General features: G+C 59.4%; 51 protein-coding genes, 1 other RNA gene and 2 pseudogenes (1 of these 54 only partly in view). 18 read left to right on the top strand and 36 right to left on the bottom strand.

Annotation, left to right across the window (positions count from 1 at the left end; genetic code table 11):
- From F8N43_RS14330 to F8N43_RS14315, 4 genes and pseudogenes are all read right to left on the bottom strand, one after another.
- Positions 1 to 366: the 5' end (the start) of a polyamine ABC transporter substrate-binding protein gene (locus F8N43_RS14330; protein ID WP_150632126.1), read on the bottom strand. 747 nt of this gene lie to the left of the window's left edge; the window shows 366 of its 1,113 coding nt (coding positions 1-366); the start codon lies at positions 364 to 366; its stop codon lies off the left edge, out of view.
- A gap of 169 nt (positions 367 to 535) precedes the next feature.
- Positions 536 to 1,900, bottom strand: coding sequence for an aspartate aminotransferase family protein (locus tag F8N43_RS14325; protein ID WP_150632125.1), 1,365 nt, complete (start codon positions 1,898 to 1,900; stop codon positions 536 to 538).
- Positions 1,901 to 1,956: 56 nt separating this feature from the next.
- Positions 1,957 to 3,315: a glutamine synthetase family protein gene (locus tag F8N43_RS14320; protein WP_017341357.1), complete on the bottom strand. Its 1,359-nt coding sequence runs from the start codon at positions 3,313 to 3,315 to the stop codon at positions 1,957 to 1,959.
- Positions 3,316 to 3,415: 100 nt separating this feature from the next.
- A pseudogene (locus tag F8N43_RS14315) lies at positions 3,416 to 3,733 on the bottom strand (gamma-glutamyl-gamma-aminobutyrate hydrolase family protein); the annotation flags it as partial.
- A gap of 278 nt (positions 3,734 to 4,011) precedes the next feature.
- Here F8N43_RS14315 and F8N43_RS14310 point away from each other — a divergent pair.
- The 3 genes from F8N43_RS14310 to F8N43_RS14300 all read left to right on the top strand — a co-directional run bounded on the left by F8N43_RS14310 (position 4,012) and on the right by F8N43_RS14300 (position 7,080).
- Positions 4,012 to 5,388, top strand: a complete 1,377-nt coding sequence (locus F8N43_RS14310; RefSeq protein WP_090178366.1) for a glutamine synthetase family protein — start codon at positions 4,012 to 4,014, stop codon at positions 5,386 to 5,388.
- A gap of 208 nt (positions 5,389 to 5,596) precedes the next feature.
- Positions 5,597 to 6,349, top strand: coding sequence for a carbonic anhydrase (locus tag F8N43_RS14305; protein WP_150638057.1), 753 nt, complete (start codon positions 5,597 to 5,599; stop codon positions 6,347 to 6,349).
- Positions 6,350 to 6,441: 92 nt separating this feature from the next.
- Positions 6,442 to 7,080, top strand: coding sequence for a TetR/AcrR family transcriptional regulator (locus F8N43_RS14300; protein ID WP_150632122.1), 639 nt, complete (start codon positions 6,442 to 6,444; stop codon positions 7,078 to 7,080).
- A 202-nt stretch (positions 7,081 to 7,282) separates the two neighbouring features.
- Here the strand turns inward: F8N43_RS14300 and F8N43_RS14295 are convergent, their stop codons facing one another.
- From F8N43_RS14295 to F8N43_RS14255, 9 genes and pseudogenes are all read right to left on the bottom strand, one after another.
- Complete coding sequence (locus F8N43_RS14295; protein WP_003229256.1) at positions 7,283 to 7,498, bottom strand: TOBE domain-containing protein; 216 nt, start codon at positions 7,496 to 7,498, stop codon at positions 7,283 to 7,285.
- A 33-nt stretch (positions 7,499 to 7,531) separates the two neighbouring features.
- Positions 7,532 to 8,338, bottom strand: a complete 807-nt coding sequence (ssuB, locus tag F8N43_RS14290; protein WP_150638059.1) for an aliphatic sulfonates ABC transporter ATP-binding protein — start codon at positions 8,336 to 8,338, stop codon at positions 7,532 to 7,534.
- Complete coding sequence (gene ssuC / locus F8N43_RS14285) at positions 8,335 to 9,117, bottom strand: aliphatic sulfonate ABC transporter permease SsuC (protein ID WP_150632120.1); 783 nt, start codon at positions 9,115 to 9,117, stop codon at positions 8,335 to 8,337. The genes ssuB and ssuC overlap by 4 nt, the downstream gene beginning before the upstream one ends.
- Positions 9,118 to 9,239: 122 nt before the next feature.
- Positions 9,240 to 9,365 (bottom strand): annotated as a pseudogene (locus tag F8N43_RS14280) (alkanesulfonate monooxygenase); the annotation flags it as partial.
- 25 nt (positions 9,366 to 9,390) lie between these two features.
- The gene (locus tag F8N43_RS14275) at positions 9,391 to 10,356 is read right to left on the bottom strand and encodes a sulfonate ABC transporter substrate-binding protein (RefSeq protein ID WP_150632119.1); all 966 of its coding nucleotides are present in this window, start codon (positions 10,354 to 10,356) and stop codon (positions 9,391 to 9,393) included.
- Between the two features lie 101 nt (positions 10,357 to 10,457).
- Positions 10,458 to 11,051 carry an NADPH-dependent FMN reductase gene (ssuE, locus tag F8N43_RS14270; protein ID WP_150632118.1) on the bottom strand — a complete coding sequence of 198 codons (594 nt, stop codon included), beginning with the start codon at positions 11,049 to 11,051 and terminating at the stop codon, positions 10,458 to 10,460.
- A gap of 359 nt (positions 11,052 to 11,410) precedes the next feature.
- Positions 11,411 to 12,049, bottom strand: coding sequence for a peroxiredoxin (locus F8N43_RS14265; RefSeq protein ID WP_150638061.1), 639 nt, complete (start codon positions 12,047 to 12,049; stop codon positions 11,411 to 11,413).
- Positions 12,050 to 12,341: 292 nt separating this feature from the next.
- Positions 12,342 to 13,700 (bottom strand): OprD family porin, encoded by a 1,359-nt coding sequence (locus tag F8N43_RS14260; RefSeq protein ID WP_150653943.1) that lies wholly within the window; start codon positions 13,698 to 13,700, stop codon positions 12,342 to 12,344.
- 373 nt (positions 13,701 to 14,073) lie between these two features.
- A complete protein-coding gene (locus F8N43_RS14255; protein ID WP_150653942.1) occupies positions 14,074 to 15,435 on the bottom strand; it encodes an OprD family porin in 1,362 nt (453 codons plus the stop codon).
- Positions 15,436 to 15,771: 336 nt separating this feature from the next.
- Here F8N43_RS14255 and tauA point away from each other — a divergent pair, with 336 nt between their 5' ends.
- Entirely contained in the window at positions 15,772 to 16,761 is a 990-nt protein-coding gene (gene tauA / locus F8N43_RS14250; protein WP_150638067.1) for a taurine ABC transporter substrate-binding protein, read from the top strand.
- 102 nt (positions 16,762 to 16,863) lie between these two features.
- Here tauA and argA read toward each other — a convergent pair whose 3' ends face one another.
- Together argA and argE are read right to left on the bottom strand one after the other, a co-directional pair.
- The gene (gene argA / locus F8N43_RS14245; protein WP_150632113.1) at positions 16,864 to 18,162 is read right to left on the bottom strand and encodes an amino-acid N-acetyltransferase; all 1,299 of its coding nucleotides are present in this window, start codon (positions 18,160 to 18,162) and stop codon (positions 16,864 to 16,866) included.
- Between the two features lie 266 nt (positions 18,163 to 18,428).
- Complete coding sequence (gene argE, locus F8N43_RS14240; protein ID WP_150632112.1) at positions 18,429 to 19,598, bottom strand: acetylornithine deacetylase; 1,170 nt, start codon at positions 19,596 to 19,598, stop codon at positions 18,429 to 18,431.
- Between the two features lie 156 nt (positions 19,599 to 19,754).
- Here argE and F8N43_RS14235 point away from each other — a divergent pair, with 156 nt between their 5' ends.
- The gene (locus tag F8N43_RS14235; protein ID WP_150632111.1) at positions 19,755 to 21,122 is read left to right on the top strand and encodes an inorganic triphosphatase; all 1,368 of its coding nucleotides are present in this window, start codon (positions 19,755 to 19,757) and stop codon (positions 21,120 to 21,122) included.
- A gap of 109 nt (positions 21,123 to 21,231) precedes the next feature.
- Here F8N43_RS14235 and F8N43_RS14230 read toward each other — a convergent pair whose 3' ends face one another.
- Complete coding sequence (locus F8N43_RS14230) at positions 21,232 to 21,696, bottom strand: Lrp/AsnC family transcriptional regulator (RefSeq protein WP_008024235.1); 465 nt, start codon at positions 21,694 to 21,696, stop codon at positions 21,232 to 21,234.
- 126 nt (positions 21,697 to 21,822) lie between these two features.
- On the opposite strand from F8N43_RS14230, the gene F8N43_RS14225 reads away from it, so the two are divergent.
- The 3 genes from F8N43_RS14225 (at position 21,823) to F8N43_RS14215 (ending at position 24,427) form a co-directional block, all read left to right on the top strand.
- Entirely contained in the window at positions 21,823 to 22,161 is a 339-nt protein-coding gene (locus F8N43_RS14225; protein ID WP_150632110.1) for a hypothetical protein, read from the top strand.
- A gap of 90 nt (positions 22,162 to 22,251) precedes the next feature.
- Entirely contained in the window at positions 22,252 to 24,036 is a 1,785-nt protein-coding gene (locus F8N43_RS14220; RefSeq protein ID WP_150632109.1) for a GspE/PulE family protein, read from the top strand.
- A gap of 73 nt (positions 24,037 to 24,109) precedes the next feature.
- On the top strand, positions 24,110 to 24,427 hold the full coding sequence (locus F8N43_RS14215) for a DUF2388 domain-containing protein (RefSeq protein WP_134420813.1): 318 nt from the start codon (positions 24,110 to 24,112) through the stop codon (positions 24,425 to 24,427).
- Between the two features lie 171 nt (positions 24,428 to 24,598).
- Here F8N43_RS14215 and gcvP read toward each other — a convergent pair whose 3' ends face one another.
- From gcvP to F8N43_RS14165, 10 genes are all read right to left on the bottom strand, one after another.
- Positions 24,599 to 27,472: an aminomethyl-transferring glycine dehydrogenase gene (gene gcvP, locus F8N43_RS14210; RefSeq protein WP_150653941.1), complete on the bottom strand. Its 2,874-nt coding sequence runs from the start codon at positions 27,470 to 27,472 to the stop codon at positions 24,599 to 24,601.
- A gap of 255 nt (positions 27,473 to 27,727) precedes the next feature.
- A complete protein-coding gene (gcvH, locus tag F8N43_RS14205; protein WP_150632107.1) occupies positions 27,728 to 28,111 on the bottom strand; it encodes a glycine cleavage system protein GcvH in 384 nt (127 codons plus the stop codon).
- Between the two features lie 50 nt (positions 28,112 to 28,161).
- Positions 28,162 to 29,244, bottom strand: coding sequence for a glycine cleavage system aminomethyltransferase GcvT (gcvT, locus tag F8N43_RS14200; protein WP_150653940.1), 1,083 nt, complete (start codon positions 29,242 to 29,244; stop codon positions 28,162 to 28,164).
- Positions 29,245 to 29,400: 156 nt separating this feature from the next.
- Positions 29,401 to 31,017, bottom strand: a complete 1,617-nt coding sequence (locus F8N43_RS14195) for an ABC transporter permease (protein ID WP_150653939.1) — start codon at positions 31,015 to 31,017, stop codon at positions 29,401 to 29,403.
- Positions 31,018 to 31,182: 165 nt separating this feature from the next.
- The gene (locus tag F8N43_RS14190) at positions 31,183 to 32,187 is read right to left on the bottom strand and encodes an extracellular solute-binding protein (RefSeq protein ID WP_150632104.1); all 1,005 of its coding nucleotides are present in this window, start codon (positions 32,185 to 32,187) and stop codon (positions 31,183 to 31,185) included.
- Positions 32,188 to 32,409: 222 nt separating this feature from the next.
- On the bottom strand, positions 32,410 to 33,627 hold the full coding sequence (locus F8N43_RS14185) for a 2-octaprenyl-3-methyl-6-methoxy-1,4-benzoquinol hydroxylase (protein WP_191630138.1): 1,218 nt from the start codon (positions 33,625 to 33,627) through the stop codon (positions 32,410 to 32,412).
- A 9-nt stretch (positions 33,628 to 33,636) separates the two neighbouring features.
- Positions 33,637 to 34,122, bottom strand: coding sequence for a DUF4442 domain-containing protein (locus F8N43_RS14180; protein ID WP_150632102.1), 486 nt, complete (start codon positions 34,120 to 34,122; stop codon positions 33,637 to 33,639).
- Positions 34,115 to 35,302 carry a 2-octaprenyl-6-methoxyphenyl hydroxylase gene (ubiH, locus tag F8N43_RS14175; RefSeq protein WP_150632101.1) on the bottom strand — a complete coding sequence of 396 codons (1,188 nt, stop codon included), beginning with the start codon at positions 35,300 to 35,302 and terminating at the stop codon, positions 34,115 to 34,117. The genes F8N43_RS14180 and ubiH overlap by 8 nt, the downstream gene beginning before the upstream one ends.
- On the bottom strand, positions 35,299 to 36,633 hold the full coding sequence (gene pepP / locus F8N43_RS14170; protein ID WP_150653937.1) for a Xaa-Pro aminopeptidase: 1,335 nt from the start codon (positions 36,631 to 36,633) through the stop codon (positions 35,299 to 35,301). The genes ubiH and pepP overlap by 4 nt, the downstream gene beginning before the upstream one ends.
- A gap of 27 nt (positions 36,634 to 36,660) precedes the next feature.
- Complete coding sequence (locus F8N43_RS14165) at positions 36,661 to 37,221, bottom strand: YecA family protein (RefSeq protein WP_150632099.1); 561 nt, start codon at positions 37,219 to 37,221, stop codon at positions 36,661 to 36,663.
- Between the two features lie 193 nt (positions 37,222 to 37,414).
- On the opposite strand from F8N43_RS14165, the gene F8N43_RS14160 reads away from it, so the two are divergent.
- From F8N43_RS14160 to F8N43_RS14145, 4 genes are all read left to right on the top strand, one after another.
- Positions 37,415 to 37,624, top strand: a complete 210-nt coding sequence (locus F8N43_RS14160) for a TIGR02449 family protein (protein WP_007942437.1) — start codon at positions 37,415 to 37,417, stop codon at positions 37,622 to 37,624.
- Positions 37,621 to 37,938 carry a cell division protein ZapA gene (locus tag F8N43_RS14155; RefSeq protein WP_017341388.1) on the top strand — a complete coding sequence of 106 codons (318 nt, stop codon included), beginning with the start codon at positions 37,621 to 37,623 and terminating at the stop codon, positions 37,936 to 37,938. Before F8N43_RS14160 ends, F8N43_RS14155 begins: the two co-directional genes overlap by 4 nt.
- A 30-nt stretch (positions 37,939 to 37,968) precedes the next feature.
- Positions 37,969 to 38,147, top strand: a non-coding RNA gene (gene ssrS, locus F8N43_RS14150) — 6S RNA.
- An 85-nt stretch (positions 38,148 to 38,232) separates the two neighbouring features.
- Entirely contained in the window at positions 38,233 to 38,838 is a 606-nt protein-coding gene (locus tag F8N43_RS14145; protein WP_150632098.1) for a 5-formyltetrahydrofolate cyclo-ligase, read from the top strand.
- Between the two features lie 34 nt (positions 38,839 to 38,872).
- Here the strand turns inward: F8N43_RS14145 and F8N43_RS14140 are convergent, their stop codons facing one another.
- A complete protein-coding gene (locus tag F8N43_RS14140) occupies positions 38,873 to 39,025 on the bottom strand; it encodes a hypothetical protein (RefSeq protein ID WP_090473954.1) in 153 nt (50 codons plus the stop codon).
- 201 nt (positions 39,026 to 39,226) lie between these two features.
- On the opposite strand from F8N43_RS14140, the gene F8N43_RS14135 reads away from it, so the two are divergent.
- The 4 genes from F8N43_RS14135 (at position 39,227) to F8N43_RS14120 (ending at position 44,618) form a co-directional block, all read left to right on the top strand.
- Positions 39,227 to 39,676, top strand: a complete 450-nt coding sequence (locus F8N43_RS14135; protein WP_150632097.1) for an EVE domain-containing protein — start codon at positions 39,227 to 39,229, stop codon at positions 39,674 to 39,676.
- A 138-nt stretch (positions 39,677 to 39,814) separates the two neighbouring features.
- The gene (locus F8N43_RS14130; RefSeq protein ID WP_150632096.1) at positions 39,815 to 40,780 is read left to right on the top strand and encodes an HlyD family secretion protein; all 966 of its coding nucleotides are present in this window, start codon (positions 39,815 to 39,817) and stop codon (positions 40,778 to 40,780) included.
- Complete coding sequence (rbbA, locus tag F8N43_RS14125) at positions 40,777 to 43,500, top strand: ribosome-associated ATPase/putative transporter RbbA (RefSeq protein ID WP_150653936.1); 2,724 nt, start codon at positions 40,777 to 40,779, stop codon at positions 43,498 to 43,500. Before F8N43_RS14130 ends, rbbA begins: the two co-directional genes overlap by 4 nt.
- Entirely contained in the window at positions 43,500 to 44,618 is a 1,119-nt protein-coding gene (locus F8N43_RS14120) for an ABC transporter permease (RefSeq protein ID WP_150638082.1), read from the top strand. The genes rbbA and F8N43_RS14120 overlap by 1 nt, the downstream gene beginning before the upstream one ends.
- A gap of 87 nt (positions 44,619 to 44,705) precedes the next feature.
- Here F8N43_RS14120 and F8N43_RS14115 read toward each other — a convergent pair whose 3' ends face one another.
- Entirely contained in the window at positions 44,706 to 45,116 is a 411-nt protein-coding gene (locus tag F8N43_RS14115) for a flagellar basal body-associated protein FliL (RefSeq protein WP_150638084.1), read from the bottom strand.
- 150 nt (positions 45,117 to 45,266) lie between these two features.
- Here F8N43_RS14115 and F8N43_RS14110 point away from each other — a divergent pair, with 150 nt between their 5' ends.
- A complete protein-coding gene (locus F8N43_RS14110; RefSeq protein WP_150638086.1) occupies positions 45,267 to 46,244 on the top strand; it encodes an NADPH:quinone oxidoreductase family protein in 978 nt (325 codons plus the stop codon).
- A gap of 96 nt (positions 46,245 to 46,340) precedes the next feature.
- On the opposite strand, the gene F8N43_RS14105 is transcribed toward F8N43_RS14110, so the two are convergent.
- Positions 46,341 to 46,955 carry an energy transducer TonB gene (locus F8N43_RS14105; protein WP_150638088.1) on the bottom strand — a complete coding sequence of 205 codons (615 nt, stop codon included), beginning with the start codon at positions 46,953 to 46,955 and terminating at the stop codon, positions 46,341 to 46,343.
- 329 nt (positions 46,956 to 47,284) lie between these two features.
- Between F8N43_RS14105 and glpT the strand changes: the two genes are divergently transcribed.
- Complete coding sequence (gene glpT / locus F8N43_RS14100; RefSeq protein ID WP_150632091.1) at positions 47,285 to 48,634, top strand: glycerol-3-phosphate transporter; 1,350 nt, start codon at positions 47,285 to 47,287, stop codon at positions 48,632 to 48,634.
- On the opposite strand, the gene F8N43_RS14095 is transcribed toward glpT, so the two are convergent.
- From F8N43_RS14095 to F8N43_RS14065, 7 genes are all read right to left on the bottom strand, one after another.
- Entirely contained in the window at positions 48,610 to 49,278 is a 669-nt protein-coding gene (locus F8N43_RS14095) for a gamma-glutamylcyclotransferase (protein WP_150653935.1), read from the bottom strand. The genes glpT and F8N43_RS14095 overlap by 25 nt on opposite strands.
- A gap of 206 nt (positions 49,279 to 49,484) precedes the next feature.
- Positions 49,485 to 50,453, bottom strand: a complete 969-nt coding sequence (locus tag F8N43_RS14090) for a CDP-6-deoxy-delta-3,4-glucoseen reductase (RefSeq protein WP_150632089.1) — start codon at positions 50,451 to 50,453, stop codon at positions 49,485 to 49,487.
- On the bottom strand, positions 50,453 to 51,919 hold the full coding sequence (ubiD, locus tag F8N43_RS14085; RefSeq protein WP_084320292.1) for a 4-hydroxy-3-polyprenylbenzoate decarboxylase: 1,467 nt from the start codon (positions 51,917 to 51,919) through the stop codon (positions 50,453 to 50,455). The genes F8N43_RS14090 and ubiD overlap by 1 nt, the downstream gene beginning before the upstream one ends.
- Positions 51,920 to 51,980: 61 nt before the next feature.
- Positions 51,981 to 53,936 (bottom strand): acyltransferase family protein, encoded by a 1,956-nt coding sequence (locus F8N43_RS14080; RefSeq protein WP_150653934.1) that lies wholly within the window; start codon positions 53,934 to 53,936, stop codon positions 51,981 to 51,983.
- 139 nt (positions 53,937 to 54,075) lie between these two features.
- On the bottom strand, positions 54,076 to 55,335 hold the full coding sequence (gene rho, locus F8N43_RS14075) for a transcription termination factor Rho (protein ID WP_007942421.1): 1,260 nt from the start codon (positions 55,333 to 55,335) through the stop codon (positions 54,076 to 54,078).
- A gap of 249 nt (positions 55,336 to 55,584) precedes the next feature.
- Positions 55,585 to 55,914 carry a thioredoxin TrxA gene (gene trxA / locus F8N43_RS14070; protein WP_003206727.1) on the bottom strand — a complete coding sequence of 110 codons (330 nt, stop codon included), beginning with the start codon at positions 55,912 to 55,914 and terminating at the stop codon, positions 55,585 to 55,587.
- Positions 55,915 to 56,034: 120 nt separating this feature from the next.
- A complete protein-coding gene (locus tag F8N43_RS14065) occupies positions 56,035 to 56,742 on the bottom strand; it encodes a FadR/GntR family transcriptional regulator (RefSeq protein ID WP_150632087.1) in 708 nt (235 codons plus the stop codon).
- Positions 56,743 to 56,827: the final 85 nt, after the last annotated feature.

Below are 56,827 nucleotides of genomic sequence, written 5' to 3'. Positions count from 1 at the left end.
CGATACCGCTTTGAGCAGGTCAGTGTTCAGGTTCTTCCAGTTAGGCAGCTTGGACTTGTCCAGCTTCTGGTAAACGCCAGCCTTGATCTGCTTGGCCAGGAAGTTGTTCGACGGCACGACGATGTCGTAGCCGGACTTGCCTGCCAGCAACTTGGCTTCCAGGGTTTCGTTACTGTCGAAAACGTCGTACACGACTTTGATGCCGGACTCGGTTTCGAACTTCTTGATGGTGTCCGGAGCGATATAGTCGGACCAGTTATAGACGTGCAACACCTTGTCGTCCGCCTGAACCGCACTCGCCATTATGCCCATCAGGGACATGGCGAGGAGTGTCTTGCCAGCAAGCTTTTTTCCTAATGCCTTCATGCGTAATGCTCCAAATTTTTCTTTTTAGAACCACTATGTTCAGCGGCCGAACCCGGACAACGGGAACCGCGGCTAGTCTGGCAAGATCCGAGGCGGTCTTTCAAGGAAAGGCCACCCTTTAGAACTGCTCTGAGCGAAAGTTTCATGTCTCCCGCTCAGAGCCTAGCACTTAGCCCTGCAACGCACTCAGGGTCAGGTCCAGGCACTTGCGTGCCTTGGTCACCAGCTCATCGATTTCAGCCTTGGTGATCACCAGTGGCGGAGCAATGATCATGGTGTCCCCCACAGCGCGCATGATCAGGCCGTTGTCGAAGCAGAACGTACGGCAGATCATGCCGACGCCCTTGCCTTCATAACGCTTGCGCGTGGCCTTGTCCTGAACCAGCTCGATGGCCCCCAGCAGACCGACCCCACGCACTTCCCCCACCAACGGGTGATCGTTCAGTTCCCGTAGACGCTTTTGCAAATAGGGTGCCGTTTCGGCATGAACGTGCTCGATAATTTTTTCTTCGCGCAGGATGCGGATGTTTTCCAGCGCTACCGCAGCCGCTACCGGGTGACCGGAGTAGGTGAAGCCGTGGTTGAAATCGCCACCTTCGTTGAGCACTGCCACCACTTCGTCACGCACGATCAGGCCACCCATCGGGATGTAGCCGGACGTCAGGCCTTTGGCGATGGTCATCATGTCGGGTTTGAGGTCGTAGAAATCGCTACCGAACCACTCACCGGTGCGGCCGAAACCACAGATCACTTCGTCCGCCACGAACAGGATGTCGTACTTGGCGAGGATTTCCTTGATGCGCGGCCAGTAGGTGTCTGGCGGAATGATCACGCCGCCGGCACCCTGGATCGGTTCGGCAATAAAGGCACCGACGTTGTCCACGCCGATTTCCAGAATCTTCTCTTCCAGCTGATTGGCCGCCCACACACCGAACTCTTCCGGTGTCATGTCGCCGCCTTCACCGAACCAGTACGGCTGGGCGATGTGAACGATACCCGGGATCGGCAAGTCGCCCTGTTCGTGCATGTAGGTCATGCCACCCAGGCTCGCGCCGGCCACGGTGGAACCGTGATAACCGTTCTTGCGGCTGATGATGACTTTCTTTTTCGGCTGGCCCTTGATCGCCCAATAGTGGCGGACCATACGCAGCATGGTGTCGTTGCCTTCGGAACCGGAACCGGTGAAGAACACGTGGTTCATGCCTTCTGGCGCGATGTCGGCAATGGCCTTGGCCAGCTCGAGCACCGGCGGGTGAGCGGTCTGGAAGAACAGGTTGTAGTAAGGCAGCTCGCGCATTTGCTTGCTGGCGGCATCGGCCAGTTCATCGCGACCGTAGCCGATCGCTACGCACCACAGGCCGGCCATGCCGTCGAGGATCTTGTTGCCTTCGCTGTCCCAGAGGTAAACGCCCTTGGCGTTGGTGATGATCCGCGGGCCTTTCTCTTTCAGTTGCTTGAAGTCGCTGAACGGGGCCAAGTGGTGATCGTTGCTCAGGGTTTGCCATTCACGGGTTTGCGGGTTGTTGCTGGTCATGCGAATTCTCCTTGGAATCGGTTAGAGCGCCGCCAAAAGCAGCAGCACCCGGCGCATCAGACGGCGAAGAGCAGGAATTCTCGCTCCCAGGAGCTAATGACGCGCTTGAAGTTTTCATGCTCGGCCCGCTTGACCGCGACGTAGCCAGTGATGAATTTCTTGCCCAGGTATTTCTCGATGGTCGCGCTGTTTTCCATGCGTTCCAGCGCGTCTTCGATGGTCAGTGGCAGGCGCAGGTTGCGGCGTTCATAGCCACGCCCCACTACCGGCGCACTTGGGTTCAAGCCTTCGACCATGCCGATGTAACCGCAGAGCAGGCTCGCGGCAATCGCCAGGTACGGGTTGGCATCGGCCCCCGGCAGGCGGTTTTCCACCCGACGGTTTTGCGGCCCGGCATCCGGAACCCGCAGGCCCACGGTGCGGTTCTCTTCGCCCCATTCCACGTTCACCGGCGCCGAGGTATCCGGCAGGAAGCGGCGGAACGAGTTGACGTTCGGGGCGAACAGCGGCAACAGCTCGGGGATCAGTTTCTGCAAGCCGCCGATGTGGTGCAGGAACAACTGGCTCATGGTCCCGTCTTCATTGGAGAAGACGTTCTTGCCGGTCTCGATGTCGATGATGCTTTGGTGCAAGTGCATCGCGCTGCCAGGCTCGCCGGTCATGGGCTTGGCCATGAAGGTGGCCGCCACGTCGTGCTTGAGCGCGGCCTCGCGCATGGTGCGCTTGAAAATCAGGATCTGGTCGGCCAGGGACAGAGCATCGCCGTGACGGAAGTTGATTTCCATCTGCGCCGTGCCGTCTTCGTGGATCAGCGTATCGAGGTCCAGCTCCTGCAGTTCGCACCAGTCGTAGACGTCTTCGAACAGCGGATCGAACTCGTTCGCCGCTTCAATGGAGAACGACTGCCGACCGATTTCCGGGCGACCGGAACGGCCAATCGGCGGTTGCAACGGGTAGTCCGGGTCGTCGCTGCGTTTGGTCAGGTAAAACTCCATTTCTGGCGCCACGATCGGCTGCCAGCCCTTGTCGGCATAGAGTTTCAACACTTTCTTGAGCACGTTGCGCGGCGACAGCTCGATCGGGTTGCCTTGCTTGTCGTAGGTGTCGTGGATCACCTGAGCGGTCGGCTCGATGGACCACGGCACCAGGTAAACCGCGTTCTGGTCGGGGCGGCAGATCATGTCGATGTCCGCCGGGTCGAGCAGTTCGTAATAGATGTCGTCTTCGACATAGTCGCCGGTCACGGTCTGCAACAGAACGCTCTCGGGCAGGCGCATGCCTTTTTCAGCAATGAACTTGTTGGTCGGCGAAATCTTGCCCCGGGTGATCCCGGTCAAGTCGGCGATCATGCATTCGACTTCTGTGATCTTGTGGTCTTTCAACCAATCGGTGAGCTGGTCGAGGTTGTTACTCATAAATGCCTCTTAGGCTGAGTTTCCTGACTCTTATAAGTCAGGCGTTGTTTGACGCACGGGCGTCGCTTGGTACAGATTGCCACTGCAATTGCCGCGCACAAATACCTGCCTCGACGATGGCAAGGGTGAACGGGCGCGTTGCAGGGCGTGCAGAATCATGAGCAGCGGCCGACACGTTGGTCGGGCCAGCTCTGTAAAACGGTTCTATATTGGAAGGACAACCCGTAAAGAGAATGTCGCAAGGACCGTCCAGAATATCGGACGGAGCCAGCCAGTCTGCCGGGGAAGGAAGAGTCGACGGCACGCCTTTGGCAACACGGGCCCTGGCGTGGACGTAACGATCGCCACTGATGTGATGAGCATGCAGACCGATCTGCCTGGGGCAGATGGCGACGCCGATTAACGGCAGGCGAGACATGAAGCACCCCGGTATTATTGCTGTTATGGGTTTGAATCGAGCTTAGCCTTGTTCATTTTTTTACACAACACCCCCGTAAAAAATACAACACGGCCCGCTCAAGCCCGCGGCAGGTAAAGCGCTCAAAGGCATAAAAACGCCCCAAAGTGCCTCAAAAAAGCCTCAAGGGCGCTTTTTTAGGGCAAAAAAGGCCTCGCTTGACTTCGGCATGCCGTTCGGGTTGACTGAAACCCGAAGAGATCAATGATTGATATTTTTAACAACAAAGGTGTTGCATCATGTCGGTACCCCCGCGTGCCGTTCAGCTTAACGAAGCGAACGCGTTCCTTAAGGAACATCCTGAGGTTCTGTACGTTGACCTTCTGATTGCGGATATGAATGGTGTGGTGCGCGGCAAGCGCATTGAACGCACCAGCCTCCACAAGGTTTACGAGAAAGGCATCAACCTGCCGGCCTCTCTATTTGCTCTGGATATCAATGGCTCGACGGTGGAAAGCACCGGCCTGGGCCTGGACATCGGCGATGCTGACCGAATCTGCTATCCAATCCCTGACACCCTGTGCAATGAGCCCTGGCAGAAGCGTCCTACCGCGCAACTGTTGATGACCATGCACGAACTCGAAGGGCAGCCGTTCTTTGCCGACCCGCGAGAAGTGCTGGCCAATGTGGTTCGCAAGTTCGACGAGATGGGCCTGACCATCTGCGCCGCGTTCGAACTGGAGTTCTACCTGATCGACCAGGAGAACGTGAACGGTCGTCCGCAACCACCACGCTCGCCGGTGTCCGGCAAACGCCCGCACTCGACTCAGGTGTACCTGATCGACGACCTCGACGAATACGTCGACTGCCTCCAGGACATTCTGGAAGGTGCGAAAGAGCAAGGCATCCCGGCCGACGCCATCGTCAAGGAAAGTGCCCCGGCGCAGTTCGAAGTGAACCTGCACCACGTGGCCGACCCGATCAAGGCTTGCGACTACGCCGTACTGCTCAAGCGTCTGATCAAAAACATCGCCTACGACCATGAGATGGACACCACCTTCATGGCCAAGCCTTACCCGGGCCAGGCGGGCAACGGTCTGCACGTACACATTTCGATTCTTGATAAAGACGGCAAAAACATTTTTGCCAGCGAGGATCCCGAGCAGAACGCCGCACTGCGTCACGCGATCGGCGGTGTGCTCGAGACCCTGCCGGCGCAGATGGCTTTCCTCTGCCCGAACGTAAACTCCTACCGTCGTTTCGGCGCACAGTTCTACGTGCCGAACTCGCCGTGCTGGGGCCTGGACAACCGTACCGTAGCGATCCGCGTTCCAACCGGTGCCGCCGATGCCGTGCGTATCGAACACCGTGTGGCCGGCGCCGACGCCAACCCGTACCTGCTGATGGCTTCGGTCCTGGCAGGCGTGCACCACGGTCTGACCAACAAGATCGAACCCGGCGCCCCCGTGGAAGGCAACTCCTACGAGCAGAACGAGCAAAGCCTGCCGAACAACCTGCGCGATGCATTGCGCGAGCTGGACGACAGCGAAGTCATGGCCAAGTACATCGATCCGAAATACATCGATATCTTCGTGGCCTGCAAGGAAAGTGAGCTGGAGGAGTTTGAACACTCCATCTCCGACCTTGAGTACAACTGGTATCTGCATACCGTGTAAGCGGTTGCAGTAAAAAAGAACGCCGCCGGCTGATAAAGCCTGCGGCGTTTTTTTTGTACTCAAATTTGTTGCGACCATTCCCCTCGACAAACAGGAATGCCCCTACGGAAACGTCGGACGCAACCTGCATAGCGGATCATTGCGCGCTCACACACTCAAGAACGCCGGGACTTGGCCGGTATTCCTTCCAGAGTGTTGAAAAACAATCATGAAAAAACAGCTATTGGCTTCAGCCATCACCCTGATCATCACCGGCGTGTGCAACAGCGCTTGGGCAACCACCGGAAAAGCCGCTGACTGGAGCTACACCACGCCGACCGGCCCGGAAAACTGGGGCGAATTGAGCAGCGAATATAAACGCTGTACCTCCGGCCTTGCGCAATCGCCTATCGATATTCGTGATGCGATCGAGACTGAACTTGCCCCCTTGGTCTTCACCTATCAACCGGGCACCGCCACCGTTCTGAACAACGGGCATACCCTCCAGGTGTCGTCATCGGGAACTGGCAGCATCACCGTCCCCTCTGGCGACTACGCGTTCGTACAAATGCACTTCCATACGCCCAGCGAAGAAAAAATCATGGGGCGCACCTTCCCGTTAAACGCGCACCTGGTTCACCGCAACACGGCAGGCGAACTCGCGGTGGTTGCATTGCTGTTTGAAGAGGGCACACACAACCCGACGCTGGAGCCGATCCTGACAGCCATGCCCACTCAAACGGGCGGTTTGGCGACCCTGGATTCGCTGAACATTGCCGATCTTTTGCCCACAAGTCGTCACCACTATTCCTACGCGGGATCGCTGACGACTCCACCGTGTTCTGAAGGCGTGCGCTGGCATGTATTTTCCACAGTGGCGCAGCTATCCACAGCACAGCTGCAGGCTTTCCAGGCGCTTTACCCGATGAACGCACGCCCGGTTCAACCCTTGAACGGTCGTCGTGTACAAGTCGGCGGCTAAACCACTCCGACAGGAAACCCAGGCATCAGGCAGCGTACAGACAAGGTGCAATGCGCCTCGTACAATGCCCGCTGCCTTTGCAGGAGACTCCAATGACGCGCCCCGCCACCATTCGCAAACCCCGCGCCCGAAGCCAGGCCCGGATCGATTCGATACTCGATGCCGCCCGCACGCTGCTGGCCGCCGAGGGCGTGGCCAGTCTGTCGATCTACAGCGTTGCCGAACGCGCGGAAATCCCGCCCTCCTCGGTCTACCATTTTTTCGCCAGTGTCCCGGCCCTGCTCGAAGCGCTGACCGCCGACGTTCACGCTGCTTTCCGCGCCTGCCTGCAAGCGCCCATCGACCACGCCGCGCTCAACGGCTGGCGCGACCTGTCGCGGCTGGTGGAACAACGCATGCTCGACATCTACGACGAAGACGCCGCCGCCCGCCAGTTGATCCTCGCGCAGCACGGGTTGACTGAAGTCACCCAGGCCGACCGTCAGCACGACATCGAACTGGGCGACCTGATGCACAAGCTGTTCGATCATCATTTCGAACTGCCGAAGCTGCCGACAGACGTTGATGTGTTTGCCCTGGCGATGGAGCTGGGTGATCGGGTGTATGCGCGCTCGGTGCAACAGCATGGGCAGATCACGCCGCGCATGGCTGAAGAAGGGATGCGGGTATTCGACGCTTATCTGGGGCTGTATTTGCCGCCGTACCTGCCGAAGCGGGACATTCCAGCCTGAGTTCTGCGCCGACTTCACTGCCCCATCGCGAGCAGGCTCGCTCCCACATTTGATCGTCAGTGAACAGTGCATTTGTGTACGGCACAATTCCCTGTGGGAGCGAGCCTGCTCGCGATGGCCGCACCGCCGAACTCCACTGAATCACGCGCATAAAAAACCCCGAAGGGCTAAAACCCTCCGGGGTTGTGTGCACTGCACGCGATCACAACTTGGCGATCGACACCTCGGTGGATTTCACAAACGCGATCACTTCGCTGCCGACCACCAGTTCCAGCTCTTTCACCGAGCGAGTCGTGATCACTGAAGTGACGATACCGGAAGCGGTCTGCACGTCGATTTCCGACAGCACGTCACCCAGGACGATTTCCTTGATCGAGCCTTTGAACTGGTTACGAACGTTGATGGCCTTGATAGTCATGATGTTGATTCCTGTCGTTGGATGAGGCTTGAGTTATTGAGCCCAGCGCAATTGCGTAGGCAAGGGTGAAACAGGTTCCGGTTCCGGCGGCTGGCCGGGCAGCGCGAGGACGCGATTGAGGACTTCGGTTTCCAGCGCCGCCAGCCGATGCGAACCCCGAACCCGAGGTCGCGGCAGTTCTACGTGCAGGTCGAGGCCGACTTCGCCCTCTTCGATCAGGATCACCCGATCGGCAATCGCCACCGCTTCACTGACGTCGTGGGTTACCAGCAACACGGTGAAACCGTGCTTCTGCCAAAGCCGTTCAATCAGTTGCTGCATTTCGATGCGAGTCAGGGCATCCAGGGCGCCCAGCGGCTCGTCCAGTAACAGCAAACGCGGTTGGTGGATCAGCGCGCGGGCCAGGGCCACACGTTGCTTCTGTCCACCGGATAGCGCCGCCGGCCATTCATTGGCGCGATCCGCCAGGCCGACCGACTCCAACGCTGCCAGCGCGTGTGGCCGCCAGTTGCCTGAGAGCCCGAGGCCGACGTTGTCGATGACCTTTTTCCACGGCAGCAGACGCGCTTCCTGGAACATCAGCCGGGTGTCTTCCCGTGCATCGCTCAGCGGCGCGGAGCCGGCGAGCAACTCACCGCCCGTGGGTTTGTCGAGACCGGCGAGCAAGCGCAGCAAGGTACTTTTGCCGCAACCACTGCGCCCCACTACGGCGACGAACTGGCCGGCCGGAATGTGCAGATCAATCTCGCGCAGCACCTGCCGCGAACCAAAGGTTTTTTGCAGCGTGCGCACCACCAGCGGAATGCCGCGCAGCAGGCGTGGAGGTTGTTGAGCCGTCATGCGGCACCTCCTTTGACGACCTGATACGCCGGATGCCAGCGCAGCCACACACGTTCAAGTCCACGGGCCGCGAGATCGGCCAGTTTGCCGAGCACCGCGTACATCAGGATCGCCAGCACCACCACATCGGTCTGCAAAAACTCCCGCGCATTCATTGCCAGGTAACCGATGCCCGCACTCGCGGAAATGGTTTCGGCGACGATCAAGGTCAGCCACATGAAGCCCAGCGCAAAACGCACGCCGACCAGAATCGAAGGCAATGCACCCGGCAGGATCACCTGACGGAACAGGCTGAAACCGGACAAGCCGTAGCTGCGCGCCATCTCCACCAGCGCCGGATCGACGTTGCGAATGCCGTGATAGGTGTTGAGGTAAATCGGAAACAAGGTGCCCAACGCCACCAGAAAAATCTTCGCCGACTCATCGATGCCGAACCACAGGATCACCAGCGGAATCAGCGCCAGATGCGGCACGTTGCGGATCATCTGCACCGAACTGTCGAGCAGGCGTTCGCCCCATTTCGACAGGCCAGTGATGAAGCCCAGCGCCAGACCGATGCCGCCGCCAATGGTGAAGCCCAGCGCTGCTCGCCAGCCGCTGATTGCCAGGTGCGTCCAGATTTCACCGCTGCGCACCAGGCTCACGCCGGCTTCGATCACCGCGATGGGTGCGGGCAGAATCCGTGTCGACAACCAGCCTGCCGACACCGACAACTGCCACACCGCCAACAGCAAAATCGGCAACGCCCAGGGCGCAACGTTATGAATGGCTCTCTTCATGGCGCGCCTCAGCTCTGGGACGCAGCTTTGGGAAGAATGTCGTTGGCGACCATCTCGCCGAACGGGCTGACGTAACCGGCGCTTTTCGGCAGTTCCGGACGCTCGATGTCCAGGTGCGGGAACAGTCGATCCGCCGCTTGCGCGACTTGTTGCAGGTAACCGTGGTCAACGGCGCGAGCGCCTTCGGCGGTGCCAAGGTAATGGCCGTCGCCGTGGGTAGGCAGGAACCAGAAGATATTGAGGCTCATGGAGTGGTCTCCTTGGGGAATCGAATTACTGCGCTTTGGCAACGGCTGCCGGCGGCGTCCAGATCACGTCTTTGATGCTCAGCGGCTTCGGAATCAGCTTGAGCTGGTAGAAGCTGTCGGCGATTTTCTGTTGTGCGGCGACCACTTCCGGGGTCAGGAACAACGCCCCGTAGCCCTGGCGTTTCACCGAGGTCAGGGTGATGTCCGCCGGCAGGCCGAGCAGCGGCGAGACCTGTTTGGTCACGTCTTCAGGATTGGCCTTGGACCACTCGCCGACGGCGCGCACTTCTTCCACGAGGGTCTTGATCACCTCCGGATTTTTCTGTGCGTATGGCTTGGTCGCCAGGTAGAACTGATGGTTGTCGACGATGCCCTGGCCATCGCGCAGGGTGTGCGCTTGCAGCTGCAGTTCGGCGGCGGCCTGATACGGGTCCCAGATGACCCAGGCATCGACACTGCCACGCTCGAACGCGGCGCGGGCATCGGCCGGCGGCAGGAACACGGTCTGGATGTCGGTGTATTTGAGGCCGGCGTCTTCCAGCGCGCGGACCAGCAGGTAGTGAACGTTGGAGCCTTTGTTGAGCACGACTTTCTTGCCCTTGAGGTCCTTCACCGATTTGATCGGCGAGTCCTTGGGCACCAGGATCGCTTCGCTGTGCGGCGCCGGCGGTTCGTAGGCGACGTAGAGCAGATCGGCACCGGCGGCCTGGGCGAATACCGGCGGGGTTTCGCCGGTGACGCCGAAGTCGATGGAGCCCACGTTCAGGCCTTCAAGCAGCTGTGGGCCGCCAGGGAATTCAGTCCATTGCACGTCCACGCCTTGGGCGGCGAGGCGTTTTTCCAGCGTGCCTTTGGCTTTGAGCAGCACCAGCGTGCCGTACTTTTGATAGCCGATCCGTAGAGTTTCAGCGTGTGCTTGAGTAATGGCGCCGAAGGTTACAGCCGCAGCAAACAGAGCGACCAGACCACGACGCAAAATGACAGTGCGCATAGCGCTCTCCTTTTTGCAGTTGGGTTTTGGCTGCACCTGCTTGGCCGTTGGCGGCTGAGTAAGGTGAGTACATCAAGTTCAGTTGAGGCTTGAGTGCAGGCTTAAATGCTCCAGCGAGCACTCAACAGACGATCATTCAGCAGGTTCGGATCGATCGGCTTCGGCCGTCGGGCCATGGCGCTGAAGAACAGCTCCAGCGATTCATTCAGTCTTTGTTCCAGCTCCGGCGCCAATTGCGCCTGGGCGCTGCCTTCGCCGTAAGCGATCTGGCTGTCGACGGCGAAAATCCCGTGGAGCATTTCCTGGGCCTTCAATGCCGACAGCACTGGCTTGAGTGCGTAATCCACCGCCAGCATGTGAGCGATGCTGCCACCGGTTGCCATCGGCAACACCACTTTGTGGGCCAGGGCGCGTTCGGGCAGCAGGTCCAGCACGGTTTTCAGAGCACCGGAGAACGACGCTTTGTAAACCGGGGTAGCGATCAGCAGGCCATCGGCGTTTTCAATCTGTTGCAGCAGGTCGATCACCTTGGGGCTGTCGAACCGGGCGTGCAGCAAGTCTTCGGCCGGGAAGTCCCGTACCTGGTAACTCACCACTTCCACCCCTTGTTCTTGCAACCAGCGTTTGGAGCGCTCCAGCAGCACCCCGGAACGGGAGCGTTGGCTGGGACTGCCACCGAGTGAGACGACCAACATTCAGATGATTCCTTGAACGGTGTAGGCGATTCGCAGTGCGCGATGTCGCTTCAATGGAAGTGACCTTAACAGGTGATTTATATATCCATAAATCATATTTATTCATTTGGTTATTCGTTTAAGAGATATATAAAAACCGTTCTTCCGGGCAAAAAAACAGGCCTTGAAACGGCCTGAAATTCCCCTGCTCTGTGGATGCTGCTGAATCTGAATATTGGGTTGCCTGATAGGCCGCTATCGCGGGCAAGCCCGCTCCCACAGGGTTAGGGCTTGCCATAAATCTTCGGTCCTCCTTGATCCACTGTGGGAGCGGGCTTGCCCGCGATAGCGGCATCAGCCGCAGCGCATTCGCTGAAGGCTCACTTGTTCGGTTGTGGCGTCAGGCGCAGGTACGGCTTCACAGCACGATAACCCTTGGGAAAACGCTTCTTGATTTCCTCTGGGTCCTGAAGCGACGGCACGATCACCACTTCTTCACCGTCCTTCCAGTTGGCCGGGGTGGCCACTTTGTAGTTGTCGGTGAGTTGCAGCGAGTCGATTACCCGCAGGATTTCATGGAAGTTGCGGCCGGTGCTTGCCGGATAAGTGATGGTCAGCCGAACCTTTTTGTTCGGGTCGATCACGAACAGCGAACGCACGGTCAAAGTGTCGTTGGCGTTCGGGTGAATCAGGTCGTACAGGTCCGATACCTTGCGATCAGCGTCGGCCAGGATAGGGAAGTTGACGATCGTGTTCTGGGTTTCGTTGATGTCCTCGATCCACTTGTGGTGCGAGTCCACCGGGTCCACGGACAGCGCGATGGCCTTGACCCCGCGCTGGGCGAATTCATCCTTGAGCTTGGCGGTGAAGCCGAGTTCGGTAGTGCACACCGGGGTGAAGTCCGCCGGGTGGGAAAACAGCACGCCCCAGCTATCACCCAGCCATTCATGGAAACGGATAGTGCCGGCGCTGGAATCCTGTTCGAAGTCGGGTGCGATGTCGCCGAGTCTGATGCTCATGGTGGGCTCCTGATGAGTATGTGTAGAACTCAACTGTAGCTTGTGTTTTGGATTTATTAAAAAGAATAAATATCGATCCTCTTAGATCACAAATGAATATTAAAAAACTGTTCACTGGACCTTCAAAGGCATCGCGACGACTATCGCTTCCAAGGTTCGAGAAGGCCTTGAGTCGCTGCAAAAGAGGGAAGTTTCAGGGTGGGATTACGGGGGTGACCCCGCCCTGAAAACGCAAAAGCCCCGCCCGGCGTGATGCCGGGCGGGGCTTTTTTCAGCGGTTACGCGAGCGCTATTACAACAGCGGGATCGAGTAGCTGACGATCAGGCGGTTTTCGTCCTGGTCGCGCTGACCTGGAACGTCGTTGCGCCAGGTAGCGTTTTTCCACATCAGGCCCAGGTTTTTCAACGGGCCTTCCGGTACGACGTAACCAATGGTCAGGTCGCGTTCCCACTCGGAACTGTCGGAACCGTTCTCGCGACCGTTGGCGCCCACGGTATCAATGTTGTCGCCACGCAGATAAACCACACCGGCCGTCAGGCCAGGTACGCCGACTTTGGCGAAGTCATACGAGTAGCGAGCTTGCCAGGTGCGTTCACCAGCACGGGCGAACTTGGCGATCTGCATGTCGGTAGTGAGGTAAGCCGACGAGCCGTCGCCCTGGTTCAACCAAGGGAAGTCGCTGTTACCATTGCTGGCCTGATAGCCGCCACCGAAGGTGTGGCCGGCAACGGTGTACAGGAACAGGCCGCTGTACAGATTGTTGTCGACTTTGCCTCTACCGTTGGTGAAACCAGTGTCATTACCAGTGGTGTAGTAAGCAGGGGTGTTGCCGTTAGCGCCATCGTCACGGCTGTTGAAGTAACGGAAGTCCGACTTCAACACGCCCGGACCGATGGCCCAGTTGTGAACCAGACCCAGAAAGTGCTGCTTGTAGAAATCTTCCAGATTGCCGTAGTAATACTGGGCCGTCAGGTCTTTGGTGATTTTGTAGTCACCGCCACCGTAGATGAACTTGTTGCTGTCACGACCTGTTGCGGTGTGAGCGTTGGCACCCGCAATCGACAACTCTTCGTTGTTGCTGGAGTTACGGCCCTTGGCGTGCTCGATCTGACCACCGACCAGTGTCAGGTCCTTGATGTCGTTCGAAGTGACCTGGCCACCCTGGAAGGTTTGTGGCAGCAGACGACCGTCGTTGGTCACGATAACCGGCAGTTTTGGCTGCAGGGTGCCCAGCTTCAGTTCGGTCTGGGAGATCTTGGCTTTGGCAGTCAGACCCAGGCTGGAGAAGTTATCAACCGCTTCGCCGTTGGACTTGCTTGGGAAAACAGTGCCGCCGTACGAAGTTGCCGTGGCGCCGTTGGTACCGCCGCCGGAATCCAGACGCACGCCCAGCAGGCCGATAGCGTCGATACCAAAGCCAACGGTGCCTTGGGTGTAGCCGGAGGTGAAGCGCAGATCGAAGCCTTGGCCCCATTCTTCTTGCTTATTCTGCGCCTTGGCAGCTTTGGTATCGCCGTCACGGTTATCCGTGTTGATGTAGAAGTTACGCAGCCCCAATGTAGCCTTGCTGTCTTCGATGAAACCGGCGGCGCCTGCCTGCTGCGCCAAAACCCCTACGGCCACAGCCAGGGCCAAGGTGGACTTGTTCATTGTTTCGCTCCTCTCGTTTCTAATTTTTCGGTCCTGAGTCGAATGCTCTGGATCCTGAAATGTGCGCGTACCGCTGACCGCAATCCGCGCGCCACTCAACCGATGCGTCTAAATCAAAGGTCTGACGGCGGCGAATGGGCCGGCATGGTAAACGTAAAAAAAATCAATTCATTCTTTTTCATTCCGTACGGGAATAAAAAACGGCGTTTTGATCGCCAAGGGACACTAGGTATCGGCCCCGACGGGATGCACTTTAGGGATTTATCTTAAAAGCTAAAAAGAATATTAAATTACTAAGCAATACCTAATTCGAATATGAAAAAATCGCAAAAAAAAAGCCCCGCCAATCGGCGAGGCTCTCTTGCGAAGCTTGTTACATGAAGCTGTAGGTGTAATTGAAGATCAGACGGGTCTGGTCTTGAGCAGCAATGCGTGACGAGTTCGTGGTCGCGTTCGGGGTGTCACCACGGTATGTGCCATGACGCAGCGTGGTGCCGAATCCTTTCAATGCGCCCGATTGAATCACGTAATCCACACGCAGGTCGCGCTCCCACTCGGTCAGGTCTTTACCCACGCCATTGGAAGCTTTGATGTTCTCGCCACGCAGATAGGAGGCGGAGGCCTTCAGGCCTGGAACGCCCAGAGAGGCGAAGTCATAAGTGTACTGACCGAAGGTGGTGTTTTCGCCTGCACGGACGAAACCGTTGATCATCGAGTCAGTGAACAGATAGAAGCTGGCGCCCGCCGCCCCTTCGTTGCGACCATTGCCATCGACCACGTTGCCCTGGTTCAGATAAACGAAACCGCCGTCGTCGCTGACACGCTGATGACCGACCAGGAAAGCGCTGCCACCCAAGGTGTAAGTGAACATGGCGCTCCAGGTCGTGTTATCAACCTCGCCCGGGGTCTTGGCGTAACCACCGTTGTTGTTGAAGCGATAACCCGCATCACCATTCTTGCCGTCGGAGCTGCTGTCGAAGTAGCGCAGGTCGGTCTTGAAAGACTGGTTGTTGCTGATCGGGAAGACGTGCACGAGGCCGAAGAAGTTTTGCTTGTAATAATCTTCCAGATTCGCGTGGTAGTACTGCAGCGTCAGGTCCTTGGTAACCTTCCAGTCAGCACCGGCGTAACGGAACTGGTTGCTTTCTTCGGTACCGCCAGCCACTGCCAGGCCGGTGGTGTTCGAGGATGCGCGACCCGCTGCATGCTCAAGTTGACCGACGTTGAACGTGAAGTTGTCGATCTCCTTCGAGGTGATGGTGCCACCCTCGAAAGTCTGTGGAAGCAGACGGCTGTCGTTCGCGACCAGGATCGGCATGTTGGGTTGCAGCGCCCCACCCAGGTGAGCCTCGGTTTTCGAGAAGCGCGCTTTGACGTTACCCGCTACGCGGCTCCATGGATCGGATGCCGAGCCGTCGCTGTCGCTTGGGAAGAACGAGTTGTTATCCGGGTGATGACCTCGACCACCGTCCAGATGGATGCCCACTAGCGCTTGAGCGTCAAAACCAAAGCCCACCACGCCTTGGGTGAAACCGGACAGGTAATCGAACTTGAAGCCCTGAGCGGTTTCCCGCTGATTGTTAGCGGCATTAGAAGCGCCCTCGCGGGCATCAGCGTTGTAATACATCGTGCGAGAACTGACGGAAGCCTTGCTGTCTTCGATGAAACCGGCGGCGCCTGCCTGCTGCGCCAAAACCCCTACGGCCACGGCCAAGGCCAAGGTGGACTTGTTCATTGTTTAGCTCCTCTCGTTTCTAATTCTTGTAGTCCTGGCCCCGAGTCAAACGCCCGGAATCCTAGGATTGGCGATTAGCGCCAGACCGTGACCCACAAGTCAATCGTAACCATGTGTGTCTACGACCATGGTCTAACCCCCGCCAATTCGGTCCATGCAGGTTTATGACCGCGTCAACAAACCTAAAAAGAAAGCTGCGATTCTTTTTCATACCCTTTGGGAATTGGCTCAATGAAAAACCGTTTCATAAGCTAATTCCCAAAGGGTATTTATTTGTATTTTGTTAGATCGATTAGATTTAAAGCATCCGCATTCAATCTCATCGAAGGCCATGCCATGACGACCAAGCGCGCACTATCCAATCCAATTGTTACAGTTTGTGTATCGGTATTCTTTTCTTTTTCGGCCCATGCAGCGAACCTCACCGTGGGTTATCAAACCGGCATTGACCCCAGCAAAGTCCCCCAAGCGGATGGACTGTACGAGAAAACCATCGGCCAAAAAATTGACTGGCGTCGTTTCAACAGTGGGCCGGAAGTAGTAACCGCCATCGCTTCGGGTGACGTACAGATCGGCAACCTCGGCTCAAGCCCACTGGCTGCGGCCGCCTCGCGCAATCTGCCGATAGTCGCGTTTATCGTTTCTGCCCAGATCAACGCCGCCGAAGCGTTGGTGGTGCGCAACGGCAGTGGCATCGACAAACCGGAAGATCTGATCGGCAAGACCATCGCCACACCGTTCGTTTCAACCTCTCACTACAGCTTGCTCGGAGCCTTGAAGCACTGGGGCCTGGACGCCTCGAAAGTCAAAGTGGTGAACCTGCAACCGGCGGAAATCGCTGCAGCCTGGAAGCGCGGCGACATCGATGGCGCGTTCGTCTGGTCGCCGGCTCTGGGGGAAATTCGCAAGACCGGCAAGACCTTGACTGACGCCGCACAGGTGGGTCAGTGGGGCGCGCCGACCTTTGAAGTGTGGGTGGCGCGTAAGGATTACGCCGAGAAGCATCCGGAGGTTGTCGCCAAGTTCGCCAAGGTGACGCTGGATTCGTTCGCCGACTATGCGGCGCATAAGGACAGCTGGACCGCAGATTCGGTGCCGGTCCAGAAAATCGCCAAACTGACCGGCGCCAATGCCGCTGATGTGCCGGAATTGTTGGCTGGTTCGGCCTTCCCGGACGCCAAGGCGCAACAAACCACCGCGCTGCTGGACGGCGGCACGGCGAAGGCGATTGGTGAGACGGCGAAGTTCTTGAAGGAACAAGGCAAGGTTGAGACGGTGCTGCCGGATTACTCGCCGTATGTCAGTGCGAAGTTCGTCACCGAGTAATTTTTTGCGCTTGCTTTGCCGCCGATCGCCAGCAAGCCGGCTCCTGCATGGGATCACCCAAAGGCTGCAGGAGCCGGCTTGCCGGCGATGGCAACGACACGGTCACAAGGTTTTTTCGAAGATCTTCGAATTACGCTGATAGTTGTACAGAGACGCCCGCGCCGACGGCAGGCGTTCAACGCTGCTTGGCACAAATCCGCGCTCGCGGAACCAGTGAGCGGTCCGGGTGGTAAGAACAAACAGAGTCTTCAGCCCCTGAGCCCGGGCCCGGGTTTCGATCCGTTCCAGCAGCTCATCCCCGCGACCGCCATGACGGTACTCCGGGTTCACCGCCAGACACGCCAACTCCCCGGCATCCGAATCGGCAATCTGATACAACGCCGCGCACGCGATGATCATGCCCTCGCGCTCGACCACACTGAACTGCTCGATCTCTCGCTCCAGCACTTCGCGAGAGCGACGCACCAGAATCCCCTGCTCTTCCAGCGGGCTGATCAAGTCCAGCAAACCGCCAACGTCTTCAATCGCGGCTTCACGCACGACCTCGAATTGTTCCTGCGCCACCAGCGTACCGCCACCGTCACGGGTGAACAGTTCGGTCAGCAGTGCGCCGTTTTCGACGTAACTGACGATATGACTGCGCGCCACGCCGCCACGGCAGGCTTCAGCTGCCGCATCCAGCAGCTCGGCCTGATAGTTGCTGCCAAGACGCTGCAAATGCGCCGGCACTTGTTGCGGGCGCAGTTCGCGCACCAGACGACCGTTTTCATCGATCAAGCCCATGTCCGCACCGAACAGCAACAACTTGTCTGCACCCAGATCGATGGCTGCGCGGGTGGCGACGTCTTCGCAAGCGAGGTTGAAAATCTCACCGGTCGGCGAGTAGCCCAACGGCGACAACAGCACGATGGAGCGCTCGTCCAGCAGGCGATTGATGCCTTTGCGGTCAACCCGGCGCACTTCGCCGGTGTGGTGATAGTCGACACCTTCGAGCACACCGATCGGCCGTGCGGTCACCAGGTTGCCGCTGGCCACCCGCAGGCGCGAGCCCTGCATCGGCGACGAGGCCATGTCCATGGACAGGCGCGCTTCGATGGCGATACGCAGCTGTCCCACCGCGTCGATCACACACTCCAGCGTTGCCGCATCGGTGATGCGCATGCCGTGGTGGTAATGCGGGGTCAGGCCGCGTGCAGCGAGACGGGTTTCAATTTGTGGCCGTGAGCCGTGAACCAGCACCAGTCGCACGCCGAGGCTGTGCAGCAGCACGAGGTCGTGGACGATGTTGCCGAAATTCGGGTGTTCCACGCCGTCGCCGGGCAGCATGACGACGAAGGTGCAATCACGGTGGGCATTGATATAAGGCGAAGCGTGACGAAGCCAATTAACGTATTCGGGCATGAACCTGGGCCTGTAATAAATAGCAGCCAAAAAATGGGCGAAACAGAAAACGCACAGCGGGCTGATGGTTATCGTCGGAACAGGCTTGGCAACACGCGAGCTCTCCTCATGAATACGGGTTTAAACATCGGCAATTTATACACTTTGTCGGTCATGACACAGACCCTGTGGGAGCGAGCCTGCTCGCGATGAGGCCAGACCAGTCAACATGGATGTTGAATGAAAGACCGCCATTGCGAGCAGGCTCGCTCCCACATGGATGGTGCTCAACCGACTGACTCTGGCGTTTGAGCCGGCGTCAGGCAGTAATGTTCGATCAGTTGACGTAATAGATGCACGGTAGGCTGCAAACGTGACATTTCGAGGTATTCCCCCGGTTGGTGAGCACATGCGATGTCACCCGGGCCAAGCACCAGCGTTTCGCAGCCAAGGCGTTGAAGATAAGGCGCTTCCGTCCCGAACGCCACTGCTTCGGCGCGATGACCGGTGAGCTGTTCCGCGATGCGGACCAATTCGGCGTCCTCGGCCTGCTCGAAGGGCGGCACTTCAGGGAACAGCGGCGCGTAATCGATCTTCACCTGATGACGCTCGGCAACCGGCTTGAGTCTCTGCAGAATCTCCGCGCGCAGCACCTTGGGGTCCATGCCCGGCAACGGACGCAGGTCGAATTCCAGTGAGCACTGGCCGCAAATCCGGTTGGGGTTATCCCCGCCATGGATGCAGCCGAAGTTCAGGGTCGGTGTCGGCACGCCGAACTGCGGATTGCGAAATTCACGCTGCCACAGCAGGCGCAGGCCGCGCAGTTCGCCAATCGCATCGTGCATGGCTTCGAGGGCGCTATGGCCCAGGCGCGGATCGGAGGAATGGCCGCTCTGACCGAGAATGTCGATACGCTCCATCATGATGCCTTTGTGCATGCGGATCGGTTTGAGCCCGGTCGGTTCGCCAATCACCGCTGCACGGCCTAATGGCCGCCCGGCTGCGGCCAACGCACGGGCACCGGACATCGAGCTTTCTTCATCGCAGGTGGCAAGGATCAGCAACGGTTGCTTGAACGGTTGGTCGAGCAAGGGAATGACGGCTTCGATGGCGAGGGCAAAAAAGCCTTTCATGTCGCAACTGCCCAGACCAACCCAACGGCCATCGACTTCGGTCAGCTTCAGCGGATCGGTCTGCCACAACGCGCCATCGAACGGCACCGTGTCGCTATGCCCGGCGAGCACCAGACCGCCGGGGCCGGAGCCAAAACTGGCCAGCAGGTTGAATTTGCCGGGGCTGACCTGCTGGATATCACAGGCAAAACCCAAATCACCGAGCCACGTCGCCAGCAAGTCGATCACCGGACGGTTGGTCTGATCGAGGCTGGCCTGGGTACAGCTGACCGATGGTGCGGCAATCAGCGCAGCGAACTGATCTTTCATCGATGGCAACGGCATCGCTGACTCCAACTCCCGAATTGAAGTCCATCATAGAGCCATCCAGCGACAGGAATAAACCGTCGCGGCGCGTAGGACGAACGAGTCCTGTACACTGCACGACCTTGGCAGCCACATATTCCCCCGGCTGCGCTCCCGATCCTGGATTTTCCGGCCATGCAGAAAGAAACCGAAATCAAACTCCGCGTCAGCCGCGAAACCCTCGCCGCCCTGCGCGAGCACCCGCTCCTGAAAAAACGCAACAAAAGTGGCTGGGAACGCCGTGAACTGATGAACCAGTACTTCGACACGCCTGAGCGCGACCTGGCCCGTGCCAAGGTGGCCCTGCGCCTGCGCCGTGATGGCGAAGAAGTCATCCAGACTCTCAAGACCCGTGGCCAGAGCGTCGCCGGTTTGTCCGAGCGTAACGAATACGACTGGAACCTGCCCAAAGCCAAGCTCGACGTGAAAAAACTCGACGGCGAATGCTGGCCTGAAGAGCTGGCCGAGCTGGACAAGAAAACCCTGAAGCCGATTTTCACCACCGATTTCGTCCGCGAACGCGCCGAAATCGCCTGGGGCCGTGGCAAGACCAAAGTGGTCATCGAAGCGGCGCTGGACCTGGGCCACGTGGTGGTCGGCAAGCAGAAAGAAGAAATCTGCGAGCTGGAACTGGAACTGCGCGAAGGCGAACCGGCCGCGCTGCTGGAGCTGGCCGCCGAACTGGCCGCGACCCTGGCCCTGATGCCGTGTGACATCAGCAAGGCCGAACGCGGTTATCGCTTGTACGATGCCAACAGCTATTCGTTGAGCCTGCCGGCGCCGCAGATCAGCACCGAAATGCCGCTGGACGACGCGTTCGCCGCGTTGAGCTGGCATTTGCTGAGCAGCAGCCAGCGTCTGGCCGAGCAATATCGCTTCAACGGCCACTGGCGTCTGTTGCAAGACTGGGTGGAAAACCTCGCTGAATTGCGCGCCCTGCTGAGCAGCCTTGGCCAGGCCGCGCCGCGTCAGTCGACGCACGACCTGCGTCTCGCGCTGGATGCCTTGCTTGAAGACTGGCGCCCGCTGGTTCAAGCCGGTCTGGACGACGAAGACGTGCGCAAAGCGGCGCCGGAGCAGTTCCTCGAAGAACTCGAAGACCCGCGCTGGGGCCTGTTCTCGCTGAACACCTCGCGCTGGTTGCTGGCCCGCACCTGGGCCGCCGATCGCAATGTTCGCGGCAATCGCCAGGGCGCTGCACAACTGGGTAGCTGGTTGCCGCGCTTGCTCGGTGAAGAAGCGACCTCCCTGCAATTGCAGCGTTACCAGCAGCAGCCGGAAGATCTGGCCGAGCAACTGCCGCGCATCGAGCGCATCCAGGCCTGGCTGCACCACGCCCGCAACGTGCTGGAAATCCCGGAAATGGATCGACTGTACGGCGAGCTGAAGCAGCTTGCGCAACTGGCCAACGAGCCGATCACCGAAGAATCGCTGGACGCGCGCAAGCAGCAGGCGATTGCCGTGTATCAGAATCGTGCCTGGAAAATGCTGCTGCGCATGTAAGACCGCCATCGCCAGCAGGCTGGCTCCCACATTGAATTTGTGCAAGCCACAAAACCAGTGTGGGAGCTAGCCTGCTAGCGATGAGGCCCGCACATTCACCACAACATCTTCAGACCGGCAAGCTGGTGGTCGACTTGATTTCCGACAACGCCACAATCGAGTTCACCTCCTGAATCCCCGGCACCATCGACAGCTTCTCAAAGAAAAACCGCTCATACGCCTCGATGTCCGCCGTGACAATCCGCAACAAGAAATCCACCGACCCCATCAGCACATAACACTCCAGCACTTCGGGAAAACCGCGAATCGCTTCGGTGAACTCCGTGAAGTTCGAACGCCCATGTGCGTTGAGTTTGACCTCGGCAAAAATCTGCGTGTTGAGCCCGATCTTCTTCCGGTCCAGCAGCGTCACCTGACCGCGAATGATCCCCTCCTCCTTCATCCGCTGAATCCGCCGCCAGCACGGCGACTGCGAGAGCCCCACCTGCTCGGCGATCTGCGCGCTGGAGAGCGAAGCGTCCTCTTGCAGCAACGCCAGAATCTTGCGGTCGTAGCCATCCAGCTCGCTTTGCATAGAAAAACCTGTAATCGATGTATTGTTGAATAGTACGATTCGATAAATCGCCAATAAGCCCCATCATAGATAAGAAATACCCGGCATCGAATGTAAAAATTCCTCCAGTGATTTTGGAGACCAACCATGCCGCATCTTGAAGCCGTCAACACCCCGCCCACCCGCGCTGATGTCTGGAACGCCAGCAACGCCCACTGTCGCGTGCACTATCAGTTGCTGGCCGAAGCCGAACCGGACCTGCTGTGTCGGGCGCTCAATCTGTTCGCGTTGCAGTGCCTGACCCCGCAACAGGTCAATGTGCAGCGTACGGGCGATCTGCTGGCAATCGACATCGTCATGGACGAGCTGAGCTGGCACCGTGCTCAAGTGATCGCGGAAAAATTGCGTAACCTGATCAGCGTCTGCTCGGTGGACCTGCAAGCGTCTGATTCCGCGTGGGTTGAAGCCGCTCAGGCGGCTGGCTGAAAAAACTCGATACGGCTTCGTCGGGTAGTGGCCCAACGGTCGGCAGGTCCGCGACTATCCTTTGCGAACTGTTGTTCACGAGGAGCCCGCATGTCCGTTCAACTTGCCCTTCAGGACCGCTGGCTGGATCTCAATGATTTGCTGCGCGAACTGGTCGCCCAGGGCTTTATCAGCCAGGACTCGGCCGAGCACGCGCTGAATGCCCGCCGCCGTCACGCCGCCAATGGCCAGATGCATCCGCTGGAGTTCATCGCCAGCCAACAGCTGGACGACCTCAGCCGTCCCGGCAAACACCTTGACCTGGAAAGCCTGACCCTGTGGTTGTCGCAGCAGGCGGGTCAGCCTTACCTGCGCATCGATCCGCTGAAAATCAACGTTGCGGCCGTTACGCCACTGATGTCCTACGCCTTCGCCCAGCGCCACAAGATTCTCGCGGTGTCCATCGATCGCGACGCGGTGACCGTGGCCAGCGCCCAGCCCTACGTCAAAGGCTGGGAAGCCGACCTGACCCACGTGTTGAAGCTGCCGATCAAGCGTGTAGTGGCCAACCCGGTGGATATCCAGCGCTTCAGCGTGGAGTTTTTTCGCTTGGCCAAATCGGTCAGCGGTGCGACCAACGCCGATCAACAGACCAGCACCCTGGGCAACTTCGAACAGCTGCTCAATCTTGGCGCCAGCGATCAGGAGCCGGACGCCAACGACGCGCACATCGTCAATATTGTCGATTGGCTGTTCCAGTACGCCTTCCAGCAGCGTGCCAGCGATATCCACATCGAGCCCCGGCGCGAGCAGGGCACTGTGCGTTTTCGCATCGACGGTGTGTTGCACAACGTCTATCAATTCCCGCCGCAGGTGACCATGGCAATTGTCAGTCGCCTGAAGAGCCTCGGGCGGATGAACGTCGCGGAAAAACGCAAACCCCAGGACGGCCGGGTCAAGACCAAAACCCCGGACGGGGGTGAAGTCGAACTGCGGCTGTCGACGCTGCCGACGGCGTTCGGCGAAAAAATGGTCATGCGAATCTTCGACCCGGAGGTGCTGCTCAAGGATTTCGATCAACTGGGTTTCTCCGCCGAAGACCTGCGCCGCTGGCAGGACATGACGACCCAGCCCAACGGCATCATCCTCGTGACCGGGCCTACCGGTTCGGGCAAGACCACCACGCTCTACACCACGTTGAAGAAACTGGCGACACCGGAGGTCAACCTCTGCACCATCGAAGACCCGATCGAAATGGTGGAACCGGCGTTCAACCAGATGCAGGTCCAGCACAACATCGACCTGACCTTCGCCGCCGGGGTGCGCGCACTGATGCGACAGGACCCGGACATCATCATGATCGGCGAGATCCGTGACCTGGAGACGGCTGAAATGGCGATTCAGGCCGCGCTCACGGGCCACCTGGTGCTATCGACGCTGCACACCAATGACGCACCCAGCGCCATCAGCCGCCTGCTGGAACTCGGCGTACCGCATTACCTGATCAAGGCCACGGTGCTCGGCGTCATGGCGCAGCGACTGGTCAGAACGTTGTGCCCGCACTGCAAGGCACCGCAGACACTGAGCGAAGAAGACTGGCAAACCCTGACCAAACCCTGGCAGGCACCGCTGCCGGGCAATGCCCAGCGCGCCATCGGCTGTCTGGAATGCCGCGACACCGGCTATCGCGGCCGCGCCGGGGTGTACGAAATCATGCAACTGACCGATGGCCTCAAAGCGCTGATCAACCCCGACACCGATCTGCTGGCGATCCGGCGCCAGGCGTTCAAGGAGGGCATGCGCAGTTTGCGACTGTCGGGCGCACAGAAAGTCGCCGCGGGTTTGACAACGATCGAGGAGGTGCTGCGGGTGACGCCGCAGAGTGAGCAGAAGTAGCGGCTGCCGTGATGGAACTCGACAGGGCCATTGGCAATCCAACCCCGTAGTTAACCCAGTGGAGTCACCCATCATGCGTCTCAAACTTGCTGTCGCTACCATCGCCCTGTTGTCCCTTCCAGTCGGTTCGGCAATGGCCGACAGCTTTTGGCGTAACGTCATTTCATCCGGTGCAACCACCGGCTCGACTTACCTAACGTTCAAGGATCACAAACTGATCATTGCCGCCCAGGACGATGCCGGCAGTTTCGTCGCCAGCGACGGCGGCATCCGCGGCCCTTACCTGGAAGCCGCAATGCAGAAAGTCCGCGCAGACAACCCGGGCCTGCAAGCCACGGACATGGAACTGGCGAACGCGATCCTGGCGAAGAATGCCGTCGCTTCCGAGTAAGCTTTTCAGCCGAACAAAATGCCGCTCAACCGAGCGGCATTTTTATGCCCAACACAAATCCCCCTGTGGGAGCTAGCCTGCTAGCGATAGCGGTGGATCAGTCGACATCATCTGCGACTGTTACACCGCTATCGCTAGCAGGCTAGCTCCCACATTTGATCGGCGTCGCCCTCAGCGGTAATCATCCACGGGCACGCACGCGCAAAACAGGTTGCGGTCGCCGTAGACGTTATCGACCCGATTCACCACTGGCCAATACTTGTGCGCCTTGGTGTGCGCATCCGGCGTAACGGCCTGCTCGATGCTGTACGGCCGCTCCCACACCCCGGTGATGTCGGCCAACGTATGCGGGGCCCGTTTCAACGGATTGTCTTCCGCCGGCCAGTTGCCGTTTTGCACCTCAGTGATCTCCGCTCGGATACTCAGCATCGCCCCGATAAATCGGTCCAGTTCCGCCTTCGATTCACTTTCGGTCGGCTCGACCATCAAGGTCCCCGGCACCGGGAATGACATGGTCGGCGCGTGGAAACCGTAATCCATCAGGCGTTTGGCGACGTCCTCTTCGCTGATGCCGGTCAGTGCCTTGAGTGGCCGCAGGTCGAGAATGCACTCGTGGGCCACCCGCTCGTTGCGCCCCGTGTAGAGCACCGGGAACGCACCGGACAAATGCTGCGCCAGATAATTCGCGGCGAGGATCGCCACTTCGCTGGCGTCCGCCAGTTGCGGCCCCATCATCGCGATGTACATCCAGCTGATCGGCAGAATGCTCGCACTGCCCCAAGGCGCGGCGCTGACTGCGCCGTTCTGCGGCAACGGGCCTTCAATTGCCACCACCGGGTGGTTGGCCACGAACGGAGCCAAGTGTGCCCGCACGCCAATCGGCCCCATGCCCGGACCGCCACCGCCGTGGGGAATGCAAAAGGTCTTGTGCAAGTTCATATGGGAAACGTCGGCGCCAATGTCCGCCGGCCGCGCCAGCCCGACTTGCGCATTGAGGTTGGCGCCATCCATGTACACCTGACCGCCATGGTGGTGGATAACTTCACAGATCTCGTTGATGCCTTCCTCGTACACACCATGGGTCGAAGGATACGTCGCCATCAGGCAGGCCAGTTTGTCACCGGCAGCCGCGGCTTTTTCCTTAAGGTCATCGAGGTCGACGTTGCCCGCTTCATCGCACTCGACGATCACCACGCGCATCCCGGCCATTTGCGCCGAGGCAGGATTGGTCCCGTGGGCCGAGGACGGAATCAGGCAGACCTCCCGCGCTCCTTGATGCCGACTCTCGTGGTATTTGCGAATCGCCAGCAACCCGGCGTACTCGCCTTGCGCGCCAGAGTTGGGCTGCATGCAGATCGCATCGAAACCGGTGATCGCGCAGAGCCAGCGCTCCAGCTCTTCGATCATCAGCGAGTAACCGACCGCCTGCTCTTTCGGCACAAAGGGGTGCAAATGGGCGAACTGCGGCCAGGTGATCGGGATCATTTCGCTGGTTGCGTTGAGCTTCATGGTGCAAGAGCCGAGTGGAATCATCGATTGATTGAGCGCCAGGTCCTTGTTCTCCAGTTGCTTGAGGTAACGCAGCATCTCGGTTTCGCTGTGATGGGCGCTGAACACCGGATGACGCAAATAAGGTGAGGTACGCAGCAGCCCGTCAGGAATGCCGGAAGGCAGGGTTTCGGCGTCCAGTTCGTCGACGTTGAGCCCATGATCGGCACCCAGGAAAACATCGAACAACTTCGCCACGGTGTTTTCGTCAGAAGTTTCGTCAAGGCTCAGGCCCAACTGCCCGCGCCCCAGGATTCGCAGGTTGATCTGTGCCGCCTGAGCACTCTCGATGATCGCGGTTTGAGTACCACCGACCTCCAGCGTCAACGTGTCGAAGAAGTGTTTGTTCAAGCGGACAATGCCGCGCCGCTCCAGACCCGCCGCGAGGATGCAGGTCAGCCGCTGAACACGCTGGGCAATCTGCTTCAACCCTTCCGGACCGTGGTAGACCGCGTAGAAACTGGCGATGTTGGCCAGCAGCACTTGGGCGGTGCAGATGTTCGAGTTGGCCTTCTCCCGGCGGATGTGTTGCTCACGGGTTTGCAGGGCCATGCGCAACGCGGTATTGCCGCGCGCGTCTTTCGAAACGCCGATGATGCGTCCTGGAATCGCTCGTTTGTATTCATCACGACTGGCAAAAAACGCCGCGTGGGGGCCGCCGTAACCCATGGGCACGCCAAACCGCTGGGATGAGCCAAACACCACGTCGGCGCCCAACTCGCCGGGCGGCGTCAGCAACAACAGGCTCAGCAGATCGGTGGCGACGCAGGCCAGGGCTTGCTGGGCGTGCAGGTGATCGATCAACGAACGCAGATCACGAATCTCGCCATGGGTGTCGGGATACTGCAGCAGCGCGCCGAACACCTGGTGCTGTTTCAAGTTATCCACAGAGTCGATGATCAGCTCGAAACCGAAACCTTCGGCACGGGTCTGCACCACGGAAATGGTCTGCGGATGACAGTTTTCATCGACGAAGAACAGATTGCTTCTGGACTTGGCGACACGCTTGGCCAGGGCCATCGCTTCCGCTGCCGCCGTGGCTTCGTCCAGCAGCGAGGCGTTGGCCAGCTCCAGGCCGGTGAGGTCGATGGTCAATTGCTGGAAATTCAGCAGCGCTTCGAGTCGACCTTGGGCGATCTCGGGTTGATACGGCGTGTAAGCGGTGTACCAACCGGGATTTTCCAGGACGTTACGCAAGATGACAGTCGGCGTCAGCGTGCCGTGGTAGCCCATGCCGATCAGGCTGGTCCAGACCTGGTTCTGCTCGGCGTAGCCACGCAGTTTGGCCAACGCGGCTTCTTCGTCGAGGGCGGGTGGCAGGTCAAGCGCCCGGTTCAGGCGAATTCCCGGCGGCACTGTCTGCTCGATCAGTTCGACTCGGCTGCCGACACCGAGGCTGTCGAGCATCGCCTGCTGCTCGGCGGCATCGGGGCCGAGGTGGCGGCGAAGGAAGGCATTGGGGTCGCGTAACTGGCTCAAGGACGGCAACTGGGACATGACGGGCTCTCTCTTGACTGGCGCTCAACGTCGATGCAACACGGTCAAACCAGCATAGCAGCCACTGCCAACAGCGAATCTCTGTGGGAAGTTGACACCTACCCTGTGGGAGCGAGCCTGCTCGCGACGACGGTAGATCAGTCAACATCAATGTTGAATGTAAACCCCTCATCGTGAGCAAGCTCGCGCCTGCCAGGGGAAAACCGTCCCAATAAAAAGCCCCGACTAGTCGGGGCTTTGGGTGACGCTGAAGGCTTACTCGCCGATGGCGGCCTTGTAGCCAGCCGCATCCAGCAGCTTCTCCAGATCAGCCGTGTTGCTTGGCTTCAATTTGAAGATCCAGGCACCGTACGGGTCGGAGTTGAGCAGTTCCGGGGTTGCGCTCAGTTCTTCGTTGATCGCGATCACTTCACCGGCAACCGGGGAATAGATGTCGGACGCGGCTTTAACCGATTCAACGACACCGGATTGATCGCCAGCAGCGAAGGTGGTTCCGACTTCGGTCAGTTCAACGAACACCACATCGCCCAAGGCTTCCTGAGCGTGATCGCTGATGCCCACAGTGACGGTGCCATCAGCTTCCAGACGGGCCCATTCATGACTTTCGGCAAAACGCAGGTCGGCAGGGATATCGCTCATGTTCTGTGTCCTCAAGAAAATTGTCAGCGGTCGTTGCCCGCCAGAAAAGGTTAGATCAAGGTTTTACCATGGCGTACGAAGGTCGGTTTGACCACTCGGACCGGGTACCACTTGCCACGGATTTCCACTTCTGCGCGGTCGGCAGTCGCCATTGGCACGCGCGCCAGTGCAATCGACTTGCTAAGCGTAGGAGAGAAACTACCACTGGTGATCTCTCCTTCGCCAACTTCGGCGATTCGGACCACCTGATGAGCGCGCAAAACCCCACGCTCCTCAAGGACCAGCCCCACCAGTTTGTGCTGCACGCCACCCGCCCGTTCGGCTTCGAGAGCGTCGCGTCCGATGAACTGGCGAGTGGCCGGCTCCCAGGCGATGCTCCAGGCCATGTTCGAGGCCAGCGGTGAAACGTCTTGATGAATATCCTGACCGTACAGGTTCATGCCGGCTTCGACACGCAGCGTATCTCGCGCCCCGAGGCCAATCGGCGAGATGCCCGCGCCGACCAGATCGTTGAAGAAGCCCGGAGCCTGATCGGCCGGCAAAATGATTTCCAGACCGTCTTCGCCGGTGTAACCGGTGCGTGCGATGAACCAGTCACCGTCAGGCTGGCCTTCGAACGGCTTGAGCAACTGGATCAGGTTGCCGCGAGACTGGGTCACCAGTTCGGAGATTTTGTGTCGGGCATGAGGGCCTTGAATGGCCAGCATCGCCAGTTCGGAACGCTCGTTAAGCTGCACATCGAAGCCGTCGAGGTGCGCCTGCATCCACGCCAGGTCCTGATCGCGGGTGGAGGCGTTGACCACCAGGCGATAACCGTCGTCGAGGCGATAGACGATCATGTCGTCGACGATGCCGCCACGCTCATTGAGCATGGTGCTGTACAAGGCACGGCCGGGGCTGTGCAGACGTTCGACGTCGTTGGTCAGCAAATGCTGGAGCCAGGCCTTGGCCTGCCCGCCGCTGACATCGATCACGGTCATGTGGGATACATCGAAAACCCCGCAATCGCGGCGCACCTGATGGTGTTCCTCGACCTGCGAGCCGTAATGCAAAGGCATATCCCAACCGCCAAAATCGACCATCTTCGCGCCGAGGGCGAGATGAAGGTCATACAGAGGCGTACGCTGTCCCATGGGTTTCTCCTTCCGGGCGTGGCGAAGGTGCGGGCCGGTGCTGTACGGAGTGAAAGCCTTGATATAGAAGGCTTTAAGCCGATTTCAGCGACCGGGTCTGTAGGACGGACCGCACCGAATGCCGCGCATTGTAGCCTCAAGGTGTAGGACTGGCACCTAGGTGTTTCGATGCGCCGAACGTCGAATCAATCCGATGACCGGTAACAGCCCGACCAAAACCAGGGTCAGCGCCGGCAATGATGCCCTCGCCCACTCGCCCTCACTGGTCATTTCGAAGATGCGCACGGCCAGCGTGTCCCAGCCAAACGGCCGCATCAGCAGGGTCGCAGGCATTTCCTTGAGGACGTCGACGAACACCAGCAACGCAGCGCTCAATGTGCCGGGCAGCAATAACGGCAGATACACTTTGAAAAACAGTCGTGGCCCACTGACCCCAAGGCTACGTGCTGCTTCGGGCAAAGATGGCCGTATTCGCGCCAGACTGCTTTCCAGCGGCCCATAAGCTACCGCGATGAAACGCACCAGATAGGCCAACAGCAAGGCCGACAGACTGCCCAACAGCAACGGTTTTCCGGCTCCGCCCAACCATCCCGACAGCGGAATCACCAGCTCGCGATCCAGGTAACTGAACGCCAGCATGATCGACACCGCCAGCACCGAACCCGGTAGCGCGTAGCCGAGGTTGGCCAGGCTCACAGCGGAACGAATCGCCCGGGTTGGCGCCAGGCGCCGGGCAAAGGCCAGTATCAGCGCGACGCTGACGGTGATCAGCGCCGCCATGCCGCCCAGGTACAACGTATGAACAATAAGCCCGGTGTACCGCTCATCCAGATCGAAACGCCCGCGCTGCCAGAACCACACCATCAGTTGCAGCACCGGAATGACAAAAGCGCAGGCAAACACCAGACCGCACCAGCTCATCGCCGCCAACGCCTTGAGGCCGCGCAGGTGATACAACGCTTTGACTCGTGGTCGTTCGTTGCTTGTGCGGTTGGCCCCGCGTGCGTGGCGCTCGCCGTACAACACCACCATCACCACCAACAGCAACAGGCTGGCCAGTTGTGTGGCAGTCGAAAGGCTGAAGAAGCCGTACCAGGTTTTGTAGATCGCCGTCGTGAACGTGTCGAAGTTGAACACCGACACCGCACCGAAATCCGCCAGGGTTTCCATCAGCGCCAATGCCACACCCGCGCCGATGGCCGGGCGCGCCATTGGCAAGGCCACTCGCCAGAATGCTTGCCACGGCGACTGCCCCAGGACTCGCGCCGCTTCCATCAGGCCTTTGCCCTGTGCCAGAAACGCGGTGCGCGCCAGCAAATAAACGTAGGGATAAAAAACCAGCACCAGAACGAGGATGACGCCGCCGGTCGAGCGGACTCGCGGTAATCGCAGACCCGTGCCGAACCATTCGCGCATCAACGTTTGAACGGGACCGGCAAAATCCAGCAGCCCGACGAAGACGAAAGCCAACACATAGGCGGGAATCGCGAACGGCAGCATCAACGCCCAATCCAGCCAGCGCCGACCGGGAAACTCGCAGAGGCTGGTCAGCCAGGCGAGACTGACGCCCAACAGCGTTACACCGACACCGACGCCGAGCACCAGGGTCAGCGTGTTGCCCAGCAGCCGCGGCATCTGCGTGTCCCAGAGGTGGGACCAGATTTGATGATCGATGATTTGCCAGGAGAGCAACAGAACGCTGAGGGGCAGCAAGACCAACGCAGCAATGGCGAAGACCAAGGGATACCAGCGACGTTGGGCGGGGTGGGCCAAGGAAAAGCTCTCGTTTAAATGATTATGCCCACGCTCTGCGTGGGCACACATCTTGTGACGCTCTGCGTCACGCTTCGACGCCGAGCGTCGGTGGATGCATTCCCACGCGGAGCATGGGAACGATCAGCACGCCCCGCGTAAGCGGGGCGCAGTATATCGACAGACTCAGTTCCAGCCAGCCCGATCCATCATGCGAATCGCTTCGGCCTGACGCTTGCCAGCAACTTCTACCGGCAAGGTATCGGCCACGAACTTGCCCCAGGCGGCGACTTCCGCGGACGGCGCCACTGTAGGGTTGGCCGGGAATTCCTGATTCACATCAGCGAAGATCTTCTGTGCTTCCGGCGTCGTCATCCATTCCACCAACGCCTTGGCCGCTTCCGGGTGCGGCGCGTGTTTGGTCAGGCCGATGCCCGACAGGTTCACGTGCACGCCACGATCGCCCTGATTCGGCCAGAACAGCTTCACCGCCAGGTCAGGCTTCTGTTTGTGCAAACGTCCGTAGTAATAAGTGTTGACGATGCCGACGTCGCATTGGCCGGCGTTGATCGCTTCCAATACCGCGACATCATCGGAGAACACGTCGGTGGACAGGTTGTTGACCCAGCCCTTGAGGATCTTCTCGGTTTTCTCGGCGCCATGCACTTCGATCATGGTGGCAGTCAGGGACTGGTTGTAGACCTTCTTCGCCGTACGCAGGCACAGGCGGCCTTCCCAGTTCTTGTCGGCCAGACCTTCGTAAGTGCTCAACTCGCCCGGCTTCACCCGGTCCGTGGAGTACGCGATGGTTCGCGCCCGCAGGCTCAGGCCGGTCCAGGCATGAGAAGCCGCGCGGTATTGCAACGGGATGTTGGCGTCGATGGTTTTCGAGGTGAAAGGTTGCAGGATGCCCATCTGCTCGGCCTGCCAGAGGTTGCCGGCATCGACGGTCAGCAGCAGGTCGGCAGTGGCGTTTTCTCCCTCAGCCTTGATGCGCTGCATCAGCGGCGCTTCCTTGTCAGTGATGAACTTCACCTGCACACCGGTTTTCGCAGTGTAGGCATCGAAGACCGGTTTGATCAGCTCGTCGATACGCGAGGAGTAAACCACCACCTCGTCGGCGGCCTGGGCGGCGGTGCTGCCAATCAGGGTCAGGGCGAGTGCGGTCAATAGACGCTTCGGTGCCAACATGGGAGCGATCTCTCGATTTGGAAAAGGGAGGGCAAATGATAAGGACTCACATTTAGCTTCTCAATCGATCAGTTAGCGGAGGAGTTACCAGATGTTGCACGGTTTGAAATGCGCGGTGGTTGTGCCGACGCCATCGCGAGCAGGCTCGCTCCCACAATGGAATGCATTTCAACTGTGGGAGCGGGCTTGCCCGCGATGAGGCCATCGGCCGCAGTGAAAATCTCAGGCCTTGGCAAGTGCCGGCAGATCCCCGATCAACCCCAGCGCCTCACGCACAAACAACGCCTTGGCCTCCGGCATCTGATCAACCATTTTCAACCCGGCATTACGCAACCAGCGCACCGGCAGCGGATCGGCCTGGAACAACCGCTCGAAGCCTTCCATCGCCGCCATCAATGCCAGGTTGTGCGGCATGCGCCGACGCTCGTAGCGGCTCAGCACTTTCACGTCCGCCAGCCGCTCGCCCCGTCCTGCCGCTTGCAACAGCACTTCGGCGAGCACCGCAGCATCAAGGAAACCGAGGTTCACCCCCTGCCCGGCCAACGGGTGAATGGTGTGCGCTGCGTCGCCGATCAGCGCCAGACCTTCGGCCACATAACGCTTGGCATGACGCTGACGCAGCGGCACGCACAGACGCGGATCAGCGCTCAGCACCGTGCCGAGCCGGCCTTCAAAGGCGCGTTCCAGCTCCAGGCAGAACGCTGCGTCGTCCAGCGCCATCAGCCGTTCGGCTTCGCTCGGCGTGGTCGACCAGACGATCGAACACCAATCCTGCTGACCGTCGCGTTCCAGCGGGAGAAACGCCAAGGGGCCGTTGTCGGTGAAGCGTTGCCAGGCCGTCATTTGATGAGGCTTGGCGCTGCGCACACTGGTAACGATCGCGTGGTGCAGATAATCCCACTCGCGCGTGGCCACTCCGGCCAGGCGTCGAACGGCCGAGTTGGCGCCATCCGCCGCAATCACCAGCGGCGCACGCAAGGTGCGGCCATCGGCGAGCGTCAGCAGCCAGTCATCACCGGAGCGGCGCAGCTGCTCCAGGCGCGCATTGGCCAGCATCCCGAGGTCGCAGTCGTGCAAGCGGTCGAGCAAGGCGTCCTGAACCACGCGGTTCTCGACGATATGTCCAAGCACGTCGGCATGTACGCTGCTGGCGGAAAAGTGGATCTGCCCGGTCCCGCTGCCATCCCAGACGTGCATGTCGGTGTACGGGCTGCTGCGTCGACTGGCGATGCCATCCCACACGCCGAGGCGTTCAAGAATCCGCTGGCTCGCTGCCGATAACGCGCTCACGCGCGGTTCGAACGGCGCTTGCCCGTCGAAGGGTTTGACGCTCATCGGGCTGCCATCCAGCAGCAGGACTTCCAGCCCGCTGTCCTGTAACGCCAGCGCCAGGGCGCTGCCGACCATTCCGGCCCCGACAATCAGCAGATCTGCGCGCATGTCCATGCTTTAAGCCTGTCTCGCTTGCGGCTTGAGCCGCACGTAAAGGGTTTTCTGGACCCGCGCCACCAAGGTGCCGGCGCCGTCGTGGATATCGACCTGCAACTGCGGCAGGTATTTTTCGCCGTTCGCCGTTTGCCGGCGGACCTCGTCGAGCAAGGTCTCGTCGATCCTGAAGTTGGCGAACACCGGGCCTTTGCCCGGCGAGATGAAATCGATGTCTGCCGCTTTGTCCCAGACAATGTAATGGCGTCCGAGGTTCTCCATCAGCATCAGCATGTAGAACGGGTCGACCATCGAATACAGGCTGCCACCGAACTGTGTGCCGACGTAATTGCGGTTGTACCAGCCCAATCCCATGGACACCTTGATGTCGCGAAAATCATCGCTGATGTGACGCACGCGAACCCCGGCGCCAAGGTACGGCGGGTAGAAGGTCATGAACCAACGCATCAACCGCGCTTTGCCGAACCTGCTCGTCAACCACTTAAGCATCGGGACGCGTACCCAGGCCCATGGCCTGTCGGGCGAACCAGCGCTTGGCCGGCGGCAGCAGATCGAGGCCAAGCAGGCCGAGGTTGCGACCCAGCGACACCAGCGGTTGAGTGCTGCCGAACAGGCGCGTGACTTGATCGGAAAAACCCACGGTCAGGTTCTGGTCCATCCGCTGGCGTTCGCGATAAGCCTGCAAGGTCGCGAAGTCGCCGGGCGAAGTCTCGCTCCCCAGCAGCGCATCCGCCAACGCTTGCGCATCACGCAGCGACAGGTTGAACCCCTGGCCGGCGATGGGATGCAGGCTGTGGGCGGCGTTGCCGAGAATCGCCAGATGCGGACGCACCTGCTCTTCGGCTTCGATCAGCGTCAACGGATACAGATGCCGTGCGCCCACTTGTTTCAACGTGCCTAGGCGGTAACCGAACACGCCCTGCAATTCGCTGAGGAAACTGCGTTCATCAAGGGCCGCCAACCGTTGCGCGTCCATGCCCAGACGGGTCCAGACCAGGGCGCAGCGGTTTTCCGGCAACGGCAACAACGCCATCGGGCCATCGTCGGTGAAACGTTCGAACGCCATGCCGTTGTGCGCTTCGCTCGGGGTGACGTTGGCGATCAGCGCGCTCTGGTTGTACGGGCGCGTTTTGATGCCGATTCCCAGTTGCTCGCGCAGGCCGGAACGGCCGCCATCAGCGAGCACCGCGAGGTCGCATTCCAAGGTGGTTTCGTCGTTGAGGGTCAGGCGATAGCCGTCGGTCAGCGGCTCCATGCGCGTGACTTCCGCCGGGCAGCGCCAGGTGACCACGTCCTTGTCCAGACCTTGCCAGAGGCATTGGCCGAGCCAGGCATTTTCCACCACATAGCCCAGCGCCGGTACGCCTTCTTCCATCGCCGACAAACGCGCGGTGGAGAAACGGCCACGGTCGGAAACGTGAATCTGCTTGATCGGTTCGGCCCGGCGGGAAATGTCCTGCCACACGCCCAACCGTTGATAAATCTGCTTGGCACCATAGGACAACGCCGAAGAACGGGCGTCGTAACTCGGTTGATAGCTGTCGCCGGGGGCAAACGGTTCGATCAGCACAATCTTCCAGCCGCGCGCCTTGGCCCCGGCTTGCAGGGCCAACGCCAGGCTGGCGCCGACCAGACCGCCACCGATAATTGCCAGATTGACTCGACTCATGCCGCTTTTGTCCGCGCTTCGGCCATCAAGGCCTCGATCTCGGCGACCGTTTTCGGTACGCCACTGGTCAGGATTTCACAGCCGGTTTTGGTCACCACGACGTCGTCCTCGATGCGCACGCCAATGCCGCGCCATTTCTTCGCTACGTTCTGGTTGTCCGGGGCAATGTAGATCCCCGGTTCCACGGTCAGCGCCATGCCGACTTCCAGCACGCGCCATTCGCCGCCGACCTTGTACTCGCCGACATCATGCACATCCATGCCCAGCCAGTGGCCGGCGCGGTGCATGTAAAACGCTTTATAGGCTTCGCTGGCGATCAGCTCGTCGACGTCGCCCTGCAACAGGCCCAACTTCACAAGGCCGGTGGTAATCACCCGGACCGTGGCTTCGTGCGCCTGGTTCCAGTGTTTGTTCGGGGCGATTTCGGCAAAGGCTGCTTCTTGTGAAGCCAGCACCAATTCGTAGATCGCCTTCTGTTCCGCGGAATACTTGCCGTTGACCGGCCAGGTGCGCGTGATGTCGCTGGCGTAGCAGTCGATCTCGCAACCGGCGTCGATCAACACCAGGTCACCATCCTTGAGCACCGCGTCATTCTGCTGGTAGTGCAGGATGCAGCTGTTGCGCCCCGCCGCCACAATCGAACCATACGCCGGCATCTTCGCCCCGCCCTTGCGGAACTCATAATCGAGCTCGGCTTCAAGGCTGAACTCGTGCAAACCGGCCCGGCTGGCCTGCATCGCACGTATATGCGCCTGAGCGGAAATCCGCGCGGCTTCGCGCATCACCTTCACTTCTGCCGCCGATTTATACAGGCGCATGTCGTGCAGCAGATGATCCAGCGCAACGAATTCGTTCGGCGGCTGGGCGCCCAGGTGCGCCTTGGAGCGGATCACGTTGATCCAGTCCATCAGGTGGCGATCGAATTCCGGATTGCTGCCCATGGCCGAATACACCCGGTCGCGGCCTTCTATCAGGCCCGGCAGGATGTCGTCGATGTCCGTGATGGGAAAAGCGTCGTCGGCACCGAAGTCGCGGATCGCGCCTTCCTGGCCGGCACGCAGGCCGTCCCAGAGTTCCCGTTCGGCGTTGCGCTCACGGCAGAACAACAGGTATTCGCCGTGCTCACGGCCAGGCATCAATACGATGACGGCCTGAGGCTCGGGGAAACCGCTGAGGTACTGGAAGTCGCTGTCCTGGCGGTAAACATGCTCGACGTCGCGGTTGCGGATGGCTACCGCGGCGGCGGGCAGGATGGCGATGCTGTTGGGTTCCATCTGCGCCATCAAGGCCTTGCGGCGACGGCTGTATTCCGATTTCGGGATATGAATCATGGGCAGATGGCTTTTCCTGGCTCGCGATTAATGCAACGACGGTTTGGCGGCGGCCTGTGCGTCCGGCTTCCGGGTCTCGGAGAACAGCAGCAGCGGCGCGACACGCAGGTATTCCATGACTTCCATGTAGTCGCTTTCGCCGTCGTCGGACTCTTCCAGCGCGTCTTGCACCTGGGAGATGGCCGCCAGATCCTGCAACACTTCGGTGGCCTCGGTGCTGAGCATGCTGCTGTCGCGGCAGTTCAGGCCAAAACCGCTGAGGAAGCCCTGGCACCATTGGCCGAGTGCGGCAGCACGGTCGGCCAGCGGCTCGTCATCGGTCGGCAGCAGCAAAACGACGGTCACGTCGTCGCCGGTGAGCTCGCCCTTGACCATCTCTTGCAGGCCGATCAAGGCATTGCGAACGTTGTCTTGCGGCTCGCCTTCGAGCAGCTCGGCAGCATCGATAAGCCACTCTTCGGCAGTGAAACCGGCACCGGCGCAACTGCGACCGAGCAGCAGGCCATGCAGTTCGGCAGGCGAGACGTTATGACCGCTGGAAGTCAGCAGCGTGGCGAAGGCTTGGTACGGAGAATTCTGAATGGGCATGGGCAGCTAGGCGCCAGACGGCGCTATGTCTAGAATGAAGGCCTTGTATCCTACATCGACTCCTCTGTAGGAGCGAGCTTGCTCGCGATGAACCCCAGAACACCGCGGGGTGTCAGGGACCCAGCGTTATCGTTGGCGACCATCGCGAGCAAGCTCGCTCCTACAGTCCGACATCCATCAGACAGTGAAGACAATGGAAGACACCGACCTGCAAGCGCTGATGGCCAGACTCGAATTGTTAATTAGCCGAGTCGAGCAACTTAAGAGTCAAAATGGACTCCTACTAGCTCAGGAAAAGACCTGGCGCGAGGAACGCGCTCACCTCATTGAAAAGAACGAAATCGCCCGGCGTAAGGTCGAATCGATGATTTCGCGCCTCAAGGCCCTGGAGCAAGACTCATGAGTTCAAGCAATAGCGTAACCGTGCAGATCCTCGACAAAGAGTATTCGATCATCTGCCCCCAGGAAGAGCGCAGCAACCTGGTGAGCGCTGCCCGTTACCTGGACGGCAAGATGCGTGAAATCCGCAGCAGCGGCAAAGTCATCGGCGCCGATCGCATCGCCGTAATGGCCGCGCTGAACATCACGCACGACCTTCTGCACAAGCAGGAAAGTCCGGATGTGCAGGTCAGCGGCTCGACCCGTGAGCAGGTTCGCGACCTGCTGGATCGCGTCGATCTGGTGCTCGCCACCGATCCGGACGTCACCAAGGGCTGATTCGCCGAACCGCTTGGGTTATACTCGCAACACTCCCTGGGGTGCTTGCCAGTTGACCACGTCCCTGAGCCGATTCGCACTACCCTGGAGGCTGCACGTTGGGCTGGTGTGCATGTCCGCTAGACGGAAAGCCTTAAAGCCTACTGCATCTTCCACCTTGAACTTTCGGGTTCAAGGGCTAAGTCAGCAGCGGTTCATCCGGGGAGCCTGATTCCAGTCCGATGCCGGTTCAATACCGGCATCGGCTTTTTTACGGGTACGCTTTGTGTACCCGCACTGCCGAAGCCCGAATCCATGACCGAACCTGCGCTGCTGCCCCGCCCGCAACTTCGACGCATGCTGCGCAAGGCCCGCCGCGCACTGACAGCCAGCCAGCAGCGCCAGGCCGCTCGCGGGCTGTACAAGCAACTGGCCCAGCAGCCGTTGTTTCGCCGCGCAAAACATATCGCCCTGTACCTGCCCACCGACGGTGAAATCGATCCGCGCCTGTTGCTGCGCGCCGCGCAACGCCGGGGCAAGGCGACTTACCTACCAGTGCTCAGCGCCTGGCCGCGAACCAAAATGGTGTTCCAGCGGATTCGCCCCGGCGAAAAACTCCAACTCAATCGCTTCCGTATTCTCGAACCCAGGCACAACCTCGCCCGACAACGCAAAGTCTGGGCGCTCGATCTGGTGCTGTTGCCGCTTGTGGGGTTCGACGATGTCGGTGGCCGACTCGGCATGGGCGGTGGTTTCTACGACCGGAGCCTGGCGTACCTGGCGCGGCGCAAAAACTGGCGCAAGCCGACGCTGTTGGGGCTGGCCCATGAATGTCAGAAGGTCGAACGACTGGCTCAAGCGAGCTGGGATGTGCCGTTGCAAGGAACGGTGACAGACAAGGCGTGGTATTTCGCAGACTAGACGCCACTGGAATCAGCGGCGTCGAAAAGACAGGTCAGCGCTTGAAGGCCGACGGCTGTTGTTGCTGCGCGATTTCAACCGGCGCATCGGTCTTGTTGCTCCACAGGCTTTGGGCATAGCCAGTGGTCACGACGCCGAGGCCGAACAAAATAACCAATATCCATAGTAAATCCGGTTTGCGTTTCATCGATTGCCCCCCAAAGGCACATCAACACGATGACAGCAGCGGTTTCCGTTGTAGGTGTAGGCCGTGCAGCAGCGTCAAGCTTAGAAGGCCGGCATTTTGCGACAACGTGAACCGACACGCAAACGCTGGCGTCAACCGACTGTCGGTTTGTCATAAAATTGCCCGACAACTTGCCCACCTGACTCGCAAGGAGCAAAAACCATGGCCTATTGGCTGATGAAATCCGAGCCCGACGAACTCTCGATCAAGGGTCTGGAGAAGCTTGGCAAAGCGCGCTGGGACGGGGTTCGCAACTACCAGGCGCGTAACTTTTTGCGGGCCATGGCGGTGGGGGATGAGTTTTTCTTCTATCACTCCAGCTGCCCCGAACCAGGAATCGCCGGAATCGGGAAAATAGTCGAAGCCGCGTATCCCGACCCGACGGCGCTGGAGCCGGAGAGTCATTACTACGATCCCAAGGCCACCCTGGAGAAAAACGCCTGGAGCGCGATTGATGTCGCGCATGTCGAGACGTTTGCCAAAGTGCTCAAACTGGATTATTTGAAACAGCAGACGGCGCTGGCGGAAATGCCCTTGGTGCAGAAAGGTTCGCGGTTGTCGGTGATGCCGGTGACTGCCGAGCAATGGGCCGCAGTGCTCGATTTGCGCTAATTGAACGAGAACTACCCAGTCATCCTCTTTTTAGTCACCCGATCGCGTAGGCTTGCCTCTTGACTTGAATTGACTGGTATCAAATCGTCTTGGTGTCAAATACGCCAGACTAGGACGCAACAGCCGCAGGATGCCCGCATGTCTACCCATAGCCGCTCTTCGATCGTTTTCGCCAGTGCCTTGATGGCCCTGTTATTGGCTGCCGGTGGTTTCGGATATTGGAAGTCCATGCATGACCGTTTACCCGAAGGTTTGTATGTCGGTAACGGTCGCCTCGAAGCCACCGAAGTACAGATCGCCAGCAAGACACCGGGGCGCTTGGCCGAGGTGCTTGTCGATGAAGGCGACAAGGTGACCAAGGGCCAGCTGCTGGCACGCATGGACACCCGCACCCTCGAAGCCCAGCGCAGCCAGGCCGAAGCCGAGGTGCTGCGCGCCCGGGAAAATCTTTCCGCCGCTCAGGCCAATGTCCAACTGCGCCAGAGCGAACATCTGCTGGCCCAACAGGAACTCAACCGCTCACAGGAGCTGTTCAAGCACGGTTTCGTGAGTGGCCAGATCATTGATCAACAAAAGGCCCGCCTGGACACTGGCAGTGCCGCGGTTGCAGCGTCCCGGGCGCAGGTGTCGGCCGTCGGCGCGGCGATTGGTGCAGCACAGGCACAGGTCGCGATGTTGACCAGCGAAATAGAGGACAGCAGCCTGCGGGCGCCTATCGACGGGGTCATCCAGCTGCGCATGGCCGAACCCGGCGAAGTGCTCGGCGCGGGCGGACGGGTTCTGCTGCTGATCGACCCCAACGACCAGTACATGAACCTCTATCTCCCCACCTCGGTGACAGGTCGCCTGGCGGTCGGCGACGATGCGCGAATCCTGCTCGACGCCCTGCCCGACCACCCACTGCCGGCAAAAATCAGCTTCGTCGCAGGCAAGTCGCAGTTCACCCCCAAAGAAGTCGAGACCCGCGATGAGCGGCAAAAACTGGTGTTCCGCGTCAAGCTGCGCCTGACCGATCCGAGCGCCCTGCCTCAGGTCAAACCGGGTATGCCAGGTGCCGGTTATGTGCGCACCGCGCCGACTGACTGGCCGGCCAATCTGCAATGACCAGCCTGGCGCTGCAAGCGACCGGCATCAATCACCGCTACGGCCAACAGCAGGCGCTGAGCGATATCCATTTCAGTCTGCCCGCAGGAACCCGCTGCGGGCTCATCGGGCCCGATGGCGCCGGCAAGTCCAGTCTGCTGGGGTTGATCGCGGGGGTGAAAATCCTGCAGGAGGGTCAGCTGGAAGTGCTTGGTGGCTCAATCCAGGATCGCCGCCATCGCAGCAGTCTTTATGCCCGAATTGCGTTTATGCCCCAAGGTCTGGGCGGCAACCTGTATCCCGAATTGTCTATCAGCGAGAATATTCAGTTTTTTGCCACCCTGTTCGGCCTGTCGAAAGCTGAATGCAATCAACGTATGCACAACCTGTTGCTGGCCACCGATCTTTTGCGATTCTCCGATCGTCCGGCGGGCAAACTCTCCGGCGGCATGAAACAAAAACTCGGACTCTGTTGCGCGCTGATCCATGAGCCAGACCTGCTGATCCTCGACGAGCCGACCACCGGGGTCGATCCCTTGTCTCGCCGGCACTTCTGGGAACTGGTGGACGACGTCCGTCGACAACGCCCGCAACTGACATTGCTGGTGGCCACGGCTTATATGGAAGAGGCCGAGCAGTTCGAGCACTGCCTGATGCTCGACGGCGGCAAGCTGATTGCCACAGGGCTGACCGGCGAACTGGCGGCAGCAACGCCGAGCGGCAAACTTGACGCTGCCTTCACCCACTTTCAGGGCGACGGCAGCCAAGACAAACCGGCATTGGTGATTCCATCCAGAACCGGCGACAACGCGGACATCGCCATCGAAGCCCACGAACTGACCTTGCGCTTCGGCGATTTCACCGCCGTCAACAAGGTCAGTTTTGCCATTGGCCGAGGCGAAATTTTCGGTTTTCTCGGCTCCAACGGCTGCGGCAAAACCACCACCATGAAAGTTTTAACCGGGCTTATTCCGGCCAGTGAAGGCAGCGCCACATTGCTGGGCAACCCGGTGAATGCCAAGGACCTGGCGACTCGCAAACGCGTCGGTTTCATGTCCCAGAGCTTTTCCCTGTACGGAGAACTCAGTGTCCGGCAGAACCTTGACTTGCATGCCCGGCTGTTCGATTTGCCCAAAACGGACAGCATTCAACGCATCAACGAACTGATCCAGCGTTTCAATCTGGGCAGCGTCGCCGATCAACAGTCCGGCGCCCTGCCCTTGGGTCTGCGCCAAAGACTGTCACTGGCCGTGGCCGTGCTGCATCGTCCGGAAGTGCTGATACTCGACGAACCGACCTCCGGCGTAGACCCGGCGGCGCGCGATGATTTTTGGCGATTGCTGGTCGAGCTTTCGCGCGAGCAAGGCGTAACAATCTTTCTTTCCACGCATTTCATGAACGAAGCCCAGCGGTGTGACCGTATCTCGCTGATGCACGCCGGCCAGGTGCTTGCCTGCGACACCCCTGCGGCACTGCAACAGCAGTTCAAGGGCGAGACCCTGGAAGCGGCGTTTGTCACGTGCCTGGAACAGGTCCAAGCCCCCATGGAAACCCCGACGCCGGTAGCGTCCGACGACTCACCGGTCAAGCGCACCACGCCTCTTAAGGAACGTCGCTTCAGTGTCGGGCGCCTGATAGCGGTGGCCCGTCGCGAAGGCAAGGAGTTGCTGCGCGATAAAGTGCGGATGGCATTTGCCTTTCTCGGCGCCATTTTCATGATGGTGATCTTCGGCTACGGCATCTCCCTGGACGTGGAAAAGCTCGCCTTCGCGGTCTTCGATCAAGACCAGACACCCCAGAGTCGCGCGTATCTGGAAGCATTTCGCGGTTCTCGTTACTTCGACGAACAACCGCCCATTCGCGACGCGAAAGAATTGCACCGCCGCCTTCAACGCTCGGAAATCAAATTGGCGCTGGAAATTCCACCGGGATTCGGCCGGGATTTGTACGCCGCTCGACAGCCCGTCGTGGCGGCCTGGCTCGATGGCGGCATGCCTTTTCGAGCCGAGACCAGCCGCAATTACGTGGAAGCGGTGCACCAGGCCAACATTGAACAACTGGCCGAACAGAGCAGCCCGGCGTTGAAAGGGCAGGCGGCAGCCAAACTGGAAACCCGTTTCCGTTACAACCAGGATGTCGTGAGCGTCAATGCCATCGGCCCGGGAGTCATGGCACTGATCCTGGCGTTCATCCCCGCCATGCTGACGGCGTTGGGTATTGTCCGGGAGAAAGAACTGGGGTCGATCACCAATTTTTACGCCACGCCGCTGACCCGGCTGGAGTTCCTGCTGGGCAAGCAGGCCCCTTATCTGGCCATCAGCCTGATCAACCTCGCGGTACTGGTCGCCATGAACCGCTGGCTGTTCGGCGTGCCGTTCAAGGGCAGCGGCCTGACCCTGGCATTGGGCGGGCTGCTCTATGTGTTGGCAACCACCAGCATGGGCCTGCTGATTTCATCGTTTACCCGAACCCAGATTGCCGCAATCCTCGGCACGATGATCATCACCAGCCTGCCGACTATCCAGTTTTCCGGGTTGATCGTGCCACGCTCATCGCTCGACGGTGCTGCAGCGATCATGGGGATGTTGTTTCCAGCCGGCTACTTCCTTGATCTTGCCGTCGGTACCTTCACCAAAGCCCTGGACCTGCGCCAGTTATGGCCACAATGCCTGGCATTGTTCGGGTTCTTTCTGGGGTTCACCGGGCTCAGTCTGATCATGCTGAAAAAGCAGGAGGCCTGATGCATAAGTGTGCGCATATCCTGCGACTGGGTCTCAAGGAACTGACCAGCCTGCGACACGACAGCGTGTTGCTGCTGTTCCTGTTCTACGCCTTCACCGTAGCGATCTACATGCCCGCCGCCGGCTCGGTGATCGGTGTACACAATGCCAGCGTGGCCATCGTGGACGAAGACCACAGTCACCTGTCGCGACAACTGGCCCAGGCCCTGCTACCACCGGAGTTCCAGCCGCCGGTGTTGCTGCCTTACGGGCAACTCGATCAAGTCATGGACAGTGGTCGGTATACGTTCGTGATCAACGTACCGGCCGGTTTCCAGACGGACTTGTTGGCCGGCCGCCAGCCGGCGCTGCAAGTCAACGTCGATGCCACAGCCATGAGCCAGGCGTTCATGGGCGCAGGTTACATCGGGCGGATTTTTCAGCGCGAACTGCTGAACTATAGCGGCCAGAGCAATGCCGCCAGCCAGTCCCCGGTGCTGCTTACAACCCGCTCGCTGTTCAATACCAATCTGGAAGGCGGCTGGTTCCTGGCGGTGATTCAAATCGTCAACAACATCACCATCCTCGCCATCATCCTGACCGGCACGGCGTTGCTGCGTGAACGCGAGCACGGCACCCTCGACCATTTATTGGTGCTGCCGCTGACGGCACTGGAAATCATGCTGGCGAAAATCTGGAGCAACATGCTAGTGGTGGTGCTGTGCACGTGGCTATCGCTGGAAGTGATTGTCAAAGGTGCGCTGGGCGTGCCGCTGGCCGGCTCGATGAGTCTGTTTTTGCTGGTCACCGCGGTTTATCTGTTCGCCAGTACAGCACTGGGAATTTTCCTCGCGACCCTTGCCCGGTCCACCCCACAGTTCGGCCTGCTGGCCATTCCGGTGATCATTCCGATGCTGCTGTTGTCCGGTGGCAGCACACCGCTCGACAGCATGCCGCAATGGCTGCAATGGGTGATGCAAGGCTCGCCGTCAACGCACTTTGTCAGCCTGAGCGCCGCGATATTGTTTCGTGATGCCGGGCTGAGCGTGGTGTGGCCGGACCTGTTGGCGCTCACAGTGATCGGCCTGCTGTTCTTCGCGATTGCATTGCTGCGGTTTCGCCGCAGCCTGACGTCCTGAAGCATTGATCATTGGCGCCGCATGGCTTCCAGCGATGGCGCTCTGAAGGCACCATCGCTGGCAGGCCAGCACCCTTGAGATCCGGACTTACTGAATAATCAGGTTGTTGAACAACAGATCCTCAACCACCGGCTTGCCGGTTTCATCGCTCATGATTTGCTGGGTCTGCTTCAAGGCTTCCTGACGCAGCTTTTCCTTTCCCTCGATGCTGTTCATCGCCTCGGTGGTTTGCTGGGTGAACAACGCCACCAGTTGATTGCGAATCAACGGTTCATTGGCCTTCACCAGTTTGGCCGCCTCATCACCGGTGACCCGCAACGCCACATCAGCCTTGAAGACCTTCAACTTCGGCGTGCCATCCAACCCGTAGTTACCCACGAATGGCGGGCTCAGGGTCAGGTAGCTGACTTTCGGGGCTTCACCTTCTTTGGCGGCTTCTTCAGCCACTGCTGCCACAGGCAGAGACAGGGCCAGCAACAACATGATCCACGCTTTCACAATTCGCTCCTTATCCGGTTTGCGGCCTAGCATAACGACCCGCCGCGCAAGCACAAGCTTATGGCTGACTATCAGGGCGGGGCATGCTCGTTGACCCGTCGACTCACACACCTACACTTATCGGCCATCACTCCCAAAGGAATAGCCCTGATGAAAGCCGTGCTGTGCAAAGCCTTCGGCCCTGCCGAATCGCTGGTGCTGGAAGACGTCGCCAGCCCTGTCGAGAAGAAGAACGAAATCCTGCTGGACGTGCACGCCGCCGGGGTGAATTTCCCGGACACGCTGATCATCGAGGGCAAATACCAGTTCAAGCCACCCTTCCCGTTTTCTCCGGGCGGCGAAGCGGCTGGCGTGGTCAGCGCCGTGGGTGAGAAAGTCAGTCACCTGAAAGTCGGCGATCGGGTCATGGCCCTCACTGGCTGGGGCAGTTTCGCCGAGCAGGTCGCCGTTCCGGGTTACAACGTGCTACCGATCCCGCCGTCCATGGACTTCAACACCGCCGCTGCTTTCAGCATGACTTACGGCACCTCGATGCACGCGCTCAAGCAACGCGGCAACCTGCAACCGGGTGAAACCCTGCTGGTGCTCGGTGCGTCCGGCGGTGTCGGCCTGGCCGCCGTGGAAATCGGCAAAGCCATGGGCGCCCGCGTGATCGCCGCCGCCAGCAGCGCCGAAAAACTCGCCGTGGCCAAGGCTGCCGGCGCCGATGAACTGATCAACTACAGCGAAACCAGCCTCAAAGACGAAATCAAACGCCTGACCGATGGCCAGGGCGCGGACGTGATCTACGATCCGGTCGGCGGCGACCTGTTCGACCAAGCCATCCGCGCCATCGCCTGGAACGGCCGCCTGCTGGTGGTCGGCTTCGCCAGCGGACGCATTCCGGAACTGCCAGTCAACCTCGCCCTGCTTAAAGGCGCCGCAGTGGTTGGCGTGTTTTGGGGTTCGTTCGCCCAGCGCCAACCGCAAGACAACGCGGCGAACTTCCAGCAATTGTTTGGCTGGTTCGCCGAAGGCAAGCTGAAGCCGCTGGTGTCGCAGGTGTATCCGCTGAGCAATGCGGCGCAGGCGATCAATGATCTTGGCCAGCGCAAGGCGGTTGGGAAAGTGGTGGTGCAGGTTCGCTGAATCGCAGCAGGATGCAAAAAGGCCAGGACAACTGATGAGGTTGTTCTGGCCTTTTCGATACATGACTGGAAAACAGACATCGCTGCATGTTTTCAATCAAAGTAACTCACGAATTTCCTTCGGAAGAAAACGCACATACCGTGACGCCTGATGCGTATTACAACGCCGAATAATCGAAGGCACGCTCTTGTTGAGTTTAGCGATGAGTTCCAGACGTCTCGCCTCCGGCAATTGCGTGGGGGCAAGGGAGTGGGTGAGGTAACTGCGCGTCCAGCTGAACACCGGCATGTCCACCCACGAGTAGTTTGCAAGCCGCAGTGCTGCCTTGGCGACCTCACCACAACTCAACTTTTTCAACTCCTCGTTGGCATGAATCGGCATCTTGTCGTCCAGCCTGAACACCATTGGCGCGACCACCTGGATTTGCGCGGGTCGCTCGATGGAAATCTCCCAGGGCTTGTATCGCCATTGGCTCACCGCCGTTCGGGAGGCTTCGACAAAGTCGGGATGAGCGTCCTTTGAAGCCTCTACCTGATTCACCGATCCGTCGGCATGGACGGTAAAACTGACATTCAGCGCGCCGGTTATACCGCTTCGGGAAAGTGCTACAGGGTAAACCGGCTTGGGATTGTTCTCCGGAATCAGGAACACCTCGCCAGCCCTGACTTCGATGGACAAAACCAGCAAAAGCACACACAACAACCACCGCATAACTCCCACTCCTTCGCGACTGAAAAGCCAAATCTGGCAACAGCACAAAGGTTAAGGCTCGATGATTTTTTGCATAACGCCATGGCTTCCCCTTTAGACGCAGGACATTTCCCAAAGCCCCGCCCTACTCTGGACAAAACCGCGTCATAAAGGATCGTCAGGTAACAATTCCCACAGCGCCCTTCACTTATACCTGAGCGACATGTTCGTAAAAGAACATGCGATCTCCAACATTTCCGCTGTTTTGAGGATGCGAACCAGTGCTATTTTCGGTAACGAAACTGTAACATTCGCATCCGCAGTCAAAACAAGAAAACTGGAGCTCTTGAATGTTTGCTTTCTTTCGTCCTGCCGCACATCAGGCTCCATTGCCTGAAGAAAAAATAGACAGCGCCTACCGACGCCATCGCTGGCAGATCTTCGCCGGCATCTTCATCGGCTATGCGGGTTATTACCTGCTGCGCAAAAACTTCTCCCTCGCCATGCCCTACCTGATCGAAGAGGGCTATACCCGCGGCGAGCTGGGCCTGGCGTTGTCGGCGATTGCTATCGCCTACGGCCTGTCCAAGTTCCTGATGGGCATTGTTTCCGACCGTTCCAACCCGCGCTTCTTCCTGCCGTTCGGCCTGCTGGTTTCTGCCGGCGTGATGTTCATTTTCGGTTTCGCGCCCTGGGCGACGTCCAGCGTGACCATCATGTTCATCCTGCTGTTTATCAATGGCTGGGCGCAGGGCATGGGTTGGCCGCCGAGTGGCCGGACCATGGTCCACTGGTGGTCGCAGAAGGAACGCGGGGGCGTGGTGTCCTTGTGGAACGTGGCGCACAACGTCGGCGGCGGCTTGATCGGCCCGCTGTTCCTGCTCGGCATGGGCCTGTTCAATGACTGGCACGCGGCGTTTTACGTGCCTGCTGCAGTGGCCATGGCCGTGGCGGTGTTTGCCTTCGCCACGATGCGCGATACGCCCCAATCGGTCGGCCTGCCGCCGATCGAGAAGTACAAGAACGACTACCCGGAAGGCTACGACGCCAGTCACGAAGAGGAATTCAGCGCCAAGGAAATCTTCGTCAAATACGTGCTTCGCAACAAAATGCTCTGGTACATCGCCATGGCTAACGTCTTTGTCTACCTGCTGCGCTACGGCGTGCTGGACTGGGCACCGACCTACCTCAAGGAAGCCAAAGGCTTCAGCGTGGATAAAACCTCGTGGGCGTATTTCCTCTACGAGTGGGCAGGTATTCCCGGGACGCTGTTGTGCGGCTGGATGTCGGACAAGATCTTCCGTGGCAACCGTGGCCTGACCGGCATGGTGTTCATGGCGTTGGTGACCGTAGCGACGTTGGTGTATTGGCTCAACCCGGCCGGTAACCCGACGGTCGACATGATCGCGCTGATCTCGATTGGTTTCCTGATCTACGGTCCGGTGATGCTGATCGGCTTGCAGGCGCTGGAACTGGCACCGAAGAAAGCCGCCGGTACCGCAGCGGGCTTCACGGGTCTGTTCGGTTACCTGGGTGGTTCAGTCGCGGCCAGTGCAGCCATGGGCTACACCGTGGACCATTTCGGCTGGGACGGCGGTTTCGTCCTGCTGATCGGCGCGTGCCTGCTGGCGATGGCGTTCCTTGCACCAACCTTGTGGCACAAACAGGTCGCCAGTCAGTCCCGCGAAGCCATCGCTTGATCGACCTTTGATTTGCAGCGCTTGAGCCGCGCCTCCAGATTCCGGTCTGGCATGGCGTGGCTACGCAGGGCGTTGGCGGTCTGCTCGACATAATCGCGAGTGGTACCGTAACGCCCGCGAGCGTTTTCAAACACATGGCTCAGCACGTGATCCGGCAAGTTACCGGCATAGCTGGGCAAGTGTCGCTCCAACACAAACCCCAACGCCTGAACCTGGCTTCCGTCTTCGAGACGGCAGTTGAGCCAGTGTGGGCGATATGAAGGGAATGGCATTTCGCGCTGCCACAACGCGTAAAGAGAGGCTTCGAGTTGTTCTTCCGGCAAGCGATATGCGAAGCCGCTGCAAGAACCGCCGCGATCCAGGCCAAACACCAGCCCTGGCACTTCCGGCGTGCCGCGATGTTCGTGAGACCACAAGTACAAACCGCGATGGTAGCCATGCACCCGGCCGCGAACGCGTTCGACCGCCGCACATTCTGGACGCCAGATCAGCGAGCCATACGCAAACAGCCAGACCGGCCCACCCTTGTGGCGCGCCATGGTCGACTGCATCGAGCTGAGCAATTGTTCGTGTGTAAGCTGCGGCCCCAGATCGAGCTGCGGAGGATAAGCCAGATTCATGAAAGCAGATTCAATGGCGCTCATGGCGAATAGCGTTCAGCTCCCCGCGGGTGATGATTACTTAATAGAACGCACCGCTGTAACAATAAGGCACATATGTTTTAAGGCAATTTAAGTGCCATGGCACAGTTTTAGATAAATGCCGGAGCGATATATAACCTACCGGTATTTATATAATTCTATAAATACCGATCGGCTATATATGGAGTTATAACGATCAAGAGCGCGGCTCAAGAGCGCGGCGCGTACGCAAACACATCCGCACGCATCTGATGAGCATCCATCCCGGCGTCAACCAGAGCATCCAGCGTGCCATAGACCATGGCAGGAGAACCGCTGGCATAGACATGCAGCGCTTTGAGGTCCGAAAAATCCTCGCACACCGCCTCATGCAACATCCCGCAACGCCCCGGCCAGCCACATTGATCGCTGACGACTTTATGCAAGAACAGATTGGGCAGTTTCAGCCACTCGTCCCAATGCTCGATTTCATAAAAGTCTTCGGGACGACGTACGCCCCAATACAGATGCACCGGATGCTTGAAACCGGAGGCTCGGCAATGTTCGATCAGGCTGTGGATCTGACCCATGCCCGTACCCGCAGCGATCAGCACCAACGGCCCGTCCGGCAATTCCGCCAGGTGGGTATCACCGAAGGGCATTTCGATCCGCACCAGCGGATTGCGTTGCAGTTGCTCGATCAGGCTCAGTGCACTGCTTTCGCGCGCCAGTACGTGAATTTGCAGGTCACGCCCCGCATGCGGCGCCGAAGCCAGGGAAAATGCGGATTTTTCGCCGTTCTCCCGCTCGATCATCAAATACTGACCGGCGTGATAACGCGGGGGTTTGCCGGCCGGCGTGCGCAGGCTCACACGCCAGGTATCGCCGCCGACATCCTTGCATTCAATGACCTGACACGAAACGCTGCGCACCGGCAATTCTCCCAGCGCGAGCACGCCATCCCACAGCACGATGCAGTCTTCCAGCGGCTCTGCTATGCAAGTGTAGAACTCGCCATGGTCGCGCACACCACCTGCCTGCTCGACTCGCCCTTCCACCAGCAGCGCGGCGCACACATGGCAGTTGCCATTACGACAGCTTTGCGGGCATTCATAGCCCAGACGGCGTGCGCCATCGAGAATCCGCTCGCCGGGCAGAATCTCAAGCACTGCTCCGGAGGGCTGCAAGGTTACACGCATCAATCTATTCCTAACTGATTCCAGATGGCATCGATCCGTTGGGTCACGGCATCATCCTTGACGATTACCCGGCCCCACTCGCGCGTGGTTTCGCCGGGCCATTTATGCGTGGCATCGAGTCCCATTTTCGACCCCAGGCCGGATACCGGCGAGGCGAAATCGAGGTAGTCGATCGGCGTGTTGTCGATCATCACCGTGTCGCGCTTGGGGTCCATGCGCGTAGTGATGGCCCAGATCACGTCGTTCCAGTCCCGTGCGTTGATATCGTCGTCAGTGACGATAACGAACTTGGTATACATGAACTGTCGCAAAAACGACCAGACACCGAGCATTACCCGCTTGGCATGGCCGGGATACGACTTCTTCATGGTCACGATGGCCATGCGGTACGAGCAACCTTCCGGCGGCAGGTAGAAGTCGGTGATCTCCGGGAACTGCTTCTGCAGGATCGGCACGAACACTTCGTTCAGCGCGACGCCGAGAATCGCCGGCTCATCCGGCGGACGACCGGTGTAGGTGCTGTGGTAGATCGGCTTGATCCGGTGGGTAATGCGCTCGACGGTGAACACCGGGAAGCTGTCGACTTCGTTGTAATAACCGGTGTGGTCGCCGTACGGGCCTTCGTCGGCCATTTCGCCCGGATGGATCACGCCTTCAAGGATGATCTCGGCGGTGGCCGGGACTTGCAGGTCATTGCCGCGGCACTTCACCAGTTCGGTGCGGTTACCGCGTAGAAGACCGGCAAAGGCGTATTCGGAGAGGCTGTCCGGCACTGGCGTCACGGCACCGAGGATGGTCGCCGGGTCAGCACCGAGCGCCACGGAGACCGGGAACGGCTGGCCCGGATGCTTCTCGCACCACTCGCGGTAATCCAGCGCGCCGCCACGGTGGCTCAGCCAGCGCATGATGACCTTGTTGCGGCCGATCACTTGCTGACGGTAGATGCCGAGGTTCTGGCGGTCCTTGTTCGGACCCTTGGTGACGGTCAGGCCCCAAGTGATCAGCGGGGCCACGTCGCCGGGCCAGCAGGTCTGCACCGGCAGCATCGCGAGGTCGACGTCATCGCCTTCGATGACCACTTCCTGGCACACCGCGTCTTTGACCACTTTAGGTGCCATGGCAATGATCTTGCGGAAGATCGGCAGCTTCGACCAGGCGTCCTTCAAGCCTTTCGGCGGCTCGGGCTCCTTGAGGAACGCCAGCAGCTTGCCGATCTCGCGCAGTTCGCTCACCGCTTCGGCGCCCATGCCCATGGCCACCCGCTCGGGGGTCCCGAACAGGTTGCCCAGAACCGGGATGTCGTAGCCGGTGGGGTTCTCGAACAACAGTGCCGGGCCTTTGGCCCGTAGCGTGCGGTCGCAGACTTCCGTCATCTCCAGCACTGGAGAGACGGGAATCTGGATGCGTTTCAACTCTCCGCGCTGCTCAAGTTGCTGCACGAAATCCCGAAGGTCCTTGAATTTCATTGAAGATGCCACCCCGAAAATAGGCGTACATCCTACCTGCTCTGGCGTTAAAACAGCACGGTCAATTGTGATTTGCGCCCAGCAGCATCGGCGTAAACAGCGGGCTCAGCCAGGCGCTGCCAGTGTCCGAGAGATGATCCTCATCCTTGTACTTCGAATGGCCGTTGACTTCGATGCTGCAGACCTCGTCCGCACACATCAGCGGCGTTGGATCAATGACATGCACGCCCGGGTCGGCGGCGCTCATCGAATCGAACAAGCCGCTGAGAAAATGCTGGCGAGCCAGGTGCTCATCGAGCGGCCGCCCCAGCCCCTCGGCCGAACGCCCGATCCGGGCGAGACTCGTCAGCCGGCTGATTGCACCCTTGCGCTGCAGCGGCACTTCCTTGAACAGCCAGACTTGCGCCCCCGTAGCCCTGATCGCCGCCACCCGTGCTTCGATCGCCGAGGCCATGCGCGCCTCAGACTGAGCCGTATTGTCGCGGGCGTTGAGCAAGACTTTTTTGTCGCCGTCTTCACGACCGTAAACGTAAAGACTCCAGTTGGAGGCCAGCACCACGTCCTTGATCTGCAACCGACGAACCTGCTCCATGGTCTGTTCGTTGAAGTCCTTGCAGCGTTGGCGCGGGTCATCGCTGAGGATCGACGGACAGGCGCTCATGCTGTAAAGCCACACCGGGCGGCCCTCGCGCCTGGCGCCACTTTCAATGGCCGGCATCAAAGCCGCGGCATGGCTATCGCCCCAGACCAATCGGGTCGCAGGGACCTCTTGGTTGCCACCAAGCAGACAGGCCTTGTCGAGCTTCTTGTCCTTGGTCACCAGCATGCATTTCATCTGCCCGGCGCGCCATTCCCTGGCCTGCGCATACTCCAGCGCTTTGCCGGTCAGACGCTGAGGAAAGCCCTCCTGAGAACGCACGACGGAGCCCGTCACCGCGAGGACAGCCATCGCCATCAAGCCGCCGACCAGCACGTGCTTGCGTCCGGCCAGCAGGCGTTTTTCACGGAACGGCAATTCGACGAAGCGCCAGCTCAACCAGGCCAGGCCCAGCGCCAGCAGAATCCAGCCGACCGCCTCCCAACGCTGAACGCCGTCGATCGAAATGGCATTGGCATAGACAAAGACCGGCCAGTGCCACAGATAAAAAGAATAGGAGAGTAAGCCGATCCAGACAAAAACACGCGCACTCAACAGCTGGCCGGCCCAGGTAGAACCCTGTCCGCCCGACCAGATCAGCGCCGTGGCACCGAGTACCGGCAACAACGCTGCCCAGCCTGGAAACACCGTCCCCCGGTCAAACGTGAACACCGCCAGTAGAACAGCCGCCAACCCGGCAGCACCGACAGACTGAGCGAGCCAGGGTCGAACAGCGTGTTTGCGCGCAGGCAGCACCGCGAGCATTGCGCCGCATAACAGCTCCCAGGCACGCGTCGGCAGCGAAAAGAAAGTGAAGTCGGGTTTACGATCGATATAAGCGATGTTCAGTCCGAAAGAGATCAACAGCACCGCAAACAGCATCCAGCGCCAATGGCGAACATGGCGCATCAACACCACCATCAACAGTGGAAAGAAGATGTAGTACTGCTCTTCAACGGCCAGCGACCAGGTATGAAGCAACGGTTTCAAATCCGACGCCGGCTGGAAGTAACCGTCTTCGCGCATGAACAGAATGTTTGAAATGAACAGCGACTGATAACGAACCGTCCTTCCCAGCTCGGAGAAGTCCTTGGCCGTCAGCAATAACCAGCCCAGTGCCAACGTGACCAATAGCACCACGCTCAGTGCCGGAAGGATGCGTCGTGCACGGCGCGCCCAGAAATCGACGAAGCTGAAACGCTGCGCGCTGATCTCGCGGAACAGGATGCTGGTAATCAGGAACCCGGAAATGACAAAGAAAACATCAACACCGACGAAGCCACCGCTAAACGTACTGAAACCAAAGTGAAAGAGCACGACCGGAATGACGGCCAAAGCCCGCAAGCCGTCAATGTCACGGCGACTGCCAAATGTATGCATAACGTCCCTTGTCGTATCCGATACAAAAACGATCAGAAAGGGACATCGTGGCGGCATGAAAGTTATCAATCAAGACACAAATCTCACGCACAAAAAAAAGCGCCCTGTTCGGGGCGCTTTTTTTGCAGCGGACTGCGTGTTACTTGCGTTTCATCGACAGGAAGAACTCATCGTTGGTCTTGGTCGTTTTCAGCTTGTCGACCAGGAACTCGATGGCAGCGATCTCGTCCATCGGGTGCAGCAGCTTGCGCAGGATCCACATGCGCTGCAACTCGTCGTCGGCGGTCAGCAACTCTTCGCGGCGGGTGCCGGAACGGTTGATGTTGATGGCCGGGAAGACGCGTTTTTCAGCGATACGGCGATCCAGCGGCAGTTCCATGTTGCCCGTGCCTTTGAATTCTTCGTAGATCACTTCGTCCATCTTCGAGCCGGTTTCAACCAGCGCGGTGGCGATGATGGTCAGCGAACCGCCTTCTTCGATGTTCCGCGCGGCGCCGAAGAAACGTTTCGGTTTCTCCAGGGCGTGGGCATCGACACCACCGGTGAGCACTTTGCCGGAGCTCGGGATCACGGTGTTGTAGGCGCGAGCCAGACGGGTGATGGAGTCCAGCAGGATCACCACGTCTTTCTTGTGCTCGACCAGGCGCTTGGCCTTCTCGATCACCATCTCGGCAACCTGCACGTGGCGGGTTGGCGGCTCGTCGAACGTCGAGGCAACCACTTCGCCGCGCACGGTGCGCTGCATTTCGGTCACTTCTTCCGGACGTTCGTCGATCAGCAACACGATCAGGTGAACTTCAGGGTTGTTACGTGCGATGTTCGCCGCGATGTTCTGCAACATGATCGTTTTACCGGCTTTCGGCGGTGCAACGATCAGACCGCGCTGGCCTTTGCCGATCGGGGCGCACAGGTCGATGACACGACCGGTCAAGTCTTCGGTGGAACCGTTGCCGGCTTCCATCTTCATGCGCACGGTCGGGAACAGCGGGGTCAGGTTCTCGAAGAGAATCTTGTTTTTCGCGTTCTCGGGACGATCGTAGTTGATCGTGTCGACCTTGAGCAGCGCGAAATAACGCTCGCCTTCCTTCGGAGGGCGGATCTTGCCAACGATAGTGTCACCGGTGCGCAAGTTGAAACGGCGGATCTGGCTCGGCGAGACGTAGATATCGTCCGGGCCGGCGAGATAGGAAGCGTCAGCGGAGCGCAGGAAGCCGAAGCCGTCCTGGAGAATCTCCAGCACGCCATCACCGGAGATTTCCTCGCCGCTTTTAGCGTGCTTTTTGAGCAGGGAGAAAATCACGTCCTGCTTGCGCGAACGGGCCATATTTTCTATGCCCATTTGTTCGGCCAATTCGAGCAGTTCGGTAATCGGCTTTTGCTTGAGTTCAGTCAGATTCATATAGGAATGACGTAATCATTTATGGAGGGGGGGAAATTAAGCTTTTGGCTTAATGAGGCCGCGCCGCAGAGAAGGCGACAGGATCGCGTACTTATTCGAAAAGGAGTGCGTCGGCGACGGCTAGCAGGGGGCAGTGGAGAAACCAGTGCGGGGCCGAATGTAACACCTGAATTTCGGAGCGTCTAGCCCTCAATAACGAAAAAGCCCCGCAATATGCGGGGCCTTTTTTCGGACACTTTACTGCGACGCTTAGATGTTGGCGTCGAGGAAAGCAGCCAGTTGCGACTTCGACAGTGCGCCGACCTTGGTCGCTTCAACGTTGCCGTTCTTGAACAGCATCAGGGTCGGGATACCACGCACGCCATGCTTGGCCGGGGTTTCCTGGTTTTCGTCGATGTTCAGTTTGGCAACGGTCAGCTTGCCTTTGTAGGTTTCAGCAATTTCGTCCAGAACAGGAGCGATCATTTTGCAAGGGCCGCACCATTCAGCCCAGTAGTCGACCAGTACAGCGCCTTCGGCCTTGAGTACGTCGGCCTCGAAGCTAGCGTCGCTAACGTGTTTGATAAGATCGCTGCTCATGGAAGTCTCCAGGTTGTAAGCAAAAAAACGTGGCCCATCATAGCCGCCCTTCCCTCGTTCAGGAAGGTGCAGATGATTGAGTCTCGCTATGGTGGTACATGAGTTTGGGTATAGCTCAAGTCAGGATGTGGCGGGAGCGACGAAGGCAATTCCGGTACGCAGGGCGGCGTTGCGCACATGTTCGTGCATCGCCTTCTGCGCCGCGCCGGACGAGCGCCGGGCCAGTGCACGGAGGATTTTGCGGTGTTCGTGCCAGGTTTCCATGGCCCGTTCGGCCCGGATGAACGGTAGCTTCTGGCTCTCCAGAAAAATGTCGGCACTGGCCGTCAGGATGCTCAGCATCGCCTGATTACCGCTGGCCAGCAGGATGCGCCGGTGAAACTCGAAGTCCAGGCGCGCCGCCGCCTCGAAGTCGCCAACCTTCAACTCATTACGCATGGCGGCGACATTATCCTCCAGCGTATCGAGGTCATCGGTGCTCAACGTCACGGCGGCCAGCCCGGCGGCAAAACCTTCCAGGGCATAGCGCAACTGGAAAATATCCAGCGGCGACGCCTGTGCCGCGAATGGCCAGCTCAATGACGCATCGGCGCGCGGCAGGTCTACCGGCGCCTGCACGAAAACGCCTTTGCCTGGTTGAATGCTGATCACGCCCAATGCACTCAGCGACGACAACGCCTCCCGCAACGACGCCCGACTGACCCCCAATTGCACCGCCAGATCCCGTTGCGAAGGCAAGGCATCCCCCGGCCCGAAACCGTGTTCGGCGATCAATTTGCGGATGGCTTGCAGTGCCACTTCAGGTACAGCTCGGGAGATCGAATTCATGGTTTTCGGACGAACCAGGCAAATGAGCGGTTAGTTTTAAAGCTATTCGCGGCGCCCGGCAAGTCGTGCCCCACCGGGGTTCGGT

The organism is Pseudomonas fluorescens (genome assembly GCF_902498065.1).
GTDB classification, from domain to species: domain Bacteria; phylum Pseudomonadota; class Gammaproteobacteria; order Pseudomonadales; family Pseudomonadaceae; genus Aquipseudomonas; species Aquipseudomonas fluorescens_BJ.
This window is presented reverse-complemented; position numbering and strand designations above follow the sequence as displayed.

Coding starts and splice junctions, on each gene's coding strand:
- F8N43_RS14325 (WP_150632125.1), bottom strand. CDS start 1,900: ATGACCAGCAACAACCCGCAAACCCGTGAATGGCAAACCCTGAGCAAC.
- F8N43_RS14320 (WP_017341357.1), bottom strand. CDS start 3,315: ATGAGTAACAACCTCGACCAGCTCACCGATTGGTTGAAAGACCACAAG.
- F8N43_RS14310 (WP_090178366.1), top strand. CDS start 4,012: ATGTCGGTACCCCCGCGTGCCGTTCAGCTTAACGAAGCGAACGCGTTC.
- F8N43_RS14305 (WP_150638057.1), top strand. CDS start 5,597: ATGAAAAAACAGCTATTGGCTTCAGCCATCACCCTGATCATCACCGGC.
- F8N43_RS14300 (WP_150632122.1), top strand. CDS start 6,442: ATGACGCGCCCCGCCACCATTCGCAAACCCCGCGCCCGAAGCCAGGCC.
- F8N43_RS14295 (WP_003229256.1), bottom strand. CDS start 7,498: ATGACTATCAAGGCCATCAACGTTCGTAACCAGTTCAAAGGCTCGATC.
- ssuB (WP_150638059.1), bottom strand. CDS start 8,338: ATGACGGCTCAACAACCTCCACGCCTGCTGCGCGGCATTCCGCTGGTG.
- ssuC (WP_150632120.1), bottom strand. CDS start 9,117: ATGAAGAGAGCCATTCATAACGTTGCGCCCTGGGCGTTGCCGATTTTG.
- F8N43_RS14275 (WP_150632119.1), bottom strand. CDS start 10,356: ATGCGCACTGTCATTTTGCGTCGTGGTCTGGTCGCTCTGTTTGCTGCG.
- ssuE (WP_150632118.1), bottom strand. CDS start 11,051: ATGTTGGTCGTCTCACTCGGTGGCAGTCCCAGCCAACGCTCCCGTTCC.
- F8N43_RS14265 (WP_150638061.1), bottom strand. CDS start 12,049: ATGAGCATCAGACTCGGCGACATCGCACCCGACTTCGAACAGGATTCC.
- F8N43_RS14260 (WP_150653943.1), bottom strand. CDS start 13,700: ATGAACAAGTCCACCTTGGCCCTGGCTGTGGCCGTAGGGGTTTTGGCG.
- F8N43_RS14255 (WP_150653942.1), bottom strand. CDS start 15,435: ATGAACAAGTCCACCTTGGCCTTGGCCGTGGCCGTAGGGGTTTTGGCG.
- tauA (WP_150638067.1), top strand. CDS start 15,772: ATGACGACCAAGCGCGCACTATCCAATCCAATTGTTACAGTTTGTGTA.
- argA (WP_150632113.1), bottom strand. CDS start 18,162: ATGCCCGAATACGTTAATTGGCTTCGTCACGCTTCGCCTTATATCAAT.
- argE (WP_150632112.1), bottom strand. CDS start 19,598: ATGCCGTTGCCATCGATGAAAGATCAGTTCGCTGCGCTGATTGCCGCA.
- F8N43_RS14235 (WP_150632111.1), top strand. CDS start 19,755: ATGCAGAAAGAAACCGAAATCAAACTCCGCGTCAGCCGCGAAACCCTC.
- F8N43_RS14230 (WP_008024235.1), bottom strand. CDS start 21,696: ATGCAAAGCGAGCTGGATGGCTACGACCGCAAGATTCTGGCGTTGCTG.
- F8N43_RS14225 (WP_150632110.1), top strand. CDS start 21,823: ATGCCGCATCTTGAAGCCGTCAACACCCCGCCCACCCGCGCTGATGTC.
- F8N43_RS14220 (WP_150632109.1), top strand. CDS start 22,252: ATGTCCGTTCAACTTGCCCTTCAGGACCGCTGGCTGGATCTCAATGAT.
- F8N43_RS14215 (WP_134420813.1), top strand. CDS start 24,110: ATGCGTCTCAAACTTGCTGTCGCTACCATCGCCCTGTTGTCCCTTCCA.
- gcvP (WP_150653941.1), bottom strand. CDS start 27,472: ATGTCCCAGTTGCCGTCCTTGAGCCAGTTACGCGACCCCAATGCCTTC.
- gcvH (WP_150632107.1), bottom strand. CDS start 28,111: ATGAGCGATATCCCTGCCGACCTGCGTTTTGCCGAAAGTCATGAATGG.
- gcvT (WP_150653940.1), bottom strand. CDS start 29,244: ATGGGACAGCGTACGCCTCTGTATGACCTTCATCTCGCCCTCGGCGCG.
- F8N43_RS14190 (WP_150632104.1), bottom strand. CDS start 32,187: ATGTTGGCACCGAAGCGTCTATTGACCGCACTCGCCCTGACCCTGATT.
- F8N43_RS14185 (WP_191630138.1), bottom strand. CDS start 33,627: ATGCGCGCAGATCTGCTGATTGTCGGGGCCGGAATGGTCGGCAGCGCC.
- F8N43_RS14180 (WP_150632102.1), bottom strand. CDS start 34,122: ATGCTTAAGTGGTTGACGAGCAGGTTCGGCAAAGCGCGGTTGATGCGT.
- ubiH (WP_150632101.1), bottom strand. CDS start 35,302: ATGAGTCGAGTCAATCTGGCAATTATCGGTGGCGGTCTGGTCGGCGCC.
- pepP (WP_150653937.1), bottom strand. CDS start 36,633: ATGATTCATATCCCGAAATCGGAATACAGCCGTCGCCGCAAGGCCTTG.
- F8N43_RS14165 (WP_150632099.1), bottom strand. CDS start 37,221: ATGCCCATTCAGAATTCTCCGTACCAAGCCTTCGCCACGCTGCTGACT.
- F8N43_RS14160 (WP_007942437.1), top strand. CDS start 37,415: ATGGAAGACACCGACCTGCAAGCGCTGATGGCCAGACTCGAATTGTTA.
- F8N43_RS14155 (WP_017341388.1), top strand. CDS start 37,621: ATGAGTTCAAGCAATAGCGTAACCGTGCAGATCCTCGACAAAGAGTAT.
- F8N43_RS14145 (WP_150632098.1), top strand. CDS start 38,233: ATGACCGAACCTGCGCTGCTGCCCCGCCCGCAACTTCGACGCATGCTG.
- F8N43_RS14140 (WP_090473954.1), bottom strand. CDS start 39,025: ATGAAACGCAAACCGGATTTACTATGGATATTGGTTATTTTGTTCGGC.
- F8N43_RS14135 (WP_150632097.1), top strand. CDS start 39,227: ATGGCCTATTGGCTGATGAAATCCGAGCCCGACGAACTCTCGATCAAG.
- F8N43_RS14130 (WP_150632096.1), top strand. CDS start 39,815: ATGTCTACCCATAGCCGCTCTTCGATCGTTTTCGCCAGTGCCTTGATG.
- rbbA (WP_150653936.1), top strand. CDS start 40,777: ATGACCAGCCTGGCGCTGCAAGCGACCGGCATCAATCACCGCTACGGC.
- F8N43_RS14120 (WP_150638082.1), top strand. CDS start 43,500: ATGCATAAGTGTGCGCATATCCTGCGACTGGGTCTCAAGGAACTGACC.
- F8N43_RS14110 (WP_150638086.1), top strand. CDS start 45,267: ATGAAAGCCGTGCTGTGCAAAGCCTTCGGCCCTGCCGAATCGCTGGTG.
- F8N43_RS14105 (WP_150638088.1), bottom strand. CDS start 46,955: ATGCGGTGGTTGTTGTGTGTGCTTTTGCTGGTTTTGTCCATCGAAGTC.
- glpT (WP_150632091.1), top strand. CDS start 47,285: ATGTTTGCTTTCTTTCGTCCTGCCGCACATCAGGCTCCATTGCCTGAA.
- F8N43_RS14095 (WP_150653935.1), bottom strand. CDS start 49,278: ATGAGCGCCATTGAATCTGCTTTCATGAATCTGGCTTATCCTCCGCAG.
- F8N43_RS14090 (WP_150632089.1), bottom strand. CDS start 50,453: ATGCGTGTAACCTTGCAGCCCTCCGGAGCAGTGCTTGAGATTCTGCCC.
- ubiD (WP_084320292.1), bottom strand. CDS start 51,919: ATGAAATTCAAGGACCTTCGGGATTTCGTGCAGCAACTTGAGCAGCGC.
- F8N43_RS14080 (WP_150653934.1), bottom strand. CDS start 53,936: ATGCATACATTTGGCAGTCGCCGTGACATTGACGGCTTGCGGGCTTTG.
- rho (WP_007942421.1), bottom strand. CDS start 55,335: ATGAATCTGACTGAACTCAAGCAAAAGCCGATTACCGAACTGCTCGAA.
- trxA (WP_003206727.1), bottom strand. CDS start 55,914: ATGAGCAGCGATCTTATCAAACACGTTAGCGACGCTAGCTTCGAGGCC.
- F8N43_RS14065 (WP_150632087.1), bottom strand. CDS start 56,742: ATGAATTCGATCTCCCGAGCTGTACCTGAAGTGGCACTGCAAGCCATC.